We start from the raw sequence: 57671 nt of genomic DNA on the forward strand, positions 1-57671 counted from the left end.
GGTAAACCGGGCCCTGGTAGTAGTAGACCTCCCCTTCGGAAGTTATCAGAGCGACCCTAAGGAAGCACTGCGTTCAGCTATCCGTATTATGAAAGAAAGCGGGGCACATGCCGTGAAAATGGAAGGAGGAGTGGAAATAAAAGAATCCGTCAAACGGATTTTGAATGCGGGAATTCCCGTAATGGGCCACCTCGGCTTAACCCCGCAAAGCATCTATAAATTCGGAACCTATACGGTCCGTGCCCGGGAGGAGGAGGAAGCTGAAAAACTCCTGGAGGATGCCTTGTTGCTTCAAAGACTGGGGTGTTTTGCCCTTGTCCTGGAGAAAATACCTGCTGCGCTTACTCAAAAAGTTTCTGAAAAGCTTACCATCCCCACTATCGGGATTGGCGCCGGAGTGGATGCAGACGGGCAGGTGCTCGTTATTCATGACCTGCTGGGAATGACACATGAGTTCAATCCCCGATTCCTCAGGCGGTATATGAATCTGTATGAAGATATGGGAAAAGCCATAGGGCAGTATGTAGCGGACGTCAAATCCAGGGATTTTCCAAGCACTTCTGAGCAGTATTAATTCCAGCATTTGAAAACGAGAATTGAGCACAGTCGGCCGGATAACCTGCAGGTCCTTTACGAAGACAACCACCTCATCGCGGTCAACAAAAGGGTTGGGGATATCGTGCAGGGAGATAAGACCGGAGACCTACCCTTATCCGAAGTGGTTAAGGAATTTCTCAAAGAAAAATACAATAAACCCGGAGACGCCTATCTGGGAGTGATACACCGTCTTGACCGGCCTACCAGCGGAGTAGTAGTATTCGCAAAAACTTCAAAGGCCCTGAGCCGCATGAACCGCTTGTTTGCGACCAAAGAGGTAGAAAAAACCTACTGGGCGCTGGTCTCGGAGAAACCGCCCATGGAGGCAGACCGCCTGGTTCATTACATGGAGCGAAACCCTAAACAAAATAAGTCCTATGCCTTTGATACAGAAGGCAAATCGCGAAAAAAAGCTATCCTCAACTATCGTTTGTTGAAACAACTGGATAATTACTATTTACTGGAAATACAATTGGAAACCGGGAGGCATCATCAGATCCGGTCGCAGCTGGCGGCCATTGGCCTTCCCATCAAAGGAGACCTTAAATACGGTTTTGCGCGTTCCAATGCTGATGGAGGGATTCACCTGCACTCCCGAAAGCTTTCCTTTGTACATCCGGTTAGTAAAACCTCAATTGAAGTGGTTGCCCCGCAACCCGAGGAGGCACTCTGGAAGGCCTGTGTCCGGGATTAAATCAATATTTTAACGCCTTATGGCCTGTGCTTTTTCCCGGATAATTTCAGCAACGGGCCTGGATTGCAGATGGCTCTCCAGCCAGGACAGGATATCCAGGTAAAGGAAAGCCCTTTTTTCGTACGGGTGGTCCTCAAATGCTTTCAGGCGTTCATAGAGTTCCTGAAAGGCTGCCTTGAGTTCATTGGGGTAGATTGAACCAATTTTCCGCAGGAAGGTGATCATTTCACGCTGTACGCCGTGCAGTTCATTCATCTTCAGCAGGAATTTGTAAGTACTTTTGAGCTGTACTTCCAGGTGGTAGTCCATCCCTGCCTCAAAATGGGCGACCAGGCTCAGAACGCGGGCAAAACACATCAGGTCTTCCCGCATTTTCAGGTTCTTGTTCTGAATGATTTTTTTCAGGTACTGTATACACATTTTATGGTCGCCTACCCCGAAATACAAACAGGCAATTTTGTAATAAAAGATCATTATGTGATGCTCATCCAGCCGGTCTCTGTGTTTGTTAATCCCGAATTCAACAATTTTAACCAGGTACAGGCCTTTCTCAAAAGTCCCTTCCAGAAAATGCAGGTTGAGTTTATTGGTGTTTACATAGAGGAATGCCAGGGAGGCAAGATTATCATTTCGAGGAAAGTCTTTTCCGGAAACCACTGTTTCCAGCCGGTCCAGAGTAGCGCGAAACTGACTGGCATACTTGACATAAAACAAGGATTCCAGTAAATAGTTGTTCCCTTTCAGATAGAAGACGGGATTGAGCAGAATCATATCGGGCTGCTCGTTAAAGAGATCTACCCATTTGCTGGAGTATTTATAGGAGGAGAGAAAATCCTGGGTAAGGAAACTATACCACAAGTGTGCTTTGTACAGCCACAGTTTTTCCCTGAATCCCATTAATTTCATAGGGATGTCCGGCAAGTGGCTGTCAAAATAATCCGTGACCTTACGGAAATCCTCGTCGTTGCGGACATAGCCCATTTTTAGCATCATACTGTAGAGCTGCAGGGAAAGGTTTGAGAGTTTACTGGTGATGGCGTTCTGCTCCGATAGCCTTTCGGATTGCGAGGTGAGTTCGCTGGCGCGGTCCGGGATACTCCTGGTTATGTACTGGGTTTCAATAATTTTCTCGAGCTCCACAATTTCATAGGCAATGTTTTTTTCTTCATTCTCTATGGCCAGGTATTTCACCTTATCCAGGATCTTCAGGCTTTGTTTATAAAGCCCCTTCTGATATAAAATCGTTGCGAAATCGAGTTGTTCCCGAATCTGAACCCGGATGTTTTGGTTAACGGGGTTTAGCCTCAGACTAATGAGGATTTGTTTGTATAAATGGGCTTTCAGATTTGAGAGTTGCGATTTTTTTACAATACCACTCTCCAGAATGACCTCTTCATCATAGCCCTTAAGCTTGTCCATCAGATTGAAAAGTGCCAGAAATTTGGCATCCGTATTGACCCCCAATCTGCCTACATAAAGCTTAAATTGTCTTTTCTCAGATTTGGAGAGTGATTTGACCAATACAAACAACGCATCTTTATGGGTGCTAGTCATCGTAAAAAAATAGTATTATAAACCTGGCTATCAATAACTTAAAGATGTCGAAAACCTCGTAAACGTTGTAAATGCTTCTCTTTGGCCGCAGGCTTTTGTACGGCTCCCATTATATTCGTACGGGTGAATAAAAGTAAGTAATTATAATGAGTAAAGACAAGGTATATATTTTTGACACTACACTGAGGGATGGAGAACAGGTCCCGGGCTGTAAACTGGATACTGAGCAGAAGCTGGTTATTGCTGAACGCCTGGACCAGCTGGGAGTGGATGTGATTGAGGCCGGCTTCCCGATTTCAAGCCCCGGTGATTTTAAATCCGTTTCTGAAATTGCTGAAATTGTCAAAAATGCGACAGTCTGTGGTCTTACCAGGGCCGTTCGCAAGGATATTGAAGTGGCGGCAGAGGCAATTAAGCATGCCAAACGCCCCAGGATTCACACTGGGATCGGTACTTCGGAGTCCCATATAAAATACAAGTTCAAGGCCACGCAGGAGCAAGTCCTGGAAAGGGCCGTAGAGGCCGTGAAATACGCCAAGTCCTTTGTTGAAGATGTGGAATTCTATGCAGAAGATGCCGGAAGGACCGATAATGAGTTTTTGGCCAGGGTTTGTGAAGCGGTTATCAAGGCGGGTGCCACTGTTCTGAACATACCTGACACCACCGGTTATTGCCTGCCTGAGGAATACGGGGCAAAAATGAAATATCTGCGTGAAAATGTTACGGGTATTGAAAAAGCCATTCTCTCCTGTCATTGCCATAATGACCTGGGCCTTGCCACCGCAAACTCTATAGCCGGGGTTATTAACGGAGCCAGGCAAATAGAATGTACCATTAACGGGATAGGCGAAAGAGCCGGAAATACCTCCCTGGAGGAAGTGGTTATGATCCTGAGGCAGCACCCTTATCTGAACCTGGATACTGATATCAACAGCAAGCTGCTTTATGATACCAGCCAAATGGTCTCCAGCAAAATGGGAATGCCGGTACAGCCCAACAAAGCCATTGTTGGCTCCAATGCTTTTGCACACAGTTCCGGAATTCACCAGGACGGGGTTATCAAAAAGCGAGAGACTTATGAAATTATCAATCCGGAAGACGTAGGGGTTACCGAATCCTCTATTGTCCTTACGGCCCGAAGCGGGAGAGCAGCACTTGCCTACCGTGCCAAAAAAGTAGGATACGAACTCACTAAACTCCAGCTGGATACGGTATACGATGAATTCCTCAAATTTGCAGATCGCAAAAAGGAAATTGTAGACGAGGATATCCACGCCATCGTGGTTGCCGCAGATATAAACATAGAAAGTCTCGCTTAATGAAATTAAAAATAGCCTTATTACCCGGCGACGGAATCGGACCGGAAGTTGCAGCGCAGGCCGTTGCCTGCCTTCAGGCCGTGGAAGAACACTTCGGACATACCTTTACCTTCAGTGAAGCATTGGTCGGAGCTATTGCCATTGAAAAGACCGGAGACCCTTTGCCCGAAACAACCCTGAACCTTTGCAAGCGGTCTGATGCCGTATTATTTGGCGCCATCGGGGATCCCAAATACGACAATGATCCGGGAGCCAAGGTTCGTCCTGAGCAGGGCCTGCTGAGGCTTCGGAAAGAACTGGGGCTGTTCAGCAACATACGCCCCGTAAAGGTATTCCCTACCCTTCTCGATAAATCACCCCTTCGAAAAGAAATTGTCAGTGGTACTGATTTTGTTATTTATCGGGAACTAACAGGAGGTATTTATTTTGGCGAAAAGAAATGGAGTGAAGACGGAACTACCGCTTCGGATCTCTGTGAATACCATGAATCCGAAATTAGCCGGATTGCCCACCTGGCCTTTAAGGCAGCCAAAAGCCGCAGGCAAAAGCTAACCCTGGTAGACAAGGCCAATGTATTGGAGTCCTCCAGGTTGTGGAGGAAAGTAGTCACCAAGATATCAGAAAGCTATCCGGAGGTAACCCTCAATTATCTTTTTGTGGACAATGCGGCCATGCAACTTATCCTGAACCCCAGTCAGTTCGATGTGATCCTTACCGAAAACATGTTTGGGGATATCCTTTCGGATGAAGGAAGTGTTATTGGTGGGTCTATTGGTTTGTTACCCTCGGCCTCCGTGGGAACGGAAAATGCCATGTTTGAACCCATACACGGGTCCTATCCACAGGCAACGGGTAAGAATATCGCCAATCCGATCGCCTCCATATTATCGGCCGCCATGTTGCTGGATCACTTTAACTTGAAGGAAGAAGCAGCTGCAGTGGTCAATGCCGTTAACAAAGCGCTTAAGAAGGGATTGGTTACGCCCGATCTGAATCCGAAAAGCAAGTATGGAACAGATGACGTAGGCCATTTTATAGCCAGCCATATTTCGGATGAGGACGATTACAGGGGCCTGAATAAAGAAAATATAGGGTTGGGAAAATCAACGATCATTTAATTCCCGCTTTTGAATTACCCTGAAGAACCCCCTGAAGCCTTTCGGGGGTTTTTTATACCCTCCTGCAAGTATTGCGCCTTATGGAAATCTTAATACAAACGCTTATCTTTGGTGGCTTAAATCAGAGGAATGAAAATCTCCTATAACTGGCTTCGGCAATTTTTGGAAATAGACTGGGATGCAAAGCAAACCGCTGAACTGCTAACCGATCTGGGATTGGAAGTAGAAGGGATCAGCCACTTTGAATCAGTTAAAGGAGGTTTGCATGGGGTTGTGGTAGGCGAGGTAACCAAATGCATTAAGCATCCGAACGCGGATAAACTCAAGCTTTGTGAAGTAGCCCTGTCAGATTCTGAAACCGTCCAGATTGTCTGCGGCGCCCCTAACGTTGCAAAAGGCCAGAAGGTGCCTGTAGCAACTATTGGCTCTACCCTTTACGACGCCGAGGGAAATCCATGGAAGATCAAAAAAGGGAAAATCCGGGGAGAAGTTAGCCAGGGAATGATTTGCGCAGAAGATGAATTAGGCCTGGGCGAAAGTCATGATGGGATCATGGTGCTGGATGACAAAATTCCGGCAGGGACTCCCTTAAGCGAGGTCTTTGAAGTAGAAGAGGACGAAGTATTTGAAATTGGGCTTACCCCCAACCGGGCCGACGCCATGAGTCATTTTGGGGTGGCACGGGATTTAAGGGCAGGCCTGAAACAACGAGAAATTTCCAAAGAACTCATTACTCCATCCGTAAGCAGCTTTAATGTAGACAACCGTTCTCTGCGTATTGATGTGGATGTGGAACGTACAGACCTGGCACCGCGCTACTGCGGGATAACCATCGGCAATTTAATTGTACAACCCTCCCCTGACTGGCTTAAAAACCGGCTGAGGGCCATTGGTTTAAAACCCATCAATAATGTGGTGGATGCCACCAACTACGTACTTCACGAGCTGGGGCAACCCTTACATGCTTTTGATGCAGACAGGATCTTCGGAAAAAAGATCATTGTCAAAACCGTTGCCGCGGGTACTAAGTTCATGACCCTAGACGGGGAGGAACGCAGCCTTCACGAAGAAGACCTTATGATTTGTGACGGTGAAAAGCCTATGTGTATAGCCGGTGTTTTTGGCGGCATCAATACTGGGGTGACCGAAAATACGCGTTCCATCTTTCTGGAAAGTGCTTATTTTAACCCCGTAAGCATTCGGAAAACGGCGAAAAGGCACGGGCTCAATACAGATGCTTCCTTCCGCTTTGAAAGGGGCATCGATATAAACAATGTTGAATACGCACTGGTTAGGGCAGCATTGCTGATCCGGGATATCGCCGGCGGGGATATCTGTTCGGACATAGTGGATTTATACCCCAACAAGATGCAGGACCATAATGTGTTCCTGACATTTGATAAAATAAATGGCCTTATTGGTCAGGAGGTCCCAAGGGATACTATAAAATCCATCCTGGCCTCCCTGGATATCCGTGTTAAAAGCGTCACGGAATCCGGCCTGGGCCTGGAAATCCCGTTTTACCGTGTGGACGTGCAGCGGGAAGTTGATGTTATCGAAGAGATTTTAAGGGTTTATGGCTACAATAACATCCCCAATAATGATAAGTTTACCGCTTCTATTGCCCCTCCCCTTGAAATTGAAAACCACAGGATACAGGATAAAATAGGAGACCAGCTGGCGGCCCAGGGATTCTATGAAATTTTGGGTAACAGTCTCACAAACCCGGCTTATCACCAATTGCTGGTTAAAAAAGCAAGTGAAGAGATCCGGTTGCTAAACCCGCTGAGTCAGGAATTATCGGCTATGCGAATGGATATGCTGAGTAATGGCCTGGAGACCGTTGCCCACAACCTGAACCGAAAGCAACAGGATTTACGTTTTTTTGAGTTCGGTAAAGTGTACCATTATAGGGAAGCTAATCGTATTGAAGAAAACAGGCTTTCTCTGATTATCAGTGGTAATACACACAGGGACCACTGGACTGCCAAAGGCCTTCCCATGGGCTTCTTTTACCTGAAATCTGTGGTATTTTCCATCCTCAGGCGGCTTGGCCTTACCGATTGCGATGAAATCCCACTCACGGATGATCGCTTTTCTGAAGCCCTGAGCCTGGTCTATTCCGGTAAAAAACTAGCAGAATTCGGCCTGGTTAAAACGGGCATATGTAAAGCCTTCGATATTAAACAAGCTGTTTTGTTCGCCTCGCTCAACTGGGATGAATTGATTAAGCTGGCGGGGGACGCTGCATTTACCTTCACAGAAATCCCAAAATATCCTGAAGTAAAAAGGGATTTCGCCTTGTTGCTGGACGATCATATTTCCTTTGAAGCCGTACATAAACTGGCTCTGAAGGCGGAGCGTCAACTGCTGCAGGATGTACAGTTATTTGATGTTTATACAGGGGGTTCTCTGCCGGATGGCAAGAAATCCTATGCAGTGAGCTTTAGTCTGCTGGACCGTAAAAAGACGCTTACTGACAAACAGATCGATGCTGTAATGAACAGGCTGCAAAAGCAATTTGAAAAAGAATTGGGTGCAGAATTAAGGTAAACTCACCGCCTGTGGCAAAACCAGGCTGTCTATCTGATGGAAGATCAGGTTATCCCTGTTGGAATCGGCATTTATAATCCTGGCGGTATTCCCGGAGCAATCCCATAGTACAATATCCGTCCCCTGCATACTGGCCAGTAATTCTTCTCCCTGAATGGTAGTTAGCCTGGCCACTCCCCCGCCCCGGCACATGGCTTTCAGAATTCTTGAGGCTGTGAGCTCCCCCGCCACTATATGATAGGATAACAGGGATTTCAGGGTTTTTTTGTTCTCAGGCTTTAAAAGCTCCCGAATCTGTGAGGGTTTAAGACGTCCGAAAGCTTCGTCTGAGGGTGCAAATACGGTAAAGTTCCCTTTACCTTTAAGCATTTCCATCATATCCGTTGCTTCTGCAACATTGAACAAGGTCTTGTAGGTTACAGACTGTTTTACGGGTTTTAAGGAGGCGGTTTGAATTAAATCCATTGCAGGCTTGCTGGAAGCCTGTGCGCTGCTGAATGAGGCGACAAGTAGGGCCGCCACCAAGCATAATAAGCCTGATAATTTCATAGATAAATTCACTTTGGGGTTGAAAGTAATTATCGATAAACGGTAATCTTTCAACGACAATATACGCATTTTGGACTATTATCAGATCTTTCGGTAAACCATGACTTAGATTATTAACTTTTATTTAACATTCATAAGTTTAGCCAGGGAGTTGACTTGAGGGCAGTCATTCTTTATTTTTGAGCATTGCTAAAAAAGAAATTAATGTTGAAAAGAACCGATATTGAGCAAAGACTATCTGCTTTGCAAGAGACGAAATTCCAGGAGGTCGCCCTTCAGGAACTGCTGCAAGCCCATGCCATAAAAGAGGCCTCAAGAACAGAGATGGAAGCCGGCCTTGTGCAGGCACCTGAAAAATCAGTCCCTGTAAACAGTTTTGACTTCGACCTGCTGGATACTTCCCGTATTTATCATATGAGGCATATCCGTCAGATATGCATTGATTACAGACTGCGTTTTCTGGACCTTAAATATTTTAAGCCGGAGCTACCGGAAGAAGCGCATCAGGCCATTGCTGAAATAGAAGCAATGCATGAAACCAGCCTGGAAAATTTTAAAATCATCGCCCCTTCGAAGCTTTTTAAATTGGCAGACAAGGATGATCCCTTATTATTCGTACCCATGGGAAATGACTATTTCTACCTGGTACACAAATGGGGGAATGACCTGCATCCGCTTCGAAAATTACTGGTCTGGCCATTCAGAAATATCATCAATCTGAGCTTAGTGGTACTTTTTGTCAGCCTGTTGGCTACTTTTTTGGTTCCTGCCGGCCTGTTCTCAAAGAACAATAGCAGTGCCGAATTCTGGATTATCTTCTTCTTTATGTTCAAATCCATTGCAGCCGTTGTAATTTTTTACGGATTTGCCCTGGGCAAGAATTTTAATCCGGCCATATGGAACAGCAAATATTTTAATGCCTGAAGCCCTTAAAAGGTTCTTGCTTTGAAATTGAAACTGCTGCTCTGAGCCATTCAGTAGAAGCGCCCCTCCTGGCCTCTGAGTAGCAACTCCCTCAGACGGTTACGCTATAACATTTATCGCGTTGTTCCCGTATGGCGGGATCAGACATATAATCGTCAAAGCTCAGATAACGGTCAATGGTATAGCTGGGGGTAAGTTCCACTATTCTGTTGGCAACAGTTTGTGCAAACTGATGGTCATGGGTGGTGAAAATAACTGTCCCCTTGAATTGCTTTAAGGAATTGTTGAAAGCGGTAATACTCTCCAGATCAAGATGGTTTGTGGGCTCATCGAGCAACAAAACATTGGCCCTCAGCAGCATCATACGGCTGAGCATACAACGAACCTTTTCGCCACCCGACAGTACTGTACATTTTTTGAGGGCCTCCTCACCGCTAAACAGCATTTTCCCCAAGAAACCCCTCAGGTTTACTTCTTCTTTTTCTTCTTGTGTTTTGGCCCATTGCCGCAACCAGTCTACCAAATTTATATCCTCTTTAAAGAACGAACTGTTGTCCGATGGCAGATACGAAGTTGAAGTGGTCACCCCCCATTGGAAGGATCCTTCATCCGGCTTTCGTTTCCCACTGATTATCTCGTAAAAAGCAGTAGTGGCACGGGAATCCCTGGAGATAAGTGCTACCTTATCCCCTTTTGCCAGATTCAGGTTCCCCTTGCGAAACAACCAGTCTCCGTCTTCGCTGCGTGCAGCCAGGCCTTCCAGATTCAGGATCTGATCGCCGGCCTCCCGCTCCCTTTCAAAAATTATAGCAGGGTACCTGCGGCTCGAGGGTTTGATATCTTCCACCTTCAGTTTTTCAAGCATTTTTTTACGCGAAGTGGCCTGCTTGCTCTTGGCTACGTTGGCACTGAAGCGCTGTATGAACTCCTGAAGCTCTTTGGCCTTTTCCTCTGCTTTTCGGTTCTGCTGGGCACGCTGCCGCGCCGCAAGCTGACTGCTTTCATACCAAAAAGAATAGTTTCCACTGTAGAGGTTGATTTTGCCAAAATCGATATCAGCAATGTGGGTACATACCGCATCGAGGAAATGACGGTCGTGGGAAACTACAATTACAAGATTCTCATAGTCTGCGAGAAAATTCTCAAGCCATTGTATGGTATCGTAATCCAGGTCGTTGGTAGGCTCATCCATTACCAGTACATCCGGGTTTCCAAACAGGGCCTGAGCCAGCAAAACGCGGACCTTTAACTTGGCCTCCACTTCAGACATCAGGGTGTAGTGCAGGTCTTCTGAAATCCCGAGGTTTGAGAGCAGGGCTGCCGCATCGCTGTCTGCATTCCAGCCATCCATTTCTTCAAAAGCAACCTGCAGTTCGCCGATACGATCAGCATTGGCGTCATCGTAATCCGCGTAGAGGGCATCCATCTCTGTTTTGATATCGAACAGCGGTTTATTTCCCCTGAGCACCGTCTCCAGCACTGTATGGGAATCGTGAGCGTTGTGATCCTGCTGCAGAACAGACATGCGTTTCCCCGGTTCCAGGTGTACCTGCCCGGAGGTAGGGTCAATTTCACCGGAGAGGATTTTTAAAAATGTAGACTTTCCGGCACCGTTAGCCCCTATTACGCCGTAGCAATTTCCTGAGGTAAAGGTAACCTGAACCTCATCAAAAAGCACTCTTTTGCCGAATTGAACAGATAAATTGGAAACAGATAACATGTACTGATTTTTAAATTTTTGCAAAAGTAATCAAAATAAAACGTTGTCACTATTAAAAGAAGACGTTAAATACCGGGGTTTTCGGGAGTCTTTAAGGGTTTTTTAACTAGCCGTTAACAGGGAGCATTCCCACCTTTATTTAGCTTTGTTCAGCGTTCATGCAGTTAAGATCATATGTATAGACTTTTACTCGCTATCCTCATTATTACGTTTTATGCCTGTGAGAACAGGGAGGAGCCCAAGTCGGGTACCTACCTGGCAGGGGAAATCGTGAACCCTACTTCACGGCACGTAAAACTGTTTAAAGGTGAGGAAGTCATAGATTCCGTCCCCCTGAATGCTCAAAACCGTTTTGAATTCCGACTGGATTCCATTGAGGAAGGGCTCTATAATTTTTCCCACGATCCTGAATTCCAATATGTATATCTCGAAAAAGGGGATAGTATTCAACTGCGTTTGAATACGATGGCCTTTGACGAATCCCTTACCTATTCAGGAACCGGCGAGGTGGTGAATAATTTTATGATTAACCTCTATCTCGAGCGCGAAAGGGAGGACGAAGTAATTAAAAAGTCATTTATCCAATTGGAACCAGAGGTGTTCGCCTACAAGATGGATTCGCTGGTTGACAAACAATTGAATGAATTGAACCAGCTTCAGGGCGAAAATGATATTTCCGAACCAGCCTATGATTTGGTAAAGGCCAGCATCCTTTATCGATCTTATTTTTATCGCGAAAGCTATCCGTTCTGGCATAAAAAGGAATCGGCTGATAAAACGCTTCACAGCCTGCCGAAGGATTTTTACGACTATCGCAATAGCATATCCTACAACAATCCGCAGCTCACCTACTTGCGTCCCTATTACGAGTTTATGAAATACCATATCGGAAACCTGGCCTATATGGGATGCCGGAAAAGCTGTTCCGATATGAAGGGGACTATCTCCAACCAGTTGCATTTTAACAGGCATCAATTAAAACTGATTGACAGCCTGGTAAAACAGGAAACGCTACGGGATAATCTTTTTCGTACTGTCGCTTTTGACTACCTGCTGAAAAACGACTCAGACGAGAATTACGCCCTTTTCATGGAAGATTTTCACAACTTATCCGGTAACAACCGGCATCTGCAGGAAATCAATGATCTGAGCGAAGGAATACGGAGTTTACGGCCTGATAACGAGTTGCCAGATCTGAATCTTTACAATACTTTGGGAGAAGAAGTTTCCTTAAGGGATATAAGTAAGAACGACGAAGTGGTTTTCTACTTCTGGACGGGGCCCCAACCCAGACACCTGAAAAATATTACAAGACGGGTCCGGGACCTGGAAAAAATTCACAAAGACCACCGCTTTATAGGAATCTGTATTCGCACAGGGAAAGAACAGTGGGAAACCCAGTTAAAATCCCATGGCCTGAATCCTGAAAACCAGTTCTGGGCAAAAGACTACAATACCCTCACCCACCGCCTGGTTGTTAACAACCCCTACAAGGTGATCATTGTCCGGGACGGACGCATAATAGACGGTTTCGCCAACCTGAATACTTCCTTTTAATAACTACGGGCATTAAAAAACCCGATTCCCCATGACAGGAAACCGGGCTTCAGCAAATTTTTCCGACTATCAATTATTGCCTTTGCGGTAGTCCGCAAGGAATTTTTCCAGTCCGATATCTGTAAGCGGGTGGTTCAATAGCCCTTCGATGGATGAGAGCGGACCGGTCATAACATCTGCGCCCAGCTTAGCACAATCAATTACATGCATAGTATGCCGTATGGAAGCGGCCAGGATTTGCGTTTCAAAGTCGTAATTATCATAGATATGCCTGATTTCTGCAATCAGATTAAGCCCATCTGTTGAAATATCATCAAGCCTTCCGAGAAAAGGGGACACATAGGTGGCTCCCGCTTTTGCAGCCAGTAAAGCCTGCCCGGGCGAGAAGACCAGGGTACAGTTCGTGCGTATGCCATGGTCTGAGAAGTATTTCAGGGCCTTAACCCCATCCCGTATCATGGGCACCTTAACTACAATTTGCTCATGTAATTCGGCAAGTTCCTCCCCTTCCTTGACCATTTCCTTAAACGTAGTCGCTATTACTTCAGCAGAAACATCTCCGCTTACTATTTCACAAATATCTACATAGTGCTTAAGGATATTGTTCCTTCCGGTGATTCCTTCTTTCGCCATCAGGGAAGGGTTGGTAGTAACCCCGTCTAAAACGCCGAGTTCCTGTGCCTCGCGAATTTGATCCAGATTGGCCGTATCGATAAAAAATTTCATAAATGCTATTTGGATTTGAATTTTTAGTGGGCAACCACTGCCCTGCTTACAAAACTACAATTTATAATGGTTCAATAAGAGTCGTTCGTAGAGTTTATCCGGGAGAAGTCGCTTGAGGATCAGGGAGAAACGCTGCATGGGGCTTCCGACCGTGTAGTGCACAGACGGATTGCTTTTCTGAAGGATGATGTATATATTTTTTGCCACCTCTTCCGGGTCTTTCCCGGAGTCTACATGGGCGTTTATCAAATCCAGGGTTTTTCCGTAAGGTTCGGCATAGGGCGAACCCTCCAAAACCGGGGTGTGGTAACGTCCTGAAGCAATATTGGTGGCATAATCGCCCGGGGCGAGGGTACACATATGAATGCCGCTCCCATTAAGTTCCATCCGATAGGCCTCCGTACTGATCTCCAGGGCGCTTTTGCTAGCCGAATAAATACCTCTGTAGGGCAATCCCATATAGGCTGCGATAGAAGTGATGTTTATGATAAAGCCAGAATTCTTTGCACGCATCTTTGGCAGCGTCTCCCGGATTACGCGTAACGGACCGTAAAAATTGACTTCAAAATTATCTGCAATGGCTTCTTCCGGGGTTTCTTCCAGGGGCCCGGTAATTCCTACCCCTGCATTGTTGATCAGAACATCAATCCGTCCTTCGGCCTCAATCAGGGAATTCAAGGCATTAGCGATGGAATCGGATTTGCGCACATCCATTTCCAATAAGGGGAAGTGATTAAAATCGGGATAGCTGGCAGGCTTCCTGCTGGTACCGTACACTTTAAAACCTTTCTTTGCAAGATAAATGCCCGTTGTCTTTCCCAAACCGGAAGACCCTCCGGTTATCAAAACTACCTTTTGAGATTCCATAGCTGCAAAGAAACAAAAAACACGGCTTTATTAGTCGGATTTCCCTGCCCGAATTCAAGGATGAAGGTTCATTATCGGGCATAAAAAAACGGCAAGCTACCTACATCGCACCGCTACGACCGCATACCCTTGCTGCGTTCCCGCCCTGGGGGATTCTGCAGGAGCTGGTCGTGTAGGACTTGCCGCGTGCAAATATACATTCTTTTTAATTTTGGGCCAATGGATTTACATGCTTAATTTAGCACTGCCCGCTAAAATTATAGCTGCAATAAGGGTTTGTTTTAACATCTAAAAGAACGGGAAACATGAGTTTTTGGAAGATCAGTTCCTCCCTGCTGTTTTTACTGCTTTTTCTGGCTTGCGGAGATGAGGATCCCTCCAGGCAATTTGCCATCAAATTTGACACCTCCGGAAAATCTTTCCAGGACGGCGAAAGCCCGGGAATATCGATACGCAATAGCTCCGGGAAGGAAATTGACTCGGTGGCTTATTTTCTGGATCAGGTCCCCCTGAAGGTGGATCAGGGACGCATCTCCCTGACTGCCCAAACCCTGGGAGAAAAAACCCTGAGCGCCAAAATTTTCTGTGAGGGGGAAACCATTGAAATCTCAAGGGAAATTACCCTGCTGGCCGGCAAAGCCCCGGAGCTTTATACCTATAGCATTATCAATACCTATCCGCACGACCGCAAGGCCTTTACCCAGGGCCTCGAATTCTACCAGGACACCCTCTACGAAAGCACTGGCCAAAACGGAGCTTCCAGCCTGCGCAAAGTCGATTTTAAAACCGGGGAAATCCTGCAGCAGGCAGATCTGGAAAGGCAATATTTCGGGGAAGGGATAACCATTTTGGGCGATCGAATCCTGATGCTTACCTGGAAAAGCAAAACGGGTTTTATCTACAACCGCAAAACCCTTGATAGGCTGGGCAGTTTTGCCTATGGGGAAAGTAAAGAGGGCTGGGGGTTGTGTCATGACGGGACCCGGATTTATAAGAGCGATGGCAGTCAGAAGATCTGGATACTGGACCCGCAAACCTATAGTGAGACCGGGCATATCGAAACGGTTACAAATACTTCTGTTTTCAACAAGGCAAACGAACTGGAATATGTGGATGGAAAAATTTATGCCAATGTCTGGCAGCGGGAAAGTATGATGATTATCGATGCAGCCAGCGGTGCCATTGAAGGTGTTGTTAATTTTGCAGGCCTTAAAAACAAGGTTACCCAGCATCCGGAGCTGGATGTCCTAAATGGGGTGGCCTACCACCCTGAACGTAAAACTTTCTTTGTAACGGGCAAGCGATGGGATAAACTGTTCGAAGTCCGAATTGAAAAGAAAGACTGATGAAGCGCTTTCAAAAAACCATTGAGGTACAGGCAGAAGATCTGGATGCACTGGAACATGTCAACAATATCCGCTACCTCAAATGGGTACAGGAAATTTCTGAAGCCCATTGGGAGCTGCTTTCCGCAGGAGCCTGGAGAGATACCTTCTTCTGGGTAGTCCGAAGCCACCATATCGAATATTTCAGACCCGTCCTAAAGGGGGAAAAACTACAGATAACCACCTATGTAGAAGAGGCCAGGGGTGCCCTTTCCAAACGCATTGTAGAATTCTGCCTGTCTGAAAACAGCGAGAAAGTTGCCCGTTGTGAAACCCTGTGGTGCTTGCTCAACCGGAAAAGCATGAAGCCGGCCCGGATGCCGAATAAAATGGAACAACTTTTTTGTAGCTGAAAAACAGGTTAATAAGCCCATTTTTCATTATCATATTATTTTTCCTACTTTTTATATTCTTTTTTCTTATTTTAATGTAAAAAATCCAAGTATTTTATGTCAAACCATAGAAGAACTATGGTTTTTACATAGTGCTAACTATCTAACTATGACTAATTTGCTGTAGAAATCATATTGGGTGGAATATACCTACAGCATAATCGATTCCAGCGCTACCTCAAATTTGCAATTGCAGCACTTTCTTGAGGAGTATGGAGATTTTATGTGTGTATCCCAGGATGCCTCTGTAACCGGAGGCCTCAACAGCATCTTAAAATTCAAGCCAGACCTGGTAATCCTCAACCTGGAACAACAGGCCCGGCCCTGCTTTGAAATGGTCCGGGATTTGTACCAGTACCTGGAAGAGCAACCCTTGGTGATCGGGATTGCCGCCTGTACGGATTATGCCTATGAAGCCCTGAAGAATCAGTTCTTTGATTACTGGCTGATGCCCTTCAATGAATTCGACATCCGCAAAACCCTCCTAAAGCTCAAGAAACGTTTTCCAAAAACCACTGCTGCCCCTACCCTCTGCCTGCAGTCCTACAAAGACTATCAGTACTTAAACACCAACGATATCCTCTACCTGAAAGCAGATAATAATACTACCGACTTCATTATGAAAGACGGCAGTCGTATCAGCGCCTATAAAACCCTGAAATGCTTTGAGGAAAAACTGCCGGAAAATTTCGTCCGTATACACCAGAGTTATATCCTCAACCAGGATTATATCTCCCGTATCAACTATGGCAAAAGCCGCCTGAGCCTGCGGATTGTAAAAACTGAAATCCCCTTCTCTCGTTCCTACAAGCCGGTGGTGGATATCCTAAAGCAGAAGCTTAGCCAAAATTCCCTGCATTCGGGAAAATAACCGAATTCTCTCAAAACCCTACCGTTTACTCTCAGAAAGCTGCCATCTGCTAAAAGCGGCCTGATTTATATACGACCAACCTTTGGGCTGTAGTACTTTGTAGACAGAAAACATAATCTAACTCCTAAATAATACGACTATGAAAAAAGTAATGAGTCTTGCAGCAATTTGTTTGATGTTAATTGGAATGGCTTCCTGTGAAGCGGAAACTTCTCTGGATGAGACAGAGGCCCTGTACGATATAGAACTGCAGGCCAATGATGATGATGAAAGTGCTAGTACAGATAAAGGAGGGAATTAAACAGAACAGACTTAATTAAAAATAAAGCAGCCCTGGATATCGGATTCAGGGCTTTTTTGTTATTTTGAAACTAGAATCGCATTGTATCCATAATGAAATACCTGGCCCTTATTCTTTTTATCCTTCTTGCCGACAACCTGAAACAGGATGTACCCTCGGTACAGGATTACCCCGGGCTACAGGCACAGGTGGACAGCCTTAAAAACGGAGAAGTGTCTAAGGAGGTCAAAGCCAGCCTCGCGCTTCGGGCCCTGCAGGATTCGGATACTATCAGCAACCCTTCCGTGCGTTCCGAATTCCTTACAGAATTGTCCTATACATCAATGAAACAATTGGACTCCGCCTTTTTCAGAAGGATTAACACAGGCGTCCGTGCTCGCGGGCTGAGGGATAAAGACACCTTGTTACTGGCGAATAGCGCCTGGGACCTCGGGATTTTTATGGAGGATCGGAACTTGAGGGATAGCGCCTTCTATTATTTTGCCGAATCCCGAGATTATTTCCAGGCCTTCGGTGACCTGTATGGGTCCGGTCGTATGCACCTGGCGATGGCCAAGCAACAAAACTGGGCGAAAGATCATATCGGAGCCGAAACCAGTGCCCTGGCAGGGGTCCGGGATTTTGAAAAAATCCAAGACACAATAAATCTGTTCTATAGCTTTAACGAACTTGGAATCATCGCCAAGGATATGGGGGATTACGAACAGGCTTTAGATTATTACGACAGGGCAGAGAATTATCTAGGTAAGCTTAAAGATCCGGGAATTAAAAGAAACATATTGGCCAATAATCGCGGGAACGTATATCGGGATATTGGTGACTATCGCAACGCCCAAAAGTATTATGAAAGTTCACTTACTGATGGATTGGTGAAAGAAAAAAACCAGGATTCATATGCCCGTACGCTTACCAATTTGGGCAAGGTGTTATTTGAACAGGGGGATATGGAAAATGCCCTCACCAGATATACGGAAGCTCTTGAACTTAGAAAGCAACAAGGGAAAGTAGCCTCCCTGGCGTCCATTAGTTATTATCTGGCAGAATACTGGTTAGGCCAAAATGATACAACCAGGGCATCAGCTTATCTGGAAGATGCCCTTAACTATGCGCAGGAAGGAGGGGACAACGACCGCTTACTGGAACTATATCCCCTTGCAGCCCGTATCCACCCGGAGCAGGCCACGGAATACATGCAAGCGTATGCCGAGCTGTCTGAAAAAATCATACAGGAAGAACGGCAGCAGCGCAATAAATTCGCAAGGATCCGTTTCCAGACCCAGGAGTATATAGACCGGGCCCGACTCTTAACGGAACGCCAGCAGTTGTACGCCGGAGTGGCCCTGGGCGTTCTGCTGCTGGGTATTTCCGTAATTGTGATCATCTACCAGCGGATCCGCAACCAGAAACTCCGCTTTGAACAGCAGCAACAGGCCACCAACCAGGAGATTTTTACACTGCTCTTATCCCAGAATGAAAAAATCGAGGAAGGAAAAAGCGCCGTGCAGAAACAAATTTCAGAGGAATTGCACGACGGGGTGCTGGGTGCCATGAACGGAATCCGAATGGTACTGTTGGGGCTTAACGGGCGTGAAGACGAAGCATCGATAAAAATGAGGGCTGAAGCCCTAGAAAAACTAAAAAGCGTACAGGAGGAAATCCGTACCATCAGCCATCAACTGAGCGACGCAGCCTACCGGCAATTTCATAATTTTGTAATTTCCATAGAGGAAATGGTAAGGGAAGTGTGCGATCCGGCAGGACTGAAGTACCATTTTGAGTACGATAACGATACGGACTGGGATGGCCTGGGTGGGGAAGTGAAGATCAATCTGTACCGCATCCTGCAGGAATGCCTTCAGAATGTAATCAAACACGCCAAAGCCTCCCTGGTTACCATTACCATGGAGCAACGGCAGGACCATCTTTGCATCTGTGTTAAAGACGACGGAGTTGGCTTCCGGAAAGAGATAAAGAAAAAAGGTATCGGGCAGAAGAACATCAACTCCCGGGTTGAAAGCCTGAAAGGAAAATGGAAACTGATCAGCAGCCCCGGCAAGGGGACTGAAATTCAAATAGAAATTCCCTACGGTTCCGAGAAGGAAATAGAAGTCAGGGAAGAAATGGTGATAGAAGAATAAGCAGCAAGCATGGAAGTAGTACGGATTTTAGCAGTAGACGACCACGAAATGACCACTTTGGGGTATAAATTTATCCTGGAAGACACCAAGTTTGATGGGTTTGAGGTTCGGATGGATACCGCCAAAACCTATAGGGAAGCCATACAAAAACTGGAACAGTCTGTTAAAGGCCTCCCTTTTCAGATATTGCTGCTGGACATTCAGCTATCGCAGGGTTCGGACGGTCCGGCGGAAAGCGGAGAAGACATTGGGATTTACGCCCGGAAAATTTGCCCGGGGGCCAAAATTGTCTTTATGTCTTCCTTTAGTGACAACTACCGAATTAACAGTGTCATGCAATCTGTTGACCCCGAAGGCTATATGGTCAAATCTGAAATTGATCAGAAGTCCCTGCAAACAATGGTAGAAACCGTTTTGAGTACGCCTCCCTATTATACCCAAAAGGCCCTTGTAGCCATCCGAAAGAAAATGGCCAATGATATCAATCTGGATGAAAACGACAAGAAAATCCTGTATCATTTATCCATAGGGACCAAAACCAAGGATATGGTTAACCATATTTCACTCTCCTTACCTTCTATTGAAAACCGCAAACGCCAGATCAAAGCACTTTTTGGAGTGGAAAAACAAAACGACCAGGCCCTTATTTCCGAATCCAGAAAACGCGGATTTATCTGAAACACCGCTTTAAAACCCTGATCTTTATAAAGAAAACCCATAGAAATATTATGGTTTTCCCATAATCCGGTGCGCGTATTAAGAACTACATTTGGGTATAAGGTGTATTTTCTTATTATGAAGCGAACCGAACAGGCCAAAATTCAGCACAGTCTTTCACTAAAGATTGATAACAATCCCTGTATATGTTGTGGAGAGGATTTTAAGAAATATATGGAGCGGTTGTTTTTTGCCGATGTTTCCATAAAGGTTTGCTCTTCTGAATTCATCGAGGAAAGCCTGGTAGTTTCCCTCAAATGCAATATGACCTTACTCGAAATGATGCACCATCTGCAGGATGGAACCTGGGGAGGTTTTGAACAACCTGCCGGGAACCTTATCAGGGAATGGACTTTGATGGAGCATCTTGAAAATCTGGAATTTAAAAACTGTAAACTGGTCGATATTGAAGAGTTTATCCTTCAGTTGGAAGATACAGCCATTATCATTAAGCGCATAGGGCCCAAAAGCATCGCACTGGAGCTGGAGCAGATTCTGCACCAATTAGCTGCCCATTATGTGCATACCTCCAAAGGCCTGGAAGAGACCCCTTATGAATTTCATATTCCGGTAATGGAAGAAGCGGAGTTAGGAACCCGGCAATTTATGGATCCGGCTCAGGACTATTATAAATTCTGGGGTTTGTATTACGAATCACAGCTGGATGCCAAAATCTATGATGTACAGGGACGAAAACTGCTGTCTGATCCGCTTCAGATTGAAAATCCCTGAGGCCTGAAAACTACGATAAACATAAAAATCAAATAGGTTCCCCCAAACCTGAATTGAGAGTACCCTTATCCGGCAAAAAGCGGTCTGCCGGCCATCATTGCGTTGACCTCCTGCCGGACCTTGCCAATTACAGCTTCCGATTGCGGATCTGAAAGGACCCTGTCGATAAGGCTGACGATGGTTTCCATTTCGGTCTCAATGAGCCCACGCGTTGTGATGGCAGCTGTTCCAAATCGAATCCCGGAGGTAACAAAAGGAGATTTGTCATCAAAGGGAACCATGTTTTTGTTTGCGGTGATATCGGCTTCTACCAGTACTTTTTCCGCGTCCTTCCCGCTAATTCCTTTGTTTCTGAGGTCAATGAGCATCATGTGGTTATCAGTGCCTCCTGAAATGATATTGTAATCACGGGCTACAAATGCTTTGGCCATGGCCTGCGCATTTTTTTGCACCTGCAGCATATAATGTAAAAAATCGTCGGTAAGTGCCTGCCCGAAAGCGACGGCCTTGGCGGCAATTACATGCTCCAAAGGCCCGCCCTGGTTTCCCGGGAATACCGCCAGGTCTATGAGGGAAGACATGCTTCGCAAGGCGCCGCTTTTAAGGGTCAGCCCAAAGGGATTTTCGAAGTCTTCACCCATCAGGATCAGCCCGCCTCTGGGCCCCCTGAGTGTTTTATGGGTGGTTGTGGTTACGAAATGGCAGTGCGGAACCGGGTCATTCAGGATCCCCTTAGCGATAAGGCCGGCCGGATGGGCAATATCGGCCAGAAGCAGAGCCCCCACACTATCTGCAATTTCCCTGAAACGGGCAAAATCCATATCCCTGGAATAGGCAGATGCCCCGGCGATAATAAGCTTTGGCTTTTCGCGACTGGCTATTTCTGCAATTGTGTCGTAATTAAGCCGGCCGCTTTCTTTTTCTACCCCATAGAAAACCGGGCGGTAGAATTTTCCGGAAAAATTCACAGGGGATCCGTGGGTAAGGTGGCCCCCATGTGAAAGATCAAAACCGAGGATGGTATCTCCGGGCTTCAGGCAGGCCTGAAAAACTGCTGCATTAGCCTGGGACCCGGAATGTGGCTGTACATTAGCATAAACCGCTCCGAATAATTCTTTGGCGCGTTCAATGGCAATATTTTCAACCTGATCAACTATTTCACATCCTCCGTAATACCTTTTTCCAGGGTATCCTTCGGCATATTTATTGGTCAAAACGGATCCGGCAGCCTCCATTACCTGCGGGCTGGTGAAGTTTTCAGAAGCTATCAGTTCAATTCCATTTGTCTGACGGTCCTTTTCCGCCTGTATCAAATCAAAAATCTGCGTGTCGCGCTGCATGTTTTATGGGCTGTTAAATGAAGGGTAAAAGTACAAATTGGAAGGGGTTAAACCAGATAAAATGATATATTTGATTATGAATTTATCAAACACAAATTAACAATATGTCCCTTAAAGCGAACGACCCCAGCAGAACTTCATGGCTACCAGTACCCGCAGATTCGGATTTTCCGATACAGAATATCCCTTTCGGCGTTTTTTTGACACGGGATGATGTTATCACCATAGGAACGCGAATCGGGGATACGGCTATTGACCTGGGTGCTTTGCACCAGCTGGGCTATTTTAACGATATCCCACTTACGGACGATATTTTCCTGCAGGACACCCTGAATGATTTTATTTCGGATGGTAAGAAAACCTGGAGGTTGGTCCGTAACCGCATCAGCGAAATTTTTGACAAAAACAATAAAGAACTGCAGCAGAACGAGGCTCATAAAAAGATCATCCTTTTCACCCTCGATGAAATCGAAATGCAGCTCCCGGTTCAAATAGGGGATTACACAGACTTTTATTCCAGTAAGGAACACGCCACAAACGTGGGCAAAATGTTTCGGGACCCTGAAAATGCCCTGTTACCTAACTGGTTGCACATCCCCGTTGGTTACCACGGCAGGAGTTCCAGTATAATTCCTTCCGGGACCCCGGTGCGCCGGCCAAACGGGCAAACGCTTCCAAAGGATTCCAAAACACCGGTCTTCGGGCCTTCCAAAAGGGTAGACTTTGAACTGGAGATGGCCTTTATCACCACAGATGCCAATAAACTGGGAGAACCCATCCCCATTGATGAAGCAGAAGAATATATTTTCGGGCTGGTCCTGTTTAACGACTGGAGCGCCAGAGATATTCAGAAATGGGAATACGTCCCCCTGGGCCCCTTTTTAGGAAAGAGTTTTGCTTCGTCCATTTCTCCCTGGATTGTGACCCTTGACGCCCTCGAGCCATTTCGGGTAAAAGGCCCTGAACAGCAGCCCCTTCCCCTGCCCTACCTCCGGCAGAAAGGACCTGGCAGCTTTGATATTCAGCTGGAAGTAGACCTGATCCCGGAGGAGGGAGCGGCTAACACCATATGTCGTTCTAACTTTAAATATATGTACTGGTCCATGGCCCAGCAACTCACGCACCATACCATTAACGGCTGTAATGTTATCAGTGGCGACATGATGGGAAGTGGTACCATTTCAGGACCCAGTCCGGATTCCTTCGGATCCCTGTTGGAACTCTCCTGGGGAGGAAGTAAACCACTTCAACTTTCAGGCGGCCAGACCCGTACTTTTGTGGAAGACATGGATACCGTTATCATGCGGGGCTATTGTAAGAAAGATGGCAGGCGGATTGGATTTGGAGAGGTTTCTTCTAAATTGCTGCCTGCCCTGGAACTGAAGAATATTTAGGGCTTTCACAACTACTTTTATCTCATTTATACGATAATTGAACGATTTTCGTTCTACTCATGATTGGTTTTGGCACAAAGCTTGAATTGAAGCCCATAAACCCCAAAATTAACCGTCATGAAAAAAGTAATACTTCTTAGTTTAGCAATTGTATTAATGGCCTGCGGGGGCGTCAAAAGGACGCAGGAAGCCCTGAACAGCGGAAATTATGCTCAGGCCATAAATAAATCCATTAAAAATCTGGCAGATAATAAAACCCGGAAGGGCAACCAGGCCTATGTGCTGTTGCTCGAAGAAGGGTTCCGCAAGTATTCGGACCAGGAAATGAGGGAAATCTCCTTTTTACAACAGGATGGGAATCCGGCCAACCTGGAGGTTATCTTCAAAAAATATCAGAACCTGAAGAACATACAAAATCGGATCCGTCCATTGTTGCCCCTTCCTGTTTATAAAGAAAACCGGGATGCCCGCTTTGATTTTCGCAATTACGACCAGGATATCCTGGCCGTAAAGGAAGATTTATCGGAATTCTTATATCAGAATGCCACGGAACTGCTCAGCAATGCCTCAAACAAGTTTGATTATCGCAAGGCATATGAAGATTTCCGATATCTGGATGAGATCAACCCGGGATACGGAGATACTAAGGAAATGATGGAGCAGGCTTATCGCAATGGCCTTGATTATGTAAAAGTTACCGTAATCAACGACACCCAGCAAATTGTGCCCGAACGCCTGGAATCCGAGTTACTTAATTTCAACACCTATGGTCTTGATGATTTGTGGACCGCTTACCACACCAACCCACTCAATGAGGTCGAGTACGATTATGAGATGCAAGTTGCCTTCAGGGACATTCTTATCTCTCCTGAACAGGTTAACGAAAGGCAAATAATCAAGGAACGCCAGGTGAAGGATGGCAAACAATTCCTGCTGGATGAAGAAGGGAATGTTGTAAAGGACAGCCTCGGGAATAAAATAGAAGTAGACCGGATGCGAACCGTTCGATGTAATTTTTACCAGTTTACGCAGCAAAAGACTGCTCAGGTAAATGGAAATGTAAATTTCATCGATTTAAGGACCAAACAATCCCTGAATTCGTACCCGCTTTCGAGCCAGTTCATCTTTGAGCATGTGTATGCCAATTACGATGGTGACAAGCGCGCCCTGGACAACGACCTAGTGGCCATGCTCAACCTGGCCGCCGTGCCCTTCCCTTCCGATGAACAAATGGTATATGATGCGGGAGAGGATCTCAAGGCCCGATTAAAAAATATAATCGTCAGGCACAAATTCAACTAAACATTTAAAAACCCGGTTTTCACCGGGTTTTTTTATTCCTGCTCCGTGCTCAGATCCAATACGGCACTGTGGGAGGCATGGGCCCGTAGTTTGCCGTCTCGTACAATTAACAATTGTGGAGATTGGTGTGGTACTTCGAACATTTCCGCAATCGTATTGGAAAGCTGACGAAAACGAATAAGATCCAGATAATAATAGTCCGCCTCAACCTCCGCCTGCAGTTGTGATTTTTCAAAGCGCCTCAGAATCATCGAACTCAAGCCACAGGAAGTAGAATGCTTAAATACAATCTGGGGTTTACTCTTACTCGCCATTTTCAAATCCTCAAGCTGCCCTTCATCCTGCAGGGGGATCCACGGAAATGCTGTGGTTTCCTTTTCCGATGAGCTGAATATGCGGTTGAATAAACTCATATTTATAGTTGCTTTTTATTATGCTTCCTGCCTAAATGTCTTGCAACACAGGGATTTAACTGCCTTTTTGTCTGTAAAATCCTTTGGTAGGGTTCTTGTCACTAGCAGAATAGATTAGGTATAAATTAATGAAAGCACAAAAATGAACATAAATAATTTCACAATCAAATCACAGGAGGCTATTCAGGGGGCCCAGCAGCTTGCCCAGGAGTTAGGCCACCAGCAGGTTGAAAATGAACACCTGTTTAAGGCCATACAACAGGCCGACGAACACGTGCTTCCCTTCCTGCTCAAAAAATTACAGGTAAATACCGCCCTGGTAAACCAAATCCTGGAAAAGGAGCTACAGCGATTCCCCAAAGTTAGCGGAGGGCAACTTATCTTCTCCGGCGAGGCCGGGAAAACACTGAATGAGGCCAGTATCATAGCCAAAAAAATGGAAGATGAATTCGTTTCCATTGAGCATCTCGTATTAGCACTTTTGAAATCCAAAAGCAAGATCTCCCAAATCCTTAAAGACCAGGGGGTTACCCAGAAAGATATGGAAGCGGCTATAGAAGCTTTGCGAAAAGGCGGCAAAGTGACTTCCCAGAGTGCTGAAGACACGTACAACGCCCTATCCAAATATGCCCGCAACCTGAACGAACTGGCCGATAGCGGCAAACTGGATCCGGTAATCGGGCGGGACGAGGAGATCAGGCGTATTTTGCAGATTCTCTCACGAAGAACAAAGAACAATCCTATGCTGGTAGGTGAACCCGGAACCGGTAAAACAGCCATAGCGGAAGGCCTGGCCCACAGGATTATTCAGGGAGATGTACCGGAGAACCTCAAGGATAAGGTAATCTATTCCCTTGATATGGGTGCCCTTATCGCCGGTGCGAAATACAAAGGGGAATTCGAAGAACGTTTAAAATCCGTAATCAAGGAAGTTACTTCTGCGGATGGCAATATAGTACTCTTTATTGATGAGATCCACACCCTGGTGGGAGCTGGTGGCGGACAGGGTGCCATGGACGCAGCCAACATCCTCAAACCCGCCCTGGCAAGAGGGGAATTACGGGCCATTGGTGCCACCACCCTGGATGAATACCAGAAGTATTTTGAAAAAGACAAGGCCCTGGAAAGGCGATTCCAGAAGGTCACCGTAAATGAACCCGATACGGAAAGTGCCATTTCCATCCTCAGGGGGATTAAGGAAAAATACGAGGCACACCACAAAGTGCGGATCAAGGATGAAGCCGTCATTGCCGCTGTGGAACTTTCACAGCGATATATTACGAACCGGTTTTTACCCGATAAAGCCATTGACCTGATGGACGAGGCTGCGGCTAAACTGAGAATGGAAATTAATTCCAAACCAGAGGAGCTGGATGTACTCGACCGGAAAATAATGCAATTGGAAATTGAAATAGAAGCCATAAAAAGGGAAAATGATGCGGCAAAGCTCAAAGCCCTGAACATAGACCTCGCCAACTTAAAAGAAGAGCGCAATGAAGTCTTCGCCCAGTGGGAGAGTGAAAAAACAGTAGTAGACAATATCCAGAAAACGAAACAGGATATTGAAGAATTTAAGCAGGAGGCCGAGCGAGCAGAGCGTAACGGGGATTATGGAAAAGTAGCAGAACTCCGATACGGCAAAATTAAAGATACTCAGGAGCGCCTCGAGCAATTGCAGCAGGAACTGGCCGCCCAGCAACAGTCCGGCACCCTGATCAAAGAAGAGGTAACCAATGAAGACATAGCCGAAGTGGTTGCCAAATGGACCGGGATTCCTGTATCCAAAATGCTGCAGAGCGAACGCGAAAAACTGTTGCAACTCGAAGAGGTACTCCACAAACGGGTTATCGGACAGGATGAGGCCATACAGGCTGTTTCAGACGCCATCCGCAGGAGCCGTGCAGGTCTGCAGGATGCAAAGAAACCAATTGGTTCCTTCCTGTTTCTGGGAACAACCGGAGTGGGAAAAACAGAATTGGCCAAGACCCTTGCTGCCTTTCTCTTCGACGATGAGAATGCCATTACCCGGATAGACATGAGTGAGTACCAGGAGCGCCATGCGGTAAGCCGCCTGGTAGGGGCCCCGCCCGGGTATGTTGGATATGAAGAGGGCGGACAGCTTACCGAAGCTGTGAGGCGCCGTCCGTATTCCGTTATCTTGCTGGATGAAATTGAAAAAGCCCATCCGGACACCTTTAATATATTGCTACAGGTGCTGGATGAAGGCAGGCTTACAGATAACAAAGGTCGGGTGGCAGATTTTAAAAATGCCATCATCATCATGACCAGCAATATGGGAAGCCATATCATACAGGAGAAGTTTGAGAACGTCAAAGACCTCTACAGCGCTATGGAAGCGGCACGGGTAGAGGTGCTTGGGCTGCTGCGCAAGAGTATCCGGCCCGAATTCCTCAACCGTATAGACGATATAATTATGTTTACCCCGCTCAATAAGGAAGACATTCGGGAAGTTGTGAAACTTCAACTGGAACAACTCCGAAAAATGCTGGACAAGCAACATATTACAGTCGACGCTACAGAGGAAGCCATTTCCTTCCTGGCCGAACGCGGGTATGATCCCCAATACGGGGCCAGACCCATCAAACGGACCATACAGAAGGAAGTGCTCAATAAGCTGTCAAAGGAAATCCTCAAGGGGAGCATCCACACCGAAAGCATTGTCCTGATTGATGCCTTTGATGATGAACTGGTATTCAGAAACCAGTCCGAACTGGTTGAATAACAACTCTGATCCCAAAAAGAACTACCCGGACTCCTGTCCGGGTTTCTTTTTTTATTTACATTTATACCATCCCGTATCTTATTTTTATATTCGTTGTAAAATCAACCCAACATGAGTACCAAAGCCGAGCGAACCACTGCCTATATAATTGAGACGGTTGCGCCCATATTTAACAGGCAGGGATATATCGGCACCAGTATGAGTGACCTCACGGAGGCCACCGGTCTCACCAAAGGGGCTTTATACGGTAATTTCGAAAACAAAGATGCCCTGGCCCTGGCTGCTTTTAATTATAATAGCAGCAAGCTCCTCAATGCTCTGGATGAGGTTCTCTCCGTACCGGGCAATGCCATGGACAAACTGCACAGTCTTACTTCTTTTTACAGGGATTACGACATTTTCACCCGGGAAATGGGTGGGTGTCCTGTTCTGAATATAGGTATTGATGCCAATTATAACCATCGGACACTTTCGGCTGCTGTTCGTGAAACGGCCCGTATAATCGAAGGAAAAATTGCGCTGGTACTCGAAAAAGGGGTTAATGCCGGGGAAATCAGATTGCCTGTCAGCCCGCTGCAATTTGCCAAACAATTCTATACGATGATACAGGGCGCGATTGCCATGGCAACGATCATGCAGGACCGCAAATACCTGATCAACACCCTCACCTATCTGGACTTGCTGGTAGGGAAAGAAATCAAAAAGTAAACCATTACTTGACCCGGAAAATCCAGAGATCCCCGCTATAACGACCGGAAAATTTACTGTCCCGGGCTGCCCTGGCTTCGGACATACTATTATAGCGCTGCAGATAGACGTAGTTATAGCTGTTTGATTTTCGATAGAAACTACGCGGTTCCAGCCCTTTTTCCTTCAGGCTTTTCATAAAGGCATCAAAGTACCTTTGGGTTCCAAAGACATTGGCAACAAGGTAGAAGCCAGGGCTAAGGCCTTCTTCCCTGGAGACTTCCTGGTATTTTTCCCCTTCCGCTGGTTTGACTTCCTCTTTCAGTGCCAGCTGTTCCCTGGCTTTCTGGATGGAATCCTGGATTCGTGTTTGCTCTGAAAGATCCGTCTGCCTTTGGGCTTCAATTGAGTCTCGCCTTTTAATGGCCAGTTCCTGCCTCTTAACAGCGGCATTGATGGAGTCCCTTTGCCTTTGGGCAGCTTCCTCCATTTCCCTCATTTCGGCCTCCCTGGCAGCCGCTTCTACCAGTTGTTCTGCCCCGTCTTCTGATGCCTCTTCCATTTCCGGCTCCTTTTCAGAAAGTAAACTACCCATGGACCAGGCCGCGAGGATTTCAAAAGTAGGATCTTGCCTTTCGGGTTCATTCCCGGAGCCGAATTCCACCAGCCCCCCTATTGAAAACTTCTTGAGGATTGTTACCCCCAACCCGGCTGAAACGCCGTAAAAGGTGTCATACCCCCCCTGTACCCAGTACCAGGGTCCGGCACCCAGAATATTTCCCCCCACCTGGTTTTCAAATCCAGGGACACTTTTGAGGTATACAAGCGGTCGCAGGGAGGTTGCACCGGCTCCCGAATCTGATACAATCGGAAAGGTATAATGTACTGAGCCCGTAAATATTTTCTGCGTACCCTCGCTAACGGTACTATTGTTGGTAAAACTGTAATCAAAAAAGTTATCCGAAGCCACACTTAAGGCCAGGCTCCCCAGCTGTAACTGTGCCCCGGGGGCCATTTGGATGATAAACTCACGAAAGTCAGGATCTGGAAAAAGCAGCGGGTCATTTTGACTGAGGCCTGCATCTGATAATTTTTGCTGATACCCCAGCAGGTTTACTCCTACTCTAAGAGAAACCTTATCAGAAAAACGCAATTGATAAGCTGCATTGAGAATGCCCCCGGTTTGGGTGAACAAACCGGTATTATGCTGGATAAAACCAGCGCCGATGGCGGCGTTGGGCAACCTGCGGTTAAAATTGACCAGCAGCGTACTCGGGTCTGCATCTATGTCCTGCCATTGCCAGCGTGACCAAAGCGCCAGACTCTGGCCTGCCCTTTGATCCATTGAAAAAACCGGGTTAAACAGGCTTGCATTGAAATAAGTGTGATTATGCTGACGAAAATCCTGAGGTAATTCAGGGTTCTGCGCCCGGACCCACCCGAAAATTCCAAAAAATGCAAAAATAATTATATGATTTCTCATGCCCCTGGATCTAATGAATTCCTCCTAAACACTATATTTGTTAATCAACGAAGGTTTCTGCGGAGGGACCTATCTCAAATGTACACAATCTAATTTATTATGAAAATTAATACACTACTGTTTCTGGCCCTGCTGATGCTGGTATCGGTTTCATGCAAGGAAGATTCGCAATTGCCTGATAATGAGATAGCTGCGGAAGTTTCGACCTTCTATCTGATCCGCCATGCCGAGAAAGACCGAAGCGACCCGGAGAATGTAGACCCGGAACTGAACCAGAAAGGCCTGGGCAGGGCCATGCACTGGGCAGAAATCCTGTCGGAGGTATCTCTGGATGCGATTTATTCCACCGATTACGAAAGAACCTCCATGACGGCCGCCCCCTCAGCCGTGAAGCAGGATATAACCATTCAATTTTATGATCCGAACAACCTGGATGTGGAACAGTTCAAACGCGATAATGCCGGCAAAAATGTATTAGTGGTTGGCCATAGTAACAGTACCCCGGCCCTGGTTAATAAAATGATTGGAGAAGAACGCTTCCCGTCTATGGATGACCGGGATAACGGCAGTCTGTTCATCGTACAGCAGGTCGGGAACCGCAGTACGGTAACACGTCTGCATTTTAATTGTAACTGTCCGGACTAACGCGGATATTTCTGAGATTGATTTCAGAAAGTTTCTCCATACCACCTGGTATGGCATACAGGCTGTCAAGTGCGGCTAGTGGTACTTCTGCTGTCGGTTTATAGTTGATGAAATCTGAGAAGGTAATACCGCCTACCACCCTTTGGTTCTGCGCTTCCCGGAAGCGCATGCCCCCGCCGTTAACCTGAAATTCATATGCCAGAAAATCCGGGCGAAAAGTATCCGTGTTGAACCAGTATATAAAGACGTCTTCAAAGTCCTTGCCCCCTCCTTCCTGATCAAAAGTGATCTGAATTTTATAATAGTTGTGATCTCCCAGGCTTACCGTATCGAGCATGCGCTTGTTTACGGCCCGGTCATTGAGTCCGTAAGGCAGATAGGCAAAATAGTGTACCGAATTCACCGCATTGGAATACCGCTGCGCCGTCGAATCCGGGAGCGACAGTTCCTGTTCATTGAGATAACGCGTAAAGGATTGTCCTTTCCGCACATCCCGGATAGTCCCTGAATCCGTGGGGATGGTGCGGGTCAGTACCCGTTTGCCATCCTCCCTGTAACTGCTGTAATGGAAGTCGCGGAAATCAAATTCTATTTTAGAACGGCTGTACAAATCTCCCCCGGCGAACGTTATGGCACTGTCCACCACCTGTTGTGCGGTTAAAGGAGCCTCCTCCTGTTTAGGGGACTGCCTGCAGCCGATGACCAATCCGATAAGGGATATCAAAATAAATCTTTGCATCTGGATTCCATTTTTACCATGCAAAGGTGGGGAATTCTTTTAAAACCTTACACTGGAAGTATTCATTTGCTGGGAAGGCCGGGAAATTATAGTATTTTTGCCCGGTGCAGAAAAATATAAACATAAAGAATAAAAGGGCGCGTTTTGATTACGAGCTGCTGGATACCTATGTAGCAGGGATTGTGCTTTCCGGAACTGAAATAAAATCCATAAGAGAAGGCAAGGCCTCTATTGCGGAGAGTTTCTGCGAGTTCAATGACGATGGAGAATTGTTCGTCATCAATATGCAGGTAGACGAGTACAGCCACGGCTCTCATTTTAACCACCAGCCCAAGGCTGAGCGCAAACTCCTGCTCAAACGCCAGGAACTGCGAAAGCTGCATAAGGAAGTCAAAACATCGGGGAATACCATTATCCCCCTGAACCTCTTTATCAATGACCGGGGGCTGGCCAAACTCAAAATCTCCCTGGCCAGGGGTAAGAAACAATACGATAAGCGGGAAACGATACGGGACCGGGAATCCAAAAGAAGGCTGGACCGTATCAAAAAAGAGTTCAATACCTGATCTTCAGCAGAAAGCGTTTAATTTTTGTCCTCCAGCAGGGGTACAAAACGAAAAGAACCATAAGCCCTTCGTTCAAATTCCTTTTCACCGGTCCGGGTAATCAGCATCATGGTTTGCTCCTTGTCCCCTACCGGTATCACCATTTTTCCCCCAATTTTCAATTGCCCCATAAGTTCCCTCGGAATCTGGGGAGCCCCGGCAGTTACGATAATACCATCAAAAGGGGCTTCTTCCGGCAGGCCCTTGTAGCCATCCCCGAAAACAAACTTTTTAGGGCGATAGCCCATCTTTTTAAAAAAGAGATTCGTTTTTTTAAACAATTCCAGTTGTCTTTCGATGGTGTAGACCCTGGCTTTGAGTTGTAGCAGGATGGCTGTCTGGTACCCGCTGCCGGTACCTATCTCGAGGATTTTGTCACCTGGGGAAACCCCGAGCAACTCGGTCTGGTAGGCTACTGTATAGGGCTGGGAAATAGTCTGATCTGCCGCTATGGGAAAAGCCTTGTCCTGGTAAGCGTGATCTTCAAAACCAGAGTCCATAAAAAGATGCCTGGGAACAGTACGGATGGCCTCCAGCACTGCGGTGTCCTTAATTCCCTTTGAGGCGACCAGATCGGCCAGTTGATTGCGTTTGCCCCGGTGTTTTAATGTGTCCCTCAATTGTCCCCTTTTTGGCGAAGTTAGAAAAACTCCGTCAAATGCCGCTGCTGCCAAAGGTGAAATAAGAGGGCTTTTTTGGATATGCCTGACCTGATGTTCCCAACAAATCGGTTCACACCCTCCTTAACTCATAAACTATGTTTATTTTTGACAAAATTCAATTTTCATGCTAAAAGCAGGAGTACTGGGAGCGGGGCATTTGGGTAAAATACACCTGCGCTTGCTTCGGGAGTCGGCCCGTTATGAACTGGCAGGTTTTTACGATCCGGACGCCATTCAGGGGAAAAGAGTTTCGGATGAATTGGGCATCCCGTATTTCGACAATATGAACGCCCTGATGGATGCCGTGGATATGGTAGATGTGGTAACCCCTACCCTTTCCCATTTCGAATGCGCTAAAAAGGCTATCGAAAAGGGCAAACACGTTTTTATAGAAAAACCTATTACCCATACCTATGAAGAGGCTCAGGAGCTGATTCGGCTAGCCGAAAAACATGGGGTAAAAGGACAGGTTGGCCATGTGGAGCGATTCAACCCCGCCTTTAGCGCGGTAAAAGATCAGATAGAACAGCCTATGTTTATTGAAACACACCGCCTGGCTGAATTTAACCCCAGAGGAACGGACGTCCCGGTGGTCCTGGACCTGATGATACATGATATAGATATAATCCTGAGTGTGGTGCAGTCTGACGTAACGGACATTCAGGCAAGCGGGGTTTCAGTGATCAGCGCCTCTCCGGATATTGCAAATGCCAGGATAGCCTTTCAAAATGGCTGCGTCGCGAATTTAACTGCCAGCCGGATTTCCCTTAAAAACATGCGTAAGTCCCGGTTTTTCCAGAGGGATGCCTATATCTCGGTTGATTTCCTGGAGCGGAAGGTAGAGGTTGTTAAGATGAAAGATGCCCCTGAACAGCCAGGAGCCTTTGATATGGTTTTACAGAATGCAGAGGGGGATCGTAAACAGATATATTTTGAAAATCCGGAAATAGGGCAGAATAACGCCATTCTGGATGAGTTGGAGACTTTCGCCCAGGCCATCGAAAATAACTCGGAGCCGGTGGTAAGTTTAAAACAGGGCGCTCAGGCCCTGGACATTGCCCTGAGGGTGATAAAGGCCTTCGGAACCCCGACCAGCATATAAATATATTAATACGAACATAAGTAGCAGATATGAAGAAGATAATGGTAATCGGAGCCGGAACCATGGGAAATGGCATAGCACATGTTTTTGCCCAAAACGGTTTTGAGGTCAGCCTGGTTGATATCTCTGAAGAGAGTCTGGCCAAGGGGCTAGCAACTATTGAGCGTAATTTGAACCGCTTGGTGGAAAAGGGTGCCATTGACGCCCAAACGGCCAGTGCAGCTATCAGTAATATCCATAGCAGCACCGATCTGAAAAATGCAGCCGGGCAGGCCGATCTGGTGGTTGAAGCCGCCACGGAGGATCGCGAGCTTAAAAAAGGAATCTTTAAGCAACTGGATGAGTACTGTGGCCCGGATACGATCCTGGCGACGAATACTTCCTCCATTTCCATTACAGAAATCGCTGCGGTTACCGGAAGGCCCGAAAAGGTAATCGGGATGCATTTTATGAACCCGGTTCCCATAATGAAACTGGTGGAGGTGATCCGAGGCTATAGCACCAGTGATTCGGTTACCAAACGCATCCTCGAATTGTCCAGAGAACTGGGTAAAATACCCACCGAAGTAAATGACTATCCCGGTTTTATAGCAAACCGCATCCTGATGCCGATGATCAATGAAGCCATAGAAAGTCTTTTTCACGGGGTAGCCGGGGTTCACGAAATAGACACAGTGATGAAACTGGGTATGGGACACCCCATGGGGCCTTTGCAACTTGCAGACTTTATTGGCCTGGATGTGTGCCTTTCGATCCTGGAAGTCCTCTACGAAGGATTCAGACAACCCAAATACGCCCCCTGCCCCCTGTTGGTTCAAATGGTTACGGCCGGGAAATTAGGGGTTAAATCGGGAGAGGGTTTCTACGACTACAGCAGTTCTAAAAAGGCTGAAGTGGTTTCGGCCCAATTCAGGCAGGGCTAATGGCTGAAATCCTTCCATTTAAGGCTATACGTCCCGCCAGGGACAAGGCCGCCTTTGTGATTTCCAAGTCTTATGAGGATTACAGCTCTGAAGAAAGAAGGCTGGTAATGCAGCACAACCCCTTCTCTTTCCTGCACATCCTGAACCCCGGTTTTAAGTTTGACCAGCAATACAAAGGTTCTAAACGTTATTCCCTCGTCCGGAACCGATACGAGGAGTTCCTGGAAGAAAAAATCCTTATCCAGGATGAGATCCCATCCCTGTATCTATACCGCCGCAGTTTCGAAAACAGGCAATACTGCGGAATCTTTTGCGCCACAAGCACCCGGGACTACCGCTCGGGGCTGATCAAAAAACACGAGGACACCCTAAGACGCAGGGAAGAGCTTTTTGCGGATTATCTGGAACAGGTAGGCTTTAATGCCGAACCGGTTTTAATGACCTACCCGGATCAGCCGGAAATTGAAACAGTACTCAATGAGGTGATGCAGGGGATGGCTGAATACCACTTCACCAGTCCGGACCTGGTTACCCACGAGCTCTGGGTAATCAATTCGCCGGATCACATGGCAAGGCTTACCCGTGTATTCGGAGATATCGATGCCCTTTATATCGCCGACGGACATCACCGCTCTGCATCTTCAGATTTACTGGCGAAAAGAAAATCGAACGGGAAACATCAGAACTCAACTTATAATTACTTTATGAGTTACCTGATACCCGAATCACAGGTTCAGATAAGGGGGTTTAACCGCCTGCTTACGGAAATGAACGGCCTGAGCACCAAAGAGCTACTGATTCGCCTGGACACTTTTTATCGCATTCACGAAAAGGGCAGCCTGCCCTTTCGGCCCGAGGAAAAACACACCTTTTCCATGTATCTGGATGGGGTATTCTACGCACTGAGCCTCAGGAAAAAACCCTATGAGCTCAGCGATGCAAAAGCCCGCCTGGACAGCCAGATTTTATACGAAACCATCCTGAAGCCCATATTCGGTATTGAAGACCTGAGGCATGATGATCGGATTCACTATCGCTGTGGCGCGCAAAATGAAATAGAAATGAAAATGCTTATTGACCAGGGGAAGTACAAAGTGGGCTTTGGAATGGTTCCGGTTAGCATAGAAGAGATACGGGATATAGCCGACGCAGGACAGACCATGCCACCCAAGAGTACATTTATCCAGCCCAAACTCCCCAGTGGCCTGGCTATTTACGCTTTTTAATAATACACATGAAAATGAAGAAGATTGCAGAAAACCTAACGAATATAAAAGAAAGCCTGCCGGAAAATGTGGTTTTGGTCGCGGTTTCCAAAACCAAGGAAAATGCTGAAATCATGGAGGCCTATAATGCAGGGCAACGCATTTTCGGGGAGAATAAGGTACAGGAGCTATGCCGTAAACAGGAAGATTTGCCAAATGACATTCAGTGGCATATGATCGGACATTTGCAGCGAAACAAAGTTAAATACCTGGTTGATTTTGTAAGCCTTATTCACGGGGTGGATAGTGTTCGCCTGCTGCGTGAAATAAACAAACGGGCTGCTGCCGGCGGACGGGTAATCGATTGCCTGTTACAGGTCCACATCGCTGAAGAATCGAGTAAATTTGGTTTTGACCAGCAGGAGTTACAGGAAGTCCTGAATCAGGAATTCCTGGCTGGCCTGCCCAATATCCGTGTCCGTGGCCTGATGGGAATGGCAACATTTACGGAGAATGAAGATCAGGTTCGCAAAGAATTCAGATACCTCAAGAACCTCTTTGAGCAGTTACCCTCATTTTTGGAAAAGGCAGATATACTATCGATGGGTATGAGCGGTGACTACCTGCTGGCCATTGAAGAAGGCAGTAATATGGTACGAATCGGAAGTAGTATCTTTGGCCCCAGAGAATCGCATTAAAACAAAAATCAATTTCCGGGCATGTACGCCGTTTTAGATATAGAAACAACAGGAGGGAAGTTCAATGAAGAAGGCATTACCGAGATCGCCATCCACCGTTTTGATGGCCATGAGGTTACCGATACGTTTATCAGCCTGATCAATCCGGAGCGGAGTATACAGCCGTATGTACAGAAGCTAACCGGCATTAATGAAAAAATGCTGCGCACAGCGCCCAAGTTCCACGAAGTGGCCAAAAGAATTGTGGAAATTACAGAAGGCAGCACGCTGGTAGCACATAACGCCCAATTCGATTACAGGATACTGCGGACGGAGTTCCGGCGCCTCGGATATGATTTCCAGCGAAAATCCCTGTGCACGGTAGATCTGGCCAAGCGCCTGATTCCGGACGCAGAATCGCACAGTTTGGGGAAATTGGTCCGCTCCTTGGGGATTGCCGTAAACAACCGGCACCGTGCCAACGGGGATGCCCTGGCTACCCTCAAACTCTTTCAGGTATTACTTCAAAAAGATACCGGTAAAAGTATTGTTGCGGAGGTAATGCGGTCAGCATCCGCCGGAGAACTATCCAACCGGCAGCTGGAACTGGTCGAATCCGTTCCCACGGATACCGGGGTATATTACCTCTTTAACAAGAAGGGTGAAATTATCTACCTCAGCAGCAGCACCAATATGAAACAGCAGATCAATAGCCATTTCACAGGGAGCGGGAAGGATTCCCTGCAACTTCGGAAGGAGACCCGAGAGGTGCGCTACGAAAAAACGGGCAGTGAACTGTATGCCCGCTTGAAAGCCCATATAGAATTGCTTCAGAACAAACCCGTTTTTGGCCCTAAACCGGTATCACTAAAAGTTCCGGGTAAGGAAATCATTGTCAACGGGAGGCCATACCCACTTAAAAATGCAGATTTGCTTCTCATTGATAAAGGGCGTGACACCGGGGAAAAGGCAGCCATCTGGCTGCAGGAGTCCCGGGTGAAGGGGATGGGCTTTTTCGGATTAAACCATCAAATCAATAATATTCATATCTTAGAATCCCTGTTAACTCCGATAGAATCCACCCCGGGCTGTACAGGGATCGTACACGAATACCTTAAGAACAAATCGGTTCTTAAGGTGCTGGAACTCTGATTCGCTAGCATGAAGGAAAAAACGAAGATGCCTTACTGGAAGGATAAGATTCACGAGGTCATTTATGAAGCGGATACTCCGGCTGGTAAGTGGTTTGACCTTATCCTTTTCGCCGTAATCATTGTAAGCGTTATCCTGGTCATGCTCGAAAGTGTTAAGGAGTTTGATGCCAAATACCATCAAACCCTGCTCACGCTGGAATGGGTGATTACCATCTTTTTTACGATTGAATATATCGCACGGATTATCTGTATCCGTAAGCCCTGGAAATACATTCTGAGTTTTTACGGTATAATCGATTTTCTTTCAACCATCCCGCTTTACCTCTCCTATTTAATTGCAGGTTCTCAGGTATTCCTTGCCGTTCGGGCGTTCCGGTTAATACGGATTTTCCGTATCCTAAAGCTGGTGCAGTTTATCGGTGAGGCTTCTCAGCTGAAACAGGCCCTGAAGGCCAGCAGGACTAAAATTGCTGTATTTATTTACGTCGTGCTTATCCTTTCCGTCATAATGGGTACCATAATGTACCTCATTGAAAGCGACGAGGCTGGCTTTACAAGTATCCCAAGAAGTATTTACTGGACCATTGTGACCCTTACGACCGTTGGATACGGGGATATTGCACCGCAGACCAATATAGGCCAGTTCATCGCTACTGTGATCATGATCCTGGGATACGGGATTATCGCTGTCCCAACCGGTATTGTTACTGTAGAATTCTCAAAGTACAATAAAAAGAAGCAGGGCGATGACCCGGAGATTCTGGTACACCTCAATACCCAGTCCTGTCCTTCCTGTTCGGCAGAAGGGCACAGAGACGGAGCACGCCACTGTTTTAACTGTGGAGAAAAACTCTGATGAAACCTTTTCTCATCACCATTTGCGGCCCCACGGGCATTGGCAAAACGGCCTGGGCCATAAACCTGGCCCGGCATTACAACACAGTAATCCTTTCGGCAGACAGCAGACAGTTCTATAAAGAGATGTCGATAGGGACTGCCGTTCCTGCTCCAGAGGAACTGCAGGCGGTACCCCATTATTTTATTCAGCACCGGACGGTAAAAGAAGCCTACACGGTTGGGGATTATCAAAAGGAAGCTCTCTTGCTGCTCAAAAAACTTTTTAGGAAGCACTCGATTGTAATTATGGCGGGGGGCAGCGGCCTTTACCTGGATGCGGTGACAAAAGGCCTGGACGAATTCCCGGAAGTAGACCCGGCCCTCAGAGAGTCGCTCCGCAAACGCCTGCAAACTGAAGGACTCGAGCCCCTGCAACAATTACTACATGAAAAAGACCCCGTTTACGCCGGTAATGCAGACCTCAATAACCCGCAACGCGTTTTACGGGCGCTGGAGGTTTGCCTGCAGAGTGACCAAGCCTATAGCTCCTTTCTCGGCAAACGGAAAATCCCTGACTTTTTTAAACATATCCCCCTGGGAATAACTGGTAGCAGGGAAATTATTTATAGGCGGATAGAACAAAGGGTAGACCGGATGATGGAGCAGGGATTGCTTGAGGAGGCCCGGGAACTCTATCCCTTAAAAAATCTGAATGCCTTGCAAACAGTAGGTTATCAGGAATTATTTCGGTTTTTCGATGGGGAGATTCCCCTGGAGGAAGCTGTGAAAGAGATTAAAAAGAACAGTCGCAGGTTTGCCAAACGACAGGGGACCTGGTTCCGTAGAAGTACAGACATTAAATGGTTTGATTTCCAGGCAGCGCCAGAGGAAGTCATTTCATATATCGATTCGCAAATTGATCATTAGGGAATGCAGGGAAAGCCGAAGATTTATTTTATCACAGGGGTATCGGGAAGCGGAAAGAGCACCGTTGGGCGGTTACTAGCCGAACAGCTACATCTGGATTTCAGGGATGGGGACGATTTCCACCCGGAAGCCAATATTGCAAAAATGGCTGGTGGCAGCCCTCTGAATGATCAGGACCGTTACGGCTGGCTGATGCGCTTAAATGAACTGGCGCAGACTTATTCTGATAAGGGGGTGGTTATCGCCTGTTCAGCACTCAGGGAAAAGTACCGCCAGTGGCTTTCTACGGATATTTCCTGTCCTGTTTGCTGGGTGTTGCTGGAAGGCAGTGAAACGCTTCTCAGGGAGAGGCTGAGGGCCCGGAAAGGCCACTTTATGCCCGTTTCCCTGCTGCAATCACAGTTGAATACCCTGGAGGTTCCCGATTATGGATTGAAATTTCCTATTACGCTAAGTCCCTCGGAAATAGTGAGGCGTATATGTAATGAATGCCCCTGACGGGTTCTGAAAGTGGTTTTTACATGGAGTTCTCTGAATCCGTTTTAACCACCAGGCGGAATCCTTCCCCATGAATGTTCAGGATTTCAACGCTGTCATCCCGCTTGAGATACTTTCGCAGTTTGGCTATATACACATCCATACTCCTTGAAGTGAAGTAATTGTCATCCCTCCAGATTTTGGTAAGAGCTAGCTCCCTTGGCATCAGGTCGTTTTCGTGTAAGGCCAGTAATCTGAGCAGCTCGTTCTCTTTGGGGGATAATTTGATGGGGGCTTCGTCTTTGTACTTCAAAAAGCGGAGTTTCGAATTCAAATGGAAATTACCAATTGAAAATTCAAACTGATTACTGTCTGCCAGGCTGTTTGAAGCCTTGCGTTGCAGAATCGCTTTAAGCTTCATCAGTAGCACTTCAGAGTCAAAGGGCTTGTTCAGATAGTCATCAGCCCCGGCTTTGTAGCCCTTTAGCACGTCTTCCTTCATGGTTTTAGCCGTGAGGAAAACGATAGGCACGTTCTCATTCTTTTCGCGGATTTCCTTTGCCAGGGTAAAACCGTCCTTGTAAGGCATCATCACGTCCAGGATACAAACGTCAAAATTATCCTTCTTAAATTTTTCAAACCCCTCCATCCCGTTTTTCGCCAGAGTGACATCAAAATCGTTCATTGAGAGGTAATCCTTTAAAACAATTCCAAAATTGGGATCGTCTTCAACCAGTAATATTTTCTTGTTCGCTGTTTCCATGATGATTAAATTAAGGGGAGTTTTATATAAAAAGTGCTTCCTTTTCCTTTCTCACTCTCCGCATAAACTTCTCCCTGATGATCTTCCACTATTTTCTTAACGTAGGCCAGGCCGAGGCCGTGACCTTTAACGTTATGTATATCGCCGGTATGTTCCCGGTAAAATTTTTCAAATATTCTTTTCAGGACTACCTTTGACATTCCGGCACCCTGGTCTTGTATTTTTATAATGATAAAGTTCTTGGCAACCTCTGTAAACACATCTATCTTAGGGGCTTCCGGAGAATACTTTACAGCATTGTCCAGGATGTTGACCAACACATTTCCCAGATGCATTTCATTGGCCAGCACTTCATCCCTTTCCGCTTCCAGATGGGTCTTGATGTATCCGCCCCGGTCCTGAACAATTAACTCCACATGCGAAATAGCTGAATCTATAAGGGTATGTAGCTCAGTGCGCTCCTTATGAATATCCAGCTGATTTTTCTCCAGCTTTGAGATGCGCAATACATTTTCAACCTGGGCGTGCATCCTTTTATTTTCATCCCGAATCATCTGCAGGTAGCGATTTACTTTTTCCTGATCCTGCATGATTTTTGGGTTTTTAATCGCCTCTACTGCCAGATTTATGGTGGCTATAGGCGTTTTAAACTCATGCGTCATATTGTTGATGAAATCCGATTTTATCTCGGAGATCTGCTTCTGTCGTATCAACTGATAAATAGCGCTGGCATAGGCCACCATAATTATAAAGGTGAACAAAAGCGAGAGCACTGCCATACTGAGGATGGAACCCAGTAAAAAACGTTTCTTCTTGGGAAAGGTAAGCAGCAAGGCGAAGTTTGTATTGCCTTCGCTGTCCTGGAATAACGGAGCCCTATAGTGGTTTTCCTTATCGAATTTAAATTTCCGGGATTTTACCTTTGTCGGAAGTCCCCTGCTGTATACGCCATATTCGTAATCTATATCGTAATTGCGGTTCTCCAGTTCCCGGTCGAGCAATAACTCAATTTCTTCCCGGCTTAGCCTTTCATGTATGGGCACCTTATCTGCATAGACCCTGTAGACATCGTCGAACATGGCCCTTTCCATGGCGGGGATCCCTCCCAGCTTTTCCCACTTCTCGATGGGGTTGAGTTTATAGGCCTTCCCATCCAGTCCGTATTCTTCCTGAAAAATGGTTTTGGTTCTGCGGCTGGTGTAATTTTTTATGGTAGTGGTGTCCGAATTGTTGCCATTGTCAAAGAACGTGGATGCGATATCGTAATCTTCCTCTAAAATCCCATGAGAATAGACCAGAATTTCATTGGAATTAATATCGCGGTCGATGAAAAAGATATCGCTGATAAGCTGCGGTTCTCTGAGGTTTCCGACACTGTCTTTAAGACTGAGGAATTTTTCGGAATAATCTTTAATTTCCCGCTCCTCAATTTTATCGGCTACCCTGGCGAGGATTTCCGTTACTACATTGGAGAATTGTTCCTCTTTGTCCTCAACCGAACTTTTAATCCAATATAACTGTACTGCGATAATTCCTATCAGCGAAAGACTCATAAGAATGACGAGCAGTACAAATAACCTCTTATTCATCGTTCAGGTAAAAATAAAAATTTAACATTTAGCCGTAGGGGTGTTTAACCAAACCTTAACACTAGCCAGCACTGTTATTTTCGGCTATTTCAAGGAGTTCGGAATGTATCTGAGCGATACATTCCAGGGTATGGTCCCAATCTGAATTTTCAATTACAAAGTCTGCCAGTGGTATTTTTTTATCATCCGGCCACTGGTTTTTCATCCGCTCGACCACGGCTTTCCTGGAGCTTTTGTCCCTTTGGATGACCCTTTCTATGCGGGCCTGCTCTGGGGCCACAACCAAAATCATCTTATCGCAGTTCCGGTATCCTCCGTTTTCAAAAAGCACTGCCGCTTCCTGAATCACATAAGGGTATTGTTGCTGGCCGGCCCACCGTTCAAAATCTTCCCGGACCCTGGGATGTACCAGGGAATTCAATCGCTGCAGCAGGCTGGAATCACTAAATACTCTCGAGGCCACATAGCCCCTGTCCAGTTTTCCATCGTTGTAGGCCTGGCTGCCCAGCAATGTTTTAATTTTGGCGCGAAGGCCCTCATGCAATTGCATCAGTTCTTTTGCCCGTAGATCAGAATTGTACACCGGAACACCCAGCCTTGTAAATTCCCGGGCAATGCTGCTCTTTCCACTCCCGATTCCCCCTGTAAGTCCTACCCGCATCATTTCCGCTTCACGATAAATTCCACGGAAGACTCCAAAAGTGTTGCACTGTAAACGCTTTCCGGCTGTTCCGTCAGGATCAGGCTCAGACGGCCTGTCTCAGGATCAGGGTTTGCAAAATCTGCAGCCAGCTGAAAATCAGCAGGGTCCAGTTCTTTAAGGTCCCCTATCCTGCCCTTGCACAATACCCCCACAGTTGCGGGAAAAGTTCTGATTTCAAAAGAGTCCGGCAAATTTAAAACCGTTACGGGCAGGTCAATTACCGATTCAGAAAATCGAAAAACGCTTCCCGTTACACTTACATGGTCGGTTGAAAAATTCGTATGTGTCAGGCTTTCAGCCTTTTGAAGTGACAGGGTGCGCTCGAAATTCTCGGTTACCTCTTTAAGTTTCAGGAGTGCCGTTGGAATGGACAAAAGCGTATCGATCTCTTCTGCAGGGCCGCGTACTTCTATCAGAGCTGGTTCCACCAAGAGCGGCCCATCCATCATATATCCCTGAGCCAACTCAATTTCAGTATCTGGCTGCACGGGAATCTGCCTGCTCACCACAGGGTGCAAATCCATATACAATGTGTCATTGGGAAACTCAAAAATATTGACGTTGCCGACCATTTGTGATTCTATCTGTTCATTGTATATCCTTGGGGAAATAAAATAACTGCTATTCCTTTTTTCCAGGGTGTTCAGGTCAATTGTAAGGCGTTTGGGGTTTAACTGATAGCGCAATAACTGGAATCCGTTAGCCCGGACGCTAACGGGGATAGTATTTTGTGGCGGGTTCATGAAAATAAGACTATCCGGAGGATTTTGGAATTCCAGATTGAAAACAACTTGATGCGTGTAGGTTTCCGAAAGTCTGTTGAGCAGCCAGGCCAGGAAAGCACAAAGTAAAAATACCAGGAACATACGTGCCCTGGGTTGCTTTATTCGTGATTTCAGTTTCTTGATCAACACTCTAACTGTTAAAAAATAAGTTTGGAAACAATTCTGCCGGCTTCTTCTTACTAAAGGTAAGCAAGAGTGAGGATTTTAAAAAGCCCAGGCCATAGCCTGCAAATTGAACGAGCAGTGCCGTACCTGCCAGTAAACCAATATGGAGACTGGCCGTTGCACTGGCTGCTGCAATGATAACTGCCAGCAGATACAAAATATAGCACCCCAGCGGGAGCCATGACCAGGGAGTACTGAGGATCAAAGGCAGCAGCAGCGAAGCGAATAGGCCCAGGTAAAAAATCGTGGGAAACCAATAGGTTATCCTGGCGGAACCCGGATGCCATTGGTTTAGTATGGGCCTGGTAAGCCCGAATTTGTGCACCTGTTTGTAGAATGACCTGAAATTTATTCGCCTTTTATGAAAGACGACAGCCCCGGGCAGGTATTTCAAGCGAAAACCCAGCTTTAATAACCTGAGGCTAAGGTCCGGGTCTTCTCCCGGGTGTATGCTCCCAAATCCACCGCTTTTCTGAAAGGCCTTTTTTGAGAGGCCCATGTTAAAACTGCGCGGCTGGAAATGTTCAGCAGCTTTTTCAGAACCCCTGATCCCCCCGGTAGTCAGTACGGAGGTCATGCAAAAACTGATTGCCTTTTGCAGCGGGTTAAAAGAGGGGTGAGCCGAATCCGGACCTCCAAAACAGTCCACATAGTCGGCAGTGAGCCCTATGGCCACCTCGCTGAGATATTCCGGCGGCAGGATGCAGTCGGAATCGACCAGAATAAAGTAATTCCCACTGGCCCGTTGCATCCCGTAGTTCCTGGAATCTCCCGGACCGCTATTGGGCTTATACCAGTATTTAATCTTTAAACGATCTTCAAAGGAACGAACGATCGATTCAGCGGGCTGGCTGGAGCCATCCTCCACTATAACCACTTCGAAGGGCTTCGTATAATCTTGCCGGGAGAGGCTTGCCAGAAGTTCTGCTACTTCATCTGGCCTGTTGTATACCGGGACTACAAATGAAAATTCAAGCATGCCTTTATTTTACAAAAAAGCCATCCGCAACAGGATGGCCGTTACTTTTTGGGGATATGATTTATTTGGAAAAGGTGTCAATAATTTCCTGGCTCACCCCCGTACTCGAGAAACCGCCATCGTGAAACAAGTTTTGCATGGTCACTTTGCGGGTGAGGTCTGAAAAGAGGCTGACCGTGTAATCTGCGCAATCCTGGGCAGTAGCATTTCCAAGGGGAGACATTTTCTCGGCATAGGAAATGAATCCGTCAAATCCTTTGACACCCTGTCCGGCTGTGGTAGGGGTGGGCGACTGTGAAATGGTATTTACCCGCACCTTTTTTTCTTTTCCGAAAAAATACCCAAAACTCCTGGCCACCGATTCCAGATAGGCCTTGTTATCCGCCATATCGTTGTAATCAGGGAAAGTACGCTGGGCAGCCATATAGGTTAGCGCTACTATACTTCCCCATTCATTCATGGCATCTGCCTTGTAAAGGGTTTGCATTACTTTATGAAAGCTCAGAGCTGAAACATCCCATCCTTTGGCTGTGAAATCGTAGTTCTCATCCGTATAGGCCCTTCCTTTGCGGACATTGACGGACATCCCGATGGAGTGTAGCACAAAATCCAGTTTTCCTCCCAGAATTTCCATGGATTTGCTAACCAATTGTTCAAGGTCTGATTCACTTGTGGCATCGGCCGGAATGATTTCTGAACCGGTTTGCTCTGCCAGTTTGTTGATCTGTCCCATCCTCATGGCGATTGGGGCATTGGTCAAAACAAAGGTGCCGCCTTCCGCATGAACCCTTTCAGCAGTTTTCCAGGCTATGGAATTTTCATCCAAAGCCCCAAAAATGATTCCTTTCTTTCCTTTCAACAATTGATGTGCCATTTAAATTTACTTTAGTTATAATATTCAAAGATATTTAAAATTGCCGAGATTCATCCCGTTTTTCCGGGTACTTCAGAAGGATTGTAAGGGTTTTACAAGCCTTTAGTTCAGCAATTCCCGGGCATGGGTCAGGGCTGTTTCCGAAGAATCCTTACCCCCCAGCATCTGGGCGAGCTCCACTACCCGTTCTTCACGATTCAGCTCTTTCATCCGGGTATGCGTATGGGAGGCACTATCTTCCTTAAATACTTTATATTGATGGTTCCCCTTTGAGGCTACCTGCGGCAAATGCGTAATAGCAAATATCTGCATGTGCTCACTCATTTGTTTCATGATATCCCCCATCCTGTTGGAGATGTCTCCGGAAACTCCAGTATCTATCTCGTCAAACATCATGGTTGGCAGCGCCTCATAAGCCGCCAGGACGGCTTTGATCACCAGCATAATTCTGGATAATTCCCCGCCGGAGGCCGTTTTCTTAAGACTTCCATACTGCCCGCCTTTATTTGCTGTAAAAAGTAATTCCAGATGATCCCTTCCTGCAGGTCCAAATTCCTCCAGGGGCTTTAAATGCCATTGGAACGAGGCATTGGGCATCCCCAGTTGCCCTAATTGTTCCTGTAATTTCGCGACGAATTCAGGTAAGACCCCTTTGCGCTTTTCGTTCAGTTCGCCGGCGATTTTGATGAGCGCGTCCCGCTCCTGCTGCACCCTTGCCTGTAACGCTTCTATCTGGGCGTCCATATCCGCGGTGTCATTTACTTTCTTTTGAAGCTGGTCTCGTATTTCAAGTAGCTCCTCAACGCTATTTACCCCGTGTTTTTTCTGCAGGTCATAGAGTATTTGAAGACGGGAATTAACCTTTTCAAGTTCCTGAGGATCAGCAAACTGGGATTCTTCCAGCTGCTCTAATTCCTGGGATATATCATCGGCTTCAATAAACAAAGCCTGTACCCGCTCATGGATATCGGAATAGCGGGAACCGAAACCGGCCAGTTTGGCGGTGAGTTGCCTGAGTTTTAGCTGCAAGGCCAAAAGCCCGTATTCTTCTTCGGCACAGAGCTGATGGGCAGCGCTGAGCAGTTCGGTGATTTGTTCCACATTGGAGAGTTCTGAATAACTCGTTTCCAGTTCCTCCTGCATCCCGGGTTTTAAATTGGCGGCATTCAATTCGCCCAGGAGGAATTCATTGTAATCCTGTTCCCTGAAAGCATTATCTCTGGCCTTCTCCAGCTTATTGAGTTCCCTGACCGCTTTTTGATAGGCTTCCCGCCTTTGGGTATAATCGCTTAAACGTGATTTATTTCCCGCCAAAGCGTCCAGAACGCGCAATTGAAATTCCTGTTCGGTAAGTTCCAGGGTCTGGTGCTGTGAATGTATATCGATAAGCCGGCTGCCAAGGCCACTGAGGATATCCAGGGTTACCGGGCTGTCATTAACAAAGGCCCGGGATTTTCCGCTTGGCAGTATTTCACGCCTGAGAATGGTATTGGCTTCATAATCCAGGTCATTGTCCTGACAAAACTGCCTGACATTGGGATAGGCGGATACGGCAAATTCTGCCTCCACGATACATTTTTTATCCGAATCCCTTAAAGAGGTGCGGTCTGCCCGTTTTCCGAGGACCAGAGCCAGGCTGTCCAGTAAAATGGATTTTCCAGCCCCGGTTTCTCCGGTTATTGTAATAAAACCTCCGGAAAAGCTGACCTGAAGGTCTTCAATGAGGGCGTAATTTTTTATGGACAATCGTACGAGCACGGCAATTGCAAATTTATCCCGTAAAGATAAAAGAATCTGCTGTGAAAAATTGCGGCTCAGTATTTAATTTGATTCCAGGTACTGGCGTAGAATGGGGCTACTTTGTTCAGGGTCTCTTTTAGCTGTACGATATCCACCTTGGGGCCATCCGAGAAGATATTCTGTATTTCTTCGGCCTTGGCATCAAAAAAAGTCTGAATCAAAAAGGCATTAGGCCTGCGTTGAATGAGCGTCTCAAAGAGGCGTAAGGATCCGGCTATAATTTGTTTTCCGGTACTGTTGTTATCTGCCAGCACGTCCAGCCCCTTTCGGTGGTAATTATACATGGCAATCCTGTATTCCCTGAAGGTATTGGACAATAGATTGTCCACCAGCTGAAAACGCGTACGATTATCGGAAGCCGTCTGTCCCCAGCCGGCAAAGTTGCTGCCCTGCGCCTGTGTAACAATGGCCTGGGCCTTTTTAAAATGGTCCGTACCCCCTTCTAACTGGAAGGTGTCGGCATCCAGACCAAGCATGATATACACATAATAGGAAATCACTCCCACCAGGTTGGAATTGAAGACATTCTCATTAAAAACCAGCGGTTGGAATTCGATGTATTGAAAATTGAACTGGTCGTCTTTGTAATTAAATACCGGCGTCTCGTATGAGGTATTAAAAACCGGCCTGGAAGATTGCAGCTGAATGTTGGCCTCAAAGCGGCTGGATTCGAAAGCGGTAACCGTAATAAAAATACGGCAATTCAATCGCTCGTTTTCTTTGACCTGCCTTCGGGTCCAACGGGTTTTGTTTACGAAATCGGTAAGGGACCGTTCCAGAGTGGTGAAAACCTGCTGATTGGTCTGTGAAACCTGGTCTGCATTTACAGTTACCGTACAATTCAGTTCCTGGGCGCCAAGGTCCAGGAAAAGCAACAGCAATACTGCTAAGAGACTTGTTTTAAGGGTTGATCCGCTTATGAATTTCATTGAGGATATCACTGGCAACTGCTGACTTTTCTTTTAAGTCAAACGGGATTATGCCTGAATTCTTGTCTATAAAGGTAACTTTATTCCGCTCTCCCCCAAATCCGGCTTCCGGGTCCTTCAGGGAGTTCAGCACAATAGCATCCAGGCGCTTCTTTTTTAATTTAACAAGGGCATGCTCCATTTCATTTTCAGTCTCGAGCGCAAACCCGACAATGTATTGCCCGGTTTTTTGCTGGGCCACCTCGGCAATAATATCCGGGTTCTCAGTAAGGTGCAACTCCATTGCCCCTCCCTTTTTCTTTATTTTCTCATCATAAACAGAAGCGGGCCTGTAATCTGATACGGCAGCGGCCCCTATTATGACATCCGCAGCTTTAAAGTGCTCCAACGTTTTTGCATGCATTTCAAGAGCTGTTTGAACCCTGTAACAACTTATGGAAGCGTTTTGGGCCTTTAAGTGGGTTGGGCCGGTAATCAGAATTACCTCAGCTCCCATTTCGGCTGCCTTTTCGGCCAGGGCAAACCCCATTTTTCCGGAAGAGTGGTTCCCGATAAAACGAACGGGATCTATGGGTTCATAAGTGGGCCCTGCAGTTATCAATACTGTTTTTCCAGTAAAAGGCAGGCCTTTGCGGAGGTAACTTTCCAGGAAAGAAACGATTTCATCAGGTTCTGCCATCCGTCCTTCCCCATCCAGACCGCTGGCCAGTTCCCCTACGCCCACCGGAATATGAAGGTTCCCGTAACTTTCAAGGGTTTTAAAGGTCTTTTCAGAGGAGGGGTGCCTGTACATGTCCAGATCCATTGCAGGCGCAAAAAAGACAGGGCATTTCGCCGAACGATAACAGGCCAGCAATAAGTTGTCACATTGTCCCGAGGCCATCTTGGCAAGGGTGTTAGCCGTTGCCGGGGCGATCAGCATTATATCGGCCCAGAGGCCCAGTTCCACATGATTGTTCCAATCTGTGCTATGCCCTTCCTGCTTTTTAAAATTGTGGATTACCGGATTCTTGGAAAGTGTGGCAAGGGTCAGGGGGGAAACAAAATCCGCGGCGCTCTCGGTCATAACAATGCGCACCTCGGCCCCTGCCTTTATCAGCAGGCGGGTCAGGAAAGTAGTTTTGTAGGCAGCAATTCCCCCTGTGATGCCCAAAAGGATACGCTTGCCCGACAACATCCTATTCCGAATCTTTCTCGGTATTCCTGTAGTAAATTTTGTCTTCTAACCATTCCTGAATTGCCAGGGCATGGGGCTTGGGAAGTTTTTCGTAGAATTTGGAAACCTCGATCTGCTCTTTATTCTCAAAAACTTCTTCTAGACTGTCACTGTAGGTTGCAAATTCCTCAAGCTTCTCCAGCAATTCCTTCTTTATTTCAGAATTAATCTGAATGGCCCTTTTGGCCGCGATGGAAATTGCCTCGTAAATATTATCAGTGCTCGCGTCAAACTCATCGCGATTGATGGTAATTGTAGAAACGGGAGCTTCTGAATTTTTAAGATCGTTCATATTCATTTTATAGGGTTTTGTAAAGCTTCAAATTCTTGTTGTGCGTCTTTTAATTTTCCCATCAGGTCTTCAGCCTCTTCTGAAAATTCACTTTCCGGGTAATAGCGCTTAAAGGTGTTATAGGCGGCTACCGCGTTTTCCAGGCGATCCTTTTTCTTGGTAAAAGTCGAATTCAGGGCCAGGGTGGTTGCAGCACTAACTCTCAGGAAATACGCCTCCTCCCTGAAAATTGAACCCGGGTGGTCTGAAATAAAATTATCCAGGGCGGCGCGGGCCGAAATGTTGTAATCCAAAATATAATATTTTCCGAGTTTTACAAATTGCTTGGCAATCTCAAACTCTTTCTTTTCCTTTTTGGTTGTGAGTTCCCGGGCCATTGTATTGGCCTCCGCCATTAAAGCAGATTCCGGATAGCTGTTTATAAACAACTGCAGTTTGGCCAGGGCCTTGTCCGTATCGGTCTGATCCAGTGAATACCTCGGGGAGAGCATATAATAACTCTTGGCACCCCTGAAGGCAGCTTCCTCAGCCTTATCACTTTTGGGATAAGACTTCAGGAATCGTTCAAACTGATATCCGGCAAAATTGTAATTCTCTACTTTGTAATAGGTGTCGGCCAGGAAAAACATAACCCTTTCCCCTTGGGGCTTCCCTGCAAATTTTGGGGATATTTGCTCAAAGAGCCGGTTGGCCCGTTTAAAATCACCTTCGTTGTACAGTTTCTCTGCATACTCATACTTGGCAGCCGTATCGGTTTCTTTCAATATCTTCTGATACTCACTACAGGAGGTTGTGCCTATTATGAGAAGAAAGCAAAACAGTAACTTCTGGATTCGTGCAAACATTTGGCAAAATTAGGTATAATTCGCGGATTATAAAACGCTTATTTACGGGTGAAAGTACTGCCTTGGGCGCAGGAAGTCTATATTTTAATTAAATTTTAACGCCTAATGCGGATTCAGGTGGGATTGCATAAAGTCAGACAAGGCCTTTTGCAACCCGGGAGTAGCCGATACCAAGGGCAATCTGACGTGTGGTTCACAAACGCCTAATTGACTCAGCAGCGCTTTAATCCCTGCAGGATTACCTTCCTGGAAAATCAGACTCATAAGGGGTTCGAGCTGGTCATGTAAGTTAAATGCCCCTGATTCCATTCCCTTGAGGCCCAGCTGCATCATCTCACAGAATTCCTGAACTACTGCCTGGCCCAGTACTGAAATAACCCCGCTTCCCCCTGCAATAGCTGTAGGAATAGCCGTAAAGTCATCCCCGGATATGATCTGAAAACCAGAAGGAGCCCTTTGCAGCAGTTGTTTAATTTGCTCCATGTCGCCACTGGCTTCCTTTATTCCTACCAGGTTCTTACATTCCGTTGCCAACCGTATCACAGTATCCGGGAGCATATTGCTGCCCGTGCGTGAAGGGACATTGTAAAGGATTACCGGGAGAGGGGAGGCTTGTGAAATCTCCCTGAAATGCCGGAAAATACCCTCCTGAGTAGGCTTGTTGTAGTAGGGGGATACGGAAAGTATCCCGTCAAAACCCTGAAAATTGGTCTGCCGGAGTTCGGATACAACCGCCTGGGTGTTATTTCCACCCAATCCGAGAACCAGGGGCAGGCGGCCTTTGTTGCTGGCAATAACTGTTTGTTTTATCTGTTCTTTCTCGGATGGGCTCAGGGTTACTGATTCTCCCGTAGTACCAAGTACTACCAGGTAATCTACTCCTCCGTCAACAACATGGTCTACCAGCCGGCCGAGCCCTTCTAAATCCAAACTTAGGTCCTGGCGGAAAGGGGTCACCAGTGCCACTCCGGTACCTGAAAAAGATGTGGTCATGCTATTTGATTCAATACTTTAAGATACTTTTTCAACTCCTTTTTAAACGATGGAAAGTCCGAAACGCCACTTCCGAAAATCAAATCATTAAACGCGGGGTCCTGCTCAGAAAACCCTACCCGTATCCGCGCACTGGTTTTCACGCTCATCAATTGCATCAGCAGATTGGATTCCCTGTAGTAATTGATCAGCAAATCGTAATCTCGACTTAAAAATTCAAGGGCGTAACTGTTTTCGACAGCCCCGTTCCAGCCCAGGTCTTTATCCGAAAAAACAGGAGTGGCATAAGGAGAATTTTTGTCGTAGAACTTGCGGTATCCAATAATCTTTACTGCGTTTGGGCGCAGTCCATAGGCATCGATCAATTCGTAAAATTTTTCCGGTTCAGCAAAATTTTCCAAATCGACAATCACCCCAATGGCACTGATTCCTTCCTTTCGCAAAGGCGCCTCTCGCTGCTTTGCCAATTCCTGTTTCAGGTATTTTAGTCCTGATTTGTATTTAAATTTGTCTTTAAGGCCCTTTAAAATCATGTACCTTTACCTTTAAAGCAAAGGTAACTATTACAATGTCAATCTCAGCGTAAAGATACAATCCATGAAGCGTTTATATATTAAACTTTTTGTTTTATTTATAACATTTATGGGTGTTTATGCCTGCCGAGAACAACCTTTACAACTGACTGAAACCAAAGCCAGTCAATACGTCATAGACAGCACCTTAACGGAAGACGACTCCGTAAACATCCTTATCAATCCCTTTCGAAAACGATTAAATGAGGTCCTGGATGAGCCTTTGACCTATGCCCCAAAAATCCTGGAAAAAACAGACGGGGAATTCAATAGTTCCCTTGGCAATTTGATGGCCGATATCGTCCTTGAAAAAGCCGATACCCTGTTCAGGCGACGGGAGGGTAAAGGGGTCGATATAGCGGTTTTAAATTATGGCGGGATCCGAAACATTATATCAGAGGGGCCGGTCACTGAACGAAACGCCTATGAAGTCATGCCTTTTGAAAATACCATTGAAATTGTAGGTATGAAGGGCAGTAGTATTCGGGAAATGGTCAACTTCCTGATACACGAAAAACGTCCACATCCTATCGCAGGGATGCAGATTGTTCTCGATGCCTCCAACGGGCTGCATTCACTTAAAATAAGGGGAGTCCCTTTTGACGAAGACCGCCTTTACTACGTTGCCAGCAATAATTACCTGATTGCCGGCGGGGACGGGATGGGCTTTTTTAAGGATGGCCTGAACCCTTACCGGACCCAGTACAAAATACGAAATGCAATGGTGGACTACTTCCGGGAGCACGATACACTCAAAGCAGCCCCGGATGATCGATTTATAAAGTTATCTGAATGAAAAGAAGGAAATTTATAGCCAGCGCCGCCACAGGCACCTTAGCCCTTGGTATTCCATCGCTTGCCCTGCATTCCTGTAGTCTGAACGTTTCCAGGCAGATTACCCTGCTGCATACCAACGATGTACACAGCCATATAGACCCTTTTCCGGCAGATCATGGCAGGTTCCCGAATTTAGGAGGGGTGGCCCGCCGTGCCTCCCTGATCGAGCAGGTTCGCAAGGAAAACCCCAACACGCTTTTGCTGGATGCAGGGGATATTTTTCAGGGGACTCCTTATTTTAATTTTTACGGTGGAGAATTGGAGTTCAGGCTGATGAACCGAATGGGCTACCATGCTGCCACCCTTGGCAATCACGACTTTGATGCCGGTTTGCAAGGCCTGCTGGCACAGATGCCCAAGGCAAAATTTGCCTTCTTATCCGCCAACTACGATTTTAAAAACACCATTCTTGACGGCTACGTCAAGCCGGCCACTACCTTTAATATTGCGGGAATCAAAATTGGGGTTTTCGGCCTGGGGATTGCCTTTGATGGCCTGGTTACTCCGGACCTCTATGGGGAAACCGAATACCTGAATCCATTTGAAATGGCCCTGGACCAGGCCCGGATACTGCGTGAAGAGGCCGGGTGCGAACTGGTAATATGCCTTTCTCATCTGGGCTTCCGCTATCGCGAGGCAGATCGCCCAAGTGATATTCAGCTTGCCCAGCGCACTGAAAACATAGATGTTATAATCGGAGGGCATACACATACTTTTATGGAGCAGGCCGAAGTACAGACTAACCGAAAAGGCGAAGAAGTCCTGATCAGCCAGGTGGGATGTTACGGAATACGACTGGGACGTATTGATTTTGAATTCCTTCCCGATGGCACCCGCACTGCCAAAGGCCATTCCATTGTGGTATAACAGGGTCCATTAGCCTGCTTCAAAATAGCGGGCTATGTATTTTAGCTCTCAACAGGATTCCACTTTTGAAGGAAATCATTCAAGCCTGAATGGAATTCAGAACCCTCTGGAGTAATTGCTCGAATTCAGCCTGCAGGGCTACCTGAGGGTATGATTCGCCCGCCTGCCGATACCAGTATTCGGCATTCCAGCGGTCCCCTTCTTTTCTGTGCAGATAGGCATGGAGCAAGCTACCCACAGCCCCTGTCATCTCCTGTGCTATGTCATGGGCTGCTGTCCAGTTTTCAGCAGCGTCAAACCAAAGGCATTGTAAGGCCAAAGGCCAGGCCCCCGAAGGGCTGTCTTCCTCTAATGTCTTCCGGAAAGCCTCCAGTGTTTCAGGTATTGACGAGGAGTAATCTGTCATGGTTCTTACAAGCTACTCTATAAATATACAACTATGATCTGCCGATTACATTTAACCAACTTTCAGGGGTGCCCCCTACCCCCTTCCCACTCCAAATATAGTCCCTCAGTCTGCATTGAAGAAGCATCCGATTACAGTAAGGGAATGGAGCAGATCCTGACGCCCCCCATTGAAGCAGAAAATGGAATACCGAATTTCCCTATTGCAGCATGCTGAGAAAAGCTTCCTCGGAAATAATGGGCACCCCTAACTTTTCTGCCTTGGCTTTCTTGCTGGGGCCCATATTGGCTCCGGCAACTAAAAAAGAAGTTTTGGACGAGATGGAAGAAGCTACTTTCCCCCCGTTGTCTTCAATAGTCTTTTTCAGTTCATTGCGGTCCAGCTGTTCAAATACTCCGGAAACGACAAAGGTCTGCCCCTTGAGCAGATCCGTCTGCCCCTGCATTTGCTCCTCACTCAAGGAAAACTGAAGCCCATAGGATCTGAGGCGAGCTACTAACTCCCGGTTGACAGGTTCACTGAAAAATTGCCGGACACTCTCCGCTATGCGCTCCCCAATTTCATCTACAGCCAACAGGCTTTCGGTACTGGCCTGCATCAGGGCATCAATATCTTTAAAGGCCCGGGCCAGCTTCTTGGCTACCGTTTCTCCAACATACCTGATTCCCAAGGCGAAAAGTACCCTTTCAAAAGGAATACTGACCGATTTTTTAACCCCTTCCACCAGGTTATTGGCTGATTTTTCCGCCATGCGTTCCAGGGGCAGGAGTTGCTCCGGGCTAAGCGTATACAGGTCTGCGTAATTTGAAATCAGGCCTTGCTGGAATAGCAATTCCACGGTTTCAGCTCCAAGGCCTTCAATGTCCATTGCCTTTCTTGAAATAAAATGCTGTATTCTTCCGGTTATTTGGGGTGGACAGCCGGTATCATTCGGACAGAAATGCTGGGCCTCCCCTTCCTTTCTTATCAGTTGGGTTCCGCATTCCGGGCAATTGCCGATGTATTCTGTAGGGGCACTGTCCGGTGGTCTTTCACTCAAGTCAACTCCGGTTATTTTTGGGATTATCTCCCCTCCTTTTTCCACAAAAACCATATCGCCCTGCCGAACATCCAGTTTTGCAATCTGGTCTGCATTATGGAGTGATGCCCGCTTTACGGTAGTTCCTGCCAGCAATACAGGCTCCAGGTTTGCCACTGGGGTAATGGCCCCGGTTCTCCCCACCTGGTATGAAATATGAATTAATCGGGTTCGGGCCTGTTCGGATTTGAATTTATAAGCTATGGCCCATCTCGGAGATTTTGCCGTGTATCCCAGTTCCTGCTGATAATCCAGTTTATTGACCTTTATTACAACACCGTCCGTCTCGTAGGGCAGGCTATGCCTATTTGCATCCCAGTAGTTCAAAAAAGCCAGCACTTCATCCATGCTTTTACAAACCTTTGCCGTTTCCGGGACTTTAAAACCCCATTCCCTGGCTTTTTCAAGCATTTCAAACTGGCTGGATACCCCCAGTTCTTTCCCTGCCAAACTGTAAATGAGACATTCCAAAGGCCTTTGAGCAACCAAACTGCTGTCTTGCAGCTTCAGACTGCCGGAAGCCGTATTCCTTGGATTCATATACGGGTCGTCTCCATTTTCAACCCGCTCCCTGTTCATTCTGGCAAATCCTTCCAGAGGCAAAATAACTTCTCCTCTGGCATCGAAACGCCCCTGATGATCCGTTTTTAATTGCAGGGGAACCGAACGCACCGTCCTGATGTTAGAAGTAACATCATCTCCCTGAACCCCGTCGCCGCGGGTTACCGCCCGGAGCAGCCTTCCATCCTCATAGGTCAGGCTGATGGAAGCCCCGTCATACTTCAACTCACAGGTGAAATCAAGGTTAACCTGCCCGAGTATTCGTTGAATGCGCTTTTCCCATTCCAGCAACTCCTCTGTTGAATAGGAATTATCCAGGGAATACATGGGGTAGTCATGGGTAACCGTTTCAAAGATTTTTGTAACCTCCCCTCCCACTCGCTGTGAGGGTGAATTCGGGTCGTAATATTCGGGGTGCCGGGCTTCCAGTTCCTGAAGCTCTTTAAGCATCATGTCAAATTCATAATCGCTGATTACGGGATTGTCTTCCACGTAGTAGCGATAATTGTGATCCCTCAGATCGGCTCTTAGTTTATTAATTTTTGCTTCTGCCTGCGACATGGGTATTTATTGAATAAGTCATTTCTCTTTTCTGGCTTTTACATATCGATCTTTGCCAAAAATATCCTTTTTAAGCTGAATTTCCGAGTATCCCAAAGCATCCAGCATTTCTATAAGGGATACCCCATAATCCTCATGGATTTCAAAAAAAAGCCATCCTCCGGCTTTCAGGTTTTTGTGGAGCCCTTCTGCAATAGCCCTGTAAAACTCAAGGGGATTTTCATCGCTGACAAAAAGAGCCACGGAAGGTTCGTGCTCCCGGACGTTCGGACGCATTAGTTTTTTCTGAGATTCCGGGACATAGGGCGGGTTTGATACCATGATGTCGAATGCCCCGAGATCCCCGGATAATTCCCGCATATCACCCAGATGACCCTGCAGGGCCACATTCTGTTTTTTCGCATTGCGAAGGGCTGTTTGCAAAGCCTTTTCAGATATGTCCAACAGATGCACCTGGGCTTTGGGTAAATTCCTGGCCAGGCCAATCCCGATACATCCGCTACCACTGCCCAGGTCAATTATTCTGAGGCGGCTCTTTGCCTTTTCAGCGGTTTCTATAACCCAATGGACCAGGGTTTCGGTTTCCGGCCTTGGAATGAGGACCGAAGAATCAACATATAATTCCATTTCCATGAAATAAGCGGTATTTGTAACATATTGCAGGGGTACGTGCTGTTTTAGCTGCTCCAGAGCATCCTTTATAACACCCGTTTGGTCATCTGAAAGCGATTTTTCCGGTTCCAGAGCCAGAATAAAGCGGGGCAGCCCGTAAAAGTGCTCCAGCAATACATAAAACATATGGTCGATTTCCTCCCTTGGATAGATAG

56 protein-coding genes and 1 other RNA gene (2 of these 57 running past the window's edge) are annotated in these 57671 nt (G+C 46.6%); 30 read left to right on the forward strand and 27 right to left on the reverse strand.

All coding sequences use genetic code 11. The annotated features are described in order from the left end of the window. Nucleotides 1–574, forward strand: the 3' portion of a protein-coding gene (gene panB, locus ACT6NV_RS14645) for a 3-methyl-2-oxobutanoate hydroxymethyltransferase (RefSeq protein ID WP_445385180.1). Its footprint begins 245 nt before the window's first position; the window shows 574 of its 819 coding nt (coding positions 246–819); its start codon lies off the left edge, out of view; it ends in the stop codon at nt 572–574. Between the two features lie 9 nt (nt 575–583). Then, on the forward strand, nt 584–1291 hold the full coding sequence (locus ACT6NV_RS14650) for an RluA family pseudouridine synthase (protein WP_445385181.1): 708 nt from the start codon (nt 584–586) through the stop codon (nt 1289–1291). Nucleotides 1292–1300: 9 nt separating this feature from the next. Here ACT6NV_RS14650 and ACT6NV_RS14655 read toward each other — a convergent pair whose 3' ends face one another. Then, nucleotides 1301–2845, reverse strand: a complete 1545-nt coding sequence (locus tag ACT6NV_RS14655) for a hypothetical protein (RefSeq protein WP_445385182.1) — start codon at nt 2843–2845, stop codon at nt 1301–1303. Nucleotides 2846–2991: 146 nt separating this feature from the next. On the opposite strand from ACT6NV_RS14655, the gene ACT6NV_RS14660 reads away from it, so the two are divergent. The 3 genes from ACT6NV_RS14660 to pheT all read left to right on the forward strand — a co-directional run bounded on the left by ACT6NV_RS14660 (nt 2992) and on the right by pheT (nt 7835). Further along, complete coding sequence (locus tag ACT6NV_RS14660) at nt 2992–4164, forward strand: 2-isopropylmalate synthase (RefSeq protein ID WP_445385183.1); 1173 nt, start codon at nt 2992–2994, stop codon at nt 4162–4164. Continuing rightward, nucleotides 4164–5282 (forward strand): 3-isopropylmalate dehydrogenase, encoded by a 1119-nt coding sequence (leuB, locus tag ACT6NV_RS14665; protein WP_445385184.1) that lies wholly within the window; start codon nt 4164–4166, stop codon nt 5280–5282. The genes ACT6NV_RS14660 and leuB overlap by 1 nt, the downstream gene beginning before the upstream one ends. Before the next feature lie 129 nt (nt 5283–5411). Further along, nucleotides 5412–7835, forward strand: coding sequence for a phenylalanine--tRNA ligase subunit beta (pheT, locus tag ACT6NV_RS14670; protein ID WP_445385185.1), 2424 nt, complete (start codon nt 5412–5414; stop codon nt 7833–7835). On the opposite strand, the gene ACT6NV_RS14675 is transcribed toward pheT, so the two are convergent. Continuing rightward, nucleotides 7827–8300, reverse strand: coding sequence for a fasciclin domain-containing protein (locus ACT6NV_RS14675; RefSeq protein WP_445385186.1), 474 nt, complete (start codon nt 8298–8300; stop codon nt 7827–7829). The genes pheT and ACT6NV_RS14675 overlap by 9 nt on opposite strands. A 288-nt stretch (nt 8301–8588) precedes the next feature. Between ACT6NV_RS14675 and ACT6NV_RS14680 the strand changes: the two genes are divergently transcribed. Continuing rightward, nucleotides 8589–9308 (forward strand): hypothetical protein, encoded by a 720-nt coding sequence (locus ACT6NV_RS14680; RefSeq protein ID WP_445385187.1) that lies wholly within the window; start codon nt 8589–8591, stop codon nt 9306–9308. A gap of 91 nt (nt 9309–9399) precedes the next feature. On the opposite strand, the gene ACT6NV_RS14685 is transcribed toward ACT6NV_RS14680, so the two are convergent. Next, nucleotides 9400–11028, reverse strand: a complete 1629-nt coding sequence (locus ACT6NV_RS14685) for an ABC-F family ATP-binding cassette domain-containing protein (RefSeq protein ID WP_445385188.1) — start codon at nt 11026–11028, stop codon at nt 9400–9402. 174 nt (nt 11029–11202) lie between these two features. Here ACT6NV_RS14685 and ACT6NV_RS14690 point away from each other — a divergent pair, with 174 nt between their 5' ends. Then, nucleotides 11203–12585 carry a TlpA family protein disulfide reductase gene (locus ACT6NV_RS14690; protein ID WP_445385189.1) on the forward strand — a complete coding sequence of 461 codons (1383 nt, stop codon included), beginning with the start codon at nt 11203–11205 and terminating at the stop codon, nt 12583–12585. Between the two features lie 69 nt (nt 12586–12654). On the opposite strand, the gene fsa is transcribed toward ACT6NV_RS14690, so the two are convergent. The 3 genes from fsa to ffs all read right to left on the reverse strand — a co-directional run bounded on the left by fsa (nt 12655) and on the right by ffs (nt 14363). Beyond that, the gene (fsa, locus tag ACT6NV_RS14695) at nt 12655–13311 is read right to left on the reverse strand and encodes a fructose-6-phosphate aldolase (RefSeq protein WP_445382354.1); all 657 of its coding nucleotides are present in this window, start codon (nt 13309–13311) and stop codon (nt 12655–12657) included. A 54-nt stretch (nt 13312–13365) separates the two neighbouring features. Then, nucleotides 13366–14178 (reverse strand): SDR family oxidoreductase, encoded by an 813-nt coding sequence (locus ACT6NV_RS14700; RefSeq protein ID WP_445385190.1) that lies wholly within the window; start codon nt 14176–14178, stop codon nt 13366–13368. Nucleotides 14179–14264: 86 nt separating this feature from the next. Further along, nucleotides 14265–14363: signal recognition particle sRNA small type (gene ffs, locus ACT6NV_RS14705), an RNA gene on the reverse strand. Between the two features lie 120 nt (nt 14364–14483). Between ffs and ACT6NV_RS14710 the strand changes: the two genes are divergently transcribed. From ACT6NV_RS14710 to ACT6NV_RS14740, 7 genes are all read left to right on the forward strand, one after another. Beyond that, a complete protein-coding gene (locus ACT6NV_RS14710) occupies nt 14484–15524 on the forward strand; it encodes a glutaminyl-peptide cyclotransferase (RefSeq protein WP_445385191.1) in 1041 nt (346 codons plus the stop codon). Continuing rightward, nucleotides 15524–15916 (forward strand): acyl-CoA thioesterase, encoded by a 393-nt coding sequence (locus tag ACT6NV_RS14715; RefSeq protein WP_445385192.1) that lies wholly within the window; start codon nt 15524–15526, stop codon nt 15914–15916. Before ACT6NV_RS14710 ends, ACT6NV_RS14715 begins: the two co-directional genes overlap by 1 nt. A gap of 178 nt (nt 15917–16094) precedes the next feature. Next, nucleotides 16095–16826, forward strand: coding sequence for a LytR/AlgR family response regulator transcription factor (locus tag ACT6NV_RS14720; RefSeq protein WP_445385193.1), 732 nt, complete (start codon nt 16095–16097; stop codon nt 16824–16826). Nucleotides 16827–16965: 139 nt separating this feature from the next. Next, nucleotides 16966–17127 (forward strand): hypothetical protein, encoded by a 162-nt coding sequence (locus ACT6NV_RS14725; protein WP_445385194.1) that lies wholly within the window; start codon nt 16966–16968, stop codon nt 17125–17127. Between the two features lie 92 nt (nt 17128–17219). Beyond that, on the forward strand, nt 17220–19265 hold the full coding sequence (locus tag ACT6NV_RS14730; protein ID WP_445385195.1) for a tetratricopeptide repeat-containing sensor histidine kinase: 2046 nt from the start codon (nt 17220–17222) through the stop codon (nt 19263–19265). A gap of 9 nt (nt 19266–19274) precedes the next feature. Further along, nucleotides 19275–19943: a histidine kinase gene (locus ACT6NV_RS14735; RefSeq protein ID WP_445385196.1), complete on the forward strand. Its 669-nt coding sequence runs from the start codon at nt 19275–19277 to the stop codon at nt 19941–19943. Nucleotides 19944–20060: 117 nt separating this feature from the next. Beyond that, nucleotides 20061–20714 carry a hypothetical protein gene (locus ACT6NV_RS14740; RefSeq protein ID WP_445385197.1) on the forward strand — a complete coding sequence of 218 codons (654 nt, stop codon included), beginning with the start codon at nt 20061–20063 and terminating at the stop codon, nt 20712–20714. A 65-nt stretch (nt 20715–20779) separates the two neighbouring features. Here the strand turns inward: ACT6NV_RS14740 and glyA are convergent, their stop codons facing one another. Then, on the reverse strand, nt 20780–22054 hold the full coding sequence (gene glyA, locus ACT6NV_RS14745; RefSeq protein WP_445385198.1) for a serine hydroxymethyltransferase: 1275 nt from the start codon (nt 22052–22054) through the stop codon (nt 20780–20782). A 104-nt stretch (nt 22055–22158) separates the two neighbouring features. Between glyA and fahA the strand changes: the two genes are divergently transcribed. Next, nucleotides 22159–23448: a fumarylacetoacetase gene (fahA, locus tag ACT6NV_RS14750; protein ID WP_445385199.1), complete on the forward strand. Its 1290-nt coding sequence runs from the start codon at nt 22159–22161 to the stop codon at nt 23446–23448. A 117-nt stretch (nt 23449–23565) separates the two neighbouring features. Continuing rightward, on the forward strand, nt 23566–24750 hold the full coding sequence (locus tag ACT6NV_RS14755; RefSeq protein WP_445385200.1) for a hypothetical protein: 1185 nt from the start codon (nt 23566–23568) through the stop codon (nt 24748–24750). Nucleotides 24751–24782: 32 nt separating this feature from the next. On the opposite strand, the gene ytxJ is transcribed toward ACT6NV_RS14755, so the two are convergent. Beyond that, on the reverse strand, nt 24783–25163 hold the full coding sequence (ytxJ, locus tag ACT6NV_RS14760) for a bacillithiol system redox-active protein YtxJ (RefSeq protein ID WP_445385201.1): 381 nt from the start codon (nt 25161–25163) through the stop codon (nt 24783–24785). Nucleotides 25164–25305: 142 nt separating this feature from the next. On the opposite strand from ytxJ, the gene clpB reads away from it, so the two are divergent. Both clpB and ACT6NV_RS14770 read left to right on the forward strand, forming a co-directional pair. Then, the gene (gene clpB, locus ACT6NV_RS14765) at nt 25306–27906 is read left to right on the forward strand and encodes an ATP-dependent chaperone ClpB (protein WP_445385202.1); all 2601 of its coding nucleotides are present in this window, start codon (nt 25306–25308) and stop codon (nt 27904–27906) included. A gap of 111 nt (nt 27907–28017) precedes the next feature. Next, the gene (locus ACT6NV_RS14770) at nt 28018–28614 is read left to right on the forward strand and encodes a TetR/AcrR family transcriptional regulator (protein ID WP_445385203.1); all 597 of its coding nucleotides are present in this window, start codon (nt 28018–28020) and stop codon (nt 28612–28614) included. A gap of 4 nt (nt 28615–28618) precedes the next feature. Here the strand turns inward: ACT6NV_RS14770 and ACT6NV_RS14775 are convergent, their stop codons facing one another. Continuing rightward, nucleotides 28619–30076, reverse strand: a complete 1458-nt coding sequence (locus tag ACT6NV_RS14775) for a PorP/SprF family type IX secretion system membrane protein (RefSeq protein ID WP_445385204.1) — start codon at nt 30074–30076, stop codon at nt 28619–28621. A 99-nt stretch (nt 30077–30175) separates the two neighbouring features. On the opposite strand from ACT6NV_RS14775, the gene ACT6NV_RS14780 reads away from it, so the two are divergent. Further along, nucleotides 30176–30721, forward strand: coding sequence for a SixA phosphatase family protein (locus ACT6NV_RS14780; protein ID WP_445385205.1), 546 nt, complete (start codon nt 30176–30178; stop codon nt 30719–30721). On the opposite strand, the gene ACT6NV_RS14785 is transcribed toward ACT6NV_RS14780, so the two are convergent. Next, nucleotides 30699–31460, reverse strand: a complete 762-nt coding sequence (locus ACT6NV_RS14785) for a DUF6503 family protein (RefSeq protein ID WP_445385206.1) — start codon at nt 31458–31460, stop codon at nt 30699–30701. The two genes, ACT6NV_RS14780 and ACT6NV_RS14785, sit on opposite strands and share 23 nt — an antisense overlap. A 104-nt stretch (nt 31461–31564) precedes the next feature. On the opposite strand from ACT6NV_RS14785, the gene smpB reads away from it, so the two are divergent. After that, nucleotides 31565–32026 carry an SsrA-binding protein SmpB gene (gene smpB / locus ACT6NV_RS14790; protein WP_445385207.1) on the forward strand — a complete coding sequence of 154 codons (462 nt, stop codon included), beginning with the start codon at nt 31565–31567 and terminating at the stop codon, nt 32024–32026. Nucleotides 32027–32043: 17 nt separating this feature from the next. Here the strand turns inward: smpB and ACT6NV_RS14795 are convergent, their stop codons facing one another. Next, on the reverse strand, nt 32044–32685 hold the full coding sequence (locus ACT6NV_RS14795) for a protein-L-isoaspartate(D-aspartate) O-methyltransferase (RefSeq protein ID WP_445385208.1): 642 nt from the start codon (nt 32683–32685) through the stop codon (nt 32044–32046). 166 nt (nt 32686–32851) lie between these two features. Here ACT6NV_RS14795 and ACT6NV_RS14800 point away from each other — a divergent pair, with 166 nt between their 5' ends. The 8 genes from ACT6NV_RS14800 to ACT6NV_RS14835 are packed head-to-tail and all read left to right on the forward strand — an operon-like array spanning nt 32852 to nt 40050. After that, nucleotides 32852–33829 carry a Gfo/Idh/MocA family protein gene (locus ACT6NV_RS14800; RefSeq protein WP_445385209.1) on the forward strand — a complete coding sequence of 326 codons (978 nt, stop codon included), beginning with the start codon at nt 32852–32854 and terminating at the stop codon, nt 33827–33829. Between the two features lie 29 nt (nt 33830–33858). Continuing rightward, nucleotides 33859–34752, forward strand: coding sequence for a 3-hydroxyacyl-CoA dehydrogenase family protein (locus ACT6NV_RS14805; RefSeq protein ID WP_445385210.1), 894 nt, complete (start codon nt 33859–33861; stop codon nt 34750–34752). Then, a complete protein-coding gene (locus tag ACT6NV_RS14810) occupies nt 34752–35978 on the forward strand; it encodes a DUF1015 domain-containing protein (RefSeq protein WP_445385211.1) in 1227 nt (408 codons plus the stop codon). Before ACT6NV_RS14805 ends, ACT6NV_RS14810 begins: the two co-directional genes overlap by 1 nt. A gap of 14 nt (nt 35979–35992) precedes the next feature. Then, the gene (locus tag ACT6NV_RS14815) at nt 35993–36655 is read left to right on the forward strand and encodes a YggS family pyridoxal phosphate-dependent enzyme (RefSeq protein ID WP_445385212.1); all 663 of its coding nucleotides are present in this window, start codon (nt 35993–35995) and stop codon (nt 36653–36655) included. 21 nt (nt 36656–36676) lie between these two features. Continuing rightward, entirely contained in the window at nt 36677–37786 is a 1110-nt protein-coding gene (locus ACT6NV_RS14820; protein WP_445385213.1) for an exonuclease domain-containing protein, read from the forward strand. A 9-nt stretch (nt 37787–37795) separates the two neighbouring features. Beyond that, on the forward strand, nt 37796–38644 hold the full coding sequence (locus ACT6NV_RS14825; RefSeq protein WP_445385214.1) for an ion transporter: 849 nt from the start codon (nt 37796–37798) through the stop codon (nt 38642–38644). After that, a complete protein-coding gene (gene miaA / locus ACT6NV_RS14830; protein ID WP_445385215.1) occupies nt 38644–39552 on the forward strand; it encodes a tRNA (adenosine(37)-N6)-dimethylallyltransferase MiaA in 909 nt (302 codons plus the stop codon). Before ACT6NV_RS14825 ends, miaA begins: the two co-directional genes overlap by 1 nt. A 3-nt stretch (nt 39553–39555) precedes the next feature. Beyond that, a complete protein-coding gene (locus ACT6NV_RS14835) occupies nt 39556–40050 on the forward strand; it encodes a gluconokinase (protein WP_445385216.1) in 495 nt (164 codons plus the stop codon). Nucleotides 40051–40069: 19 nt separating this feature from the next. Here ACT6NV_RS14835 and ACT6NV_RS14840 read toward each other — a convergent pair whose 3' ends face one another. The 13 genes from ACT6NV_RS14840 to ACT6NV_RS14900 form a co-directional block, all read right to left on the reverse strand. Continuing rightward, on the reverse strand, nt 40070–40792 hold the full coding sequence (locus ACT6NV_RS14840) for a response regulator transcription factor (protein ID WP_445385217.1): 723 nt from the start codon (nt 40790–40792) through the stop codon (nt 40070–40072). 5 nt (nt 40793–40797) lie between these two features. After that, complete coding sequence (locus ACT6NV_RS14845; protein WP_445385218.1) at nt 40798–42381, reverse strand: sensor histidine kinase; 1584 nt, start codon at nt 42379–42381, stop codon at nt 40798–40800. 61 nt (nt 42382–42442) lie between these two features. Then, on the reverse strand, nt 42443–43045 hold the full coding sequence (gene coaE, locus ACT6NV_RS14850) for a dephospho-CoA kinase (protein WP_445385219.1): 603 nt from the start codon (nt 43043–43045) through the stop codon (nt 42443–42445). Continuing rightward, nucleotides 43042–43995 carry a CdaR family protein gene (locus ACT6NV_RS14855; RefSeq protein WP_445385220.1) on the reverse strand — a complete coding sequence of 318 codons (954 nt, stop codon included), beginning with the start codon at nt 43993–43995 and terminating at the stop codon, nt 43042–43044. Before ACT6NV_RS14855 ends, coaE begins: the two co-directional genes overlap by 4 nt. Before the next feature lie 4 nt (nt 43996–43999). Then, on the reverse strand, nt 44000–45013 hold the full coding sequence (locus tag ACT6NV_RS14860) for a glycosyltransferase (RefSeq protein ID WP_445385221.1): 1014 nt from the start codon (nt 45011–45013) through the stop codon (nt 44000–44002). 61 nt (nt 45014–45074) lie between these two features. Continuing rightward, on the reverse strand, nt 45075–45887 hold the full coding sequence (locus ACT6NV_RS14865; protein ID WP_445385222.1) for an enoyl-ACP reductase FabI: 813 nt from the start codon (nt 45885–45887) through the stop codon (nt 45075–45077). A gap of 102 nt (nt 45888–45989) precedes the next feature. Next, the gene (recN, locus tag ACT6NV_RS14870) at nt 45990–47645 is read right to left on the reverse strand and encodes a DNA repair protein RecN (protein WP_445385223.1); all 1656 of its coding nucleotides are present in this window, start codon (nt 47643–47645) and stop codon (nt 45990–45992) included. Nucleotides 47646–47701: 56 nt separating this feature from the next. Next, entirely contained in the window at nt 47702–48616 is a 915-nt protein-coding gene (porD, locus tag ACT6NV_RS14875) for a type IX secretion system protein PorD (RefSeq protein WP_445385224.1), read from the reverse strand. Continuing rightward, nucleotides 48588–49793: a bifunctional phosphopantothenoylcysteine decarboxylase/phosphopantothenate--cysteine ligase CoaBC gene (gene coaBC / locus ACT6NV_RS14880; protein ID WP_445385225.1), complete on the reverse strand. Its 1206-nt coding sequence runs from the start codon at nt 49791–49793 to the stop codon at nt 48588–48590. Before coaBC ends, porD begins: the two co-directional genes overlap by 29 nt. A gap of 1 nt (nt 49794) precedes the next feature. After that, a complete protein-coding gene (locus ACT6NV_RS14885) occupies nt 49795–50130 on the reverse strand; it encodes a DNA-directed RNA polymerase subunit omega (RefSeq protein ID WP_445385226.1) in 336 nt (111 codons plus the stop codon). Next, the gene (locus tag ACT6NV_RS14890) at nt 50127–50969 is read right to left on the reverse strand and encodes an outer membrane protein assembly factor BamD (RefSeq protein WP_445385227.1); all 843 of its coding nucleotides are present in this window, start codon (nt 50967–50969) and stop codon (nt 50127–50129) included. Before ACT6NV_RS14890 ends, ACT6NV_RS14885 begins: the two co-directional genes overlap by 4 nt. A 102-nt stretch (nt 50970–51071) precedes the next feature. After that, entirely contained in the window at nt 51072–51962 is an 891-nt protein-coding gene (dapA, locus tag ACT6NV_RS14895; protein WP_445385228.1) for a 4-hydroxy-tetrahydrodipicolinate synthase, read from the reverse strand. After that, on the reverse strand, nt 51959–52495 hold the full coding sequence (locus ACT6NV_RS14900; RefSeq protein ID WP_445385229.1) for a DUF6913 domain-containing protein: 537 nt from the start codon (nt 52493–52495) through the stop codon (nt 51959–51961). Before ACT6NV_RS14900 ends, dapA begins: the two co-directional genes overlap by 4 nt. A 64-nt stretch (nt 52496–52559) precedes the next feature. Between ACT6NV_RS14900 and ACT6NV_RS14905 the strand changes: the two genes are divergently transcribed. Further along, a complete protein-coding gene (locus ACT6NV_RS14905) occupies nt 52560–53330 on the forward strand; it encodes a 5'-nucleotidase C-terminal domain-containing protein (RefSeq protein WP_445385230.1) in 771 nt (256 codons plus the stop codon). Beyond that, nucleotides 53327–54238 carry a bifunctional metallophosphatase/5'-nucleotidase gene (locus ACT6NV_RS14910; RefSeq protein ID WP_445385231.1) on the forward strand — a complete coding sequence of 304 codons (912 nt, stop codon included), beginning with the start codon at nt 53327–53329 and terminating at the stop codon, nt 54236–54238. The genes ACT6NV_RS14905 and ACT6NV_RS14910 overlap by 4 nt, the downstream gene beginning before the upstream one ends. A 79-nt stretch (nt 54239–54317) precedes the next feature. Here ACT6NV_RS14910 and ACT6NV_RS14915 read toward each other — a convergent pair whose 3' ends face one another. The 3 genes from ACT6NV_RS14915 to prmC form a co-directional block, all read right to left on the reverse strand. Continuing rightward, nucleotides 54318–54644, reverse strand: coding sequence for a hypothetical protein (locus ACT6NV_RS14915; RefSeq protein WP_445385232.1), 327 nt, complete (start codon nt 54642–54644; stop codon nt 54318–54320). Between the two features lie 199 nt (nt 54645–54843). Continuing rightward, nucleotides 54844–56844: an NAD-dependent DNA ligase LigA gene (gene ligA, locus ACT6NV_RS14920; protein ID WP_445385233.1), complete on the reverse strand. Its 2001-nt coding sequence runs from the start codon at nt 56842–56844 to the stop codon at nt 54844–54846. Nucleotides 56845–56862: 18 nt separating this feature from the next. Further along, nucleotides 56863–57671, reverse strand: partial view of a peptide chain release factor N(5)-glutamine methyltransferase gene (gene prmC, locus ACT6NV_RS14925; RefSeq protein WP_445385234.1) — the 3' portion only. 46 nt of this gene lie beyond the right edge of the window; the window shows 809 of its 855 coding nt (coding positions 47–855); its start codon lies off the right edge, out of view — the gene reads right to left on this strand; the stop codon is at nt 56863–56865.

It is taken from the genome of Robiginitalea insularis (assembly GCF_052497835.1).

Excerpts from the sequence above, each read along its gene's own strand:
- fahA (WP_445385199.1), top strand. The coding sequence starts at position 22,159 with ATGTCCCTTAAAGCGAACGACCCCAGCAGAACTTCATGGCTACCAGTA.
- ACT6NV_RS14710 (WP_445385191.1), top strand. The coding sequence starts at position 14,484 with ATGAGTTTTTGGAAGATCAGTTCCTCCCTGCTGTTTTTACTGCTTTTT.
- ACT6NV_RS14770 (WP_445385203.1), top strand. The coding sequence starts at position 28,018 with ATGAGTACCAAAGCCGAGCGAACCACTGCCTATATAATTGAGACGGTT.
- ACT6NV_RS14700 (WP_445385190.1), bottom strand. The coding sequence starts at position 14,178 with ATGGAATCTCAAAAGGTAGTTTTGATAACCGGAGGGTCTTCCGGTTTG.
- ACT6NV_RS14805 (WP_445385210.1), top strand. The coding sequence starts at position 33,859 with ATGAAGAAGATAATGGTAATCGGAGCCGGAACCATGGGAAATGGCATA.
- ACT6NV_RS14735 (WP_445385196.1), top strand. The coding sequence starts at position 19,275 with ATGGAAGTAGTACGGATTTTAGCAGTAGACGACCACGAAATGACCACT.
- ACT6NV_RS14655 (WP_445385182.1), bottom strand. The coding sequence starts at position 2,845 with ATGACTAGCACCCATAAAGATGCGTTGTTTGTATTGGTCAAATCACTC.
- ACT6NV_RS14890 (WP_445385227.1), bottom strand. The coding sequence starts at position 50,969 with ATGTTTGCACGAATCCAGAAGTTACTGTTTTGCTTTCTTCTCATAATA.
- ACT6NV_RS14825 (WP_445385214.1), top strand. The coding sequence starts at position 37,796 with ATGAAGGAAAAAACGAAGATGCCTTACTGGAAGGATAAGATTCACGAG.
- ACT6NV_RS14815 (WP_445385212.1), top strand. The coding sequence starts at position 35,993 with ATGAAGAAGATTGCAGAAAACCTAACGAATATAAAAGAAAGCCTGCCG.
- ligA (WP_445385233.1), bottom strand. The coding sequence starts at position 56,844 with ATGTCGCAGGCAGAAGCAAAAATTAATAAACTAAGAGCCGATCTGAGG.
- ACT6NV_RS14915 (WP_445385232.1), bottom strand. The coding sequence starts at position 54,644 with ATGACAGATTACTCCTCGTCAATACCTGAAACACTGGAGGCTTTCCGG.
- clpB (WP_445385202.1), top strand. The coding sequence starts at position 25,306 with ATGAACATAAATAATTTCACAATCAAATCACAGGAGGCTATTCAGGGG.
- ACT6NV_RS14685 (WP_445385188.1), bottom strand. The coding sequence starts at position 11,028 with ATGTTATCTGTTTCCAATTTATCTGTTCAATTCGGCAAAAGAGTGCTT.
- ACT6NV_RS14840 (WP_445385217.1), bottom strand. The coding sequence starts at position 40,792 with ATGGAAACAGCGAACAAGAAAATATTACTGGTTGAAGACGATCCCAAT.
- fsa (WP_445382354.1), bottom strand. The coding sequence starts at position 13,311 with ATGAAATTTTTTATCGATACGGCCAATCTGGATCAAATTCGCGAGGCA.
- ACT6NV_RS14660 (WP_445385183.1), top strand. The coding sequence starts at position 2,992 with ATGAGTAAAGACAAGGTATATATTTTTGACACTACACTGAGGGATGGA.
- miaA (WP_445385215.1), top strand. The coding sequence starts at position 38,644 with ATGAAACCTTTTCTCATCACCATTTGCGGCCCCACGGGCATTGGCAAA.
- ytxJ (WP_445385201.1), bottom strand. The coding sequence starts at position 25,163 with ATGAGTTTATTCAACCGCATATTCAGCTCATCGGAAAAGGAAACCACA.
- ACT6NV_RS14775 (WP_445385204.1), bottom strand. The coding sequence starts at position 30,076 with ATGAGAAATCATATAATTATTTTTGCATTTTTTGGAATTTTCGGGTGG.
- dapA (WP_445385228.1), bottom strand. The coding sequence starts at position 51,962 with ATGACCACATCTTTTTCAGGTACCGGAGTGGCACTGGTGACCCCTTTC.
- ACT6NV_RS14755 (WP_445385200.1), top strand. The coding sequence starts at position 23,566 with ATGAAAAAAGTAATACTTCTTAGTTTAGCAATTGTATTAATGGCCTGC.
- ACT6NV_RS14690 (WP_445385189.1), top strand. The coding sequence starts at position 11,203 with ATGTATAGACTTTTACTCGCTATCCTCATTATTACGTTTTATGCCTGT.
- glyA (WP_445385198.1), bottom strand. The coding sequence starts at position 22,054 with ATGCAGCGCGACACGCAGATTTTTGATTTGATACAGGCGGAAAAGGAC.
- ACT6NV_RS14680 (WP_445385187.1), top strand. The coding sequence starts at position 8,589 with ATGTTGAAAAGAACCGATATTGAGCAAAGACTATCTGCTTTGCAAGAG.
- ACT6NV_RS14675 (WP_445385186.1), bottom strand. The coding sequence starts at position 8,300 with ATGGATTTAATTCAAACCGCCTCCTTAAAACCCGTAAAACAGTCTGTA.
- porD (WP_445385224.1), bottom strand. The coding sequence starts at position 48,616 with ATGAAATTCATAAGCGGATCAACCCTTAAAACAAGTCTCTTAGCAGTA.
- ACT6NV_RS14725 (WP_445385194.1), top strand. The coding sequence starts at position 16,966 with ATGAAAAAAGTAATGAGTCTTGCAGCAATTTGTTTGATGTTAATTGGA.
- ACT6NV_RS14910 (WP_445385231.1), top strand. The coding sequence starts at position 53,327 with ATGAAAAGAAGGAAATTTATAGCCAGCGCCGCCACAGGCACCTTAGCC.
- ACT6NV_RS14905 (WP_445385230.1), top strand. The coding sequence starts at position 52,560 with ATGAAGCGTTTATATATTAAACTTTTTGTTTTATTTATAACATTTATG.
- ACT6NV_RS14810 (WP_445385211.1), top strand. The coding sequence starts at position 34,752 with ATGGCTGAAATCCTTCCATTTAAGGCTATACGTCCCGCCAGGGACAAG.
- ACT6NV_RS14860 (WP_445385221.1), bottom strand. The coding sequence starts at position 45,013 with ATGCTTGAATTTTCATTTGTAGTCCCGGTATACAACAGGCCAGATGAA.
- ACT6NV_RS14785 (WP_445385206.1), bottom strand. The coding sequence starts at position 31,460 with ATGCAAAGATTTATTTTGATATCCCTTATCGGATTGGTCATCGGCTGC.
- ACT6NV_RS14820 (WP_445385213.1), top strand. The coding sequence starts at position 36,677 with ATGTACGCCGTTTTAGATATAGAAACAACAGGAGGGAAGTTCAATGAA.
- ACT6NV_RS14800 (WP_445385209.1), top strand. The coding sequence starts at position 32,852 with ATGCTAAAAGCAGGAGTACTGGGAGCGGGGCATTTGGGTAAAATACAC.
- coaBC (WP_445385225.1), bottom strand. The coding sequence starts at position 49,793 with ATGTTGTCGGGCAAGCGTATCCTTTTGGGCATCACAGGGGGAATTGCT.
- pheT (WP_445385185.1), top strand. The coding sequence starts at position 5,412 with ATGAAAATCTCCTATAACTGGCTTCGGCAATTTTTGGAAATAGACTGG.
- ACT6NV_RS14835 (WP_445385216.1), top strand. The coding sequence starts at position 39,556 with ATGCAGGGAAAGCCGAAGATTTATTTTATCACAGGGGTATCGGGAAGC.
- ACT6NV_RS14780 (WP_445385205.1), top strand. The coding sequence starts at position 30,176 with ATGAAAATTAATACACTACTGTTTCTGGCCCTGCTGATGCTGGTATCG.
- ACT6NV_RS14885 (WP_445385226.1), bottom strand. The coding sequence starts at position 50,130 with ATGAATATGAACGATCTTAAAAATTCAGAAGCTCCCGTTTCTACAATT.
- ACT6NV_RS14900 (WP_445385229.1), bottom strand. The coding sequence starts at position 52,495 with ATGATTTTAAAGGGCCTTAAAGACAAATTTAAATACAAATCAGGACTA.
- ACT6NV_RS14730 (WP_445385195.1), top strand. The coding sequence starts at position 17,220 with ATGAAATACCTGGCCCTTATTCTTTTTATCCTTCTTGCCGACAACCTG.
- ACT6NV_RS14865 (WP_445385222.1), bottom strand. The coding sequence starts at position 45,887 with ATGGCACATCAATTGTTGAAAGGAAAGAAAGGAATCATTTTTGGGGCT.
- ACT6NV_RS14740 (WP_445385197.1), top strand. The coding sequence starts at position 20,061 with ATGAAGCGAACCGAACAGGCCAAAATTCAGCACAGTCTTTCACTAAAG.
- leuB (WP_445385184.1), top strand. The coding sequence starts at position 4,164 with ATGAAATTAAAAATAGCCTTATTACCCGGCGACGGAATCGGACCGGAA.
- ACT6NV_RS14715 (WP_445385192.1), top strand. The coding sequence starts at position 15,524 with ATGAAGCGCTTTCAAAAAACCATTGAGGTACAGGCAGAAGATCTGGAT.
- coaE (WP_445385219.1), bottom strand. The coding sequence starts at position 43,045 with ATGATGCGGGTAGGACTTACAGGGGGAATCGGGAGTGGAAAGAGCAGC.
- ACT6NV_RS14845 (WP_445385218.1), bottom strand. The coding sequence starts at position 42,381 with ATGAATAAGAGGTTATTTGTACTGCTCGTCATTCTTATGAGTCTTTCG.